This is a genomic window from Thioclava dalianensis (genome assembly GCF_000715505.1).
GTDB classification, from domain to species: Bacteria; Pseudomonadota; Alphaproteobacteria; order Rhodobacterales; family Rhodobacteraceae; genus Thioclava; species Thioclava dalianensis.
The window spans coordinates 1-54,342 of record NZ_JHEH01000018.1 but is presented as its reverse complement, the minus strand read 5'-3'; the positions used below and the strand labels follow the sequence as shown (position 1 = coordinate 54,342).

Annotated in this window: 54 protein-coding genes, 1 tRNA gene and 1 riboswitch (1 of these 56 only partly in view); of the genes, 29 read left to right on the top strand and 26 right to left on the bottom strand. The window is 63.1% G+C overall.

Annotated elements, in window-relative coordinates:
* Positions 1 to 1,468, bottom strand: the 5' portion of a protein-coding gene (locus tag DL1_RS13850) for an ABC transporter permease family protein (RefSeq protein ID WP_038067402.1). The gene continues 83 nt to the left of window position 1, outside the view; the window shows 1,468 of its 1,551 coding nt (coding positions 1–1,468); it begins with the start codon at positions 1,466 to 1,468; the stop codon falls past the left edge of the window.
* A complete protein-coding gene (gene thiB, locus DL1_RS13845) occupies positions 1,444 to 2,436 on the bottom strand; it encodes a thiamine ABC transporter substrate binding subunit (protein WP_038067401.1) in 993 nt (330 codons plus the stop codon). Before thiB ends, DL1_RS13850 begins: the two co-directional genes overlap by 25 nt.
* A 36-nt stretch (positions 2,437 to 2,472) precedes the next feature.
* Positions 2,473 to 2,579: riboswitch (TPP riboswitch) on the bottom strand.
* Positions 2,580 to 2,846: 267 nt separating this feature from the next.
* Here thiB and DL1_RS13840 point away from each other — a divergent pair.
* Positions 2,847 to 3,401 (top strand): sugar O-acetyltransferase, encoded by a 555-nt coding sequence (locus DL1_RS13840; protein ID WP_038067400.1) that lies wholly within the window; start codon positions 2,847 to 2,849, stop codon positions 3,399 to 3,401.
* A 208-nt stretch (positions 3,402 to 3,609) separates the two neighbouring features.
* Here DL1_RS13840 and DL1_RS13835 read toward each other — a convergent pair whose 3' ends face one another.
* Positions 3,610 to 4,242: a LysE family translocator gene (locus DL1_RS13835; protein WP_038067398.1), complete on the bottom strand. Its 633-nt coding sequence runs from the start codon at positions 4,240 to 4,242 to the stop codon at positions 3,610 to 3,612.
* Positions 4,243 to 4,412: 170 nt separating this feature from the next.
* Entirely contained in the window at positions 4,413 to 5,774 is a 1,362-nt protein-coding gene (locus tag DL1_RS13830) for a dicarboxylate/amino acid:cation symporter (protein WP_038067397.1), read from the bottom strand.
* Between the two features lie 187 nt (positions 5,775 to 5,961).
* On the opposite strand from DL1_RS13830, the gene aroC reads away from it, so the two are divergent.
* Together aroC and DL1_RS13820 are read left to right on the top strand one after the other, a co-directional pair.
* Positions 5,962 to 7,062: a chorismate synthase gene (aroC, locus tag DL1_RS13825; RefSeq protein ID WP_038067395.1), complete on the top strand. Its 1,101-nt coding sequence runs from the start codon at positions 5,962 to 5,964 to the stop codon at positions 7,060 to 7,062.
* Positions 7,063 to 7,109: 47 nt separating this feature from the next.
* On the top strand, positions 7,110 to 7,973 hold the full coding sequence (locus DL1_RS13820; RefSeq protein ID WP_038067393.1) for a formate/nitrite transporter family protein: 864 nt from the start codon (positions 7,110 to 7,112) through the stop codon (positions 7,971 to 7,973).
* A 110-nt stretch (positions 7,974 to 8,083) separates the two neighbouring features.
* Here the strand turns inward: DL1_RS13820 and DL1_RS13815 are convergent, their stop codons facing one another.
* Positions 8,084 to 8,338 (bottom strand): accessory factor UbiK family protein, encoded by a 255-nt coding sequence (locus DL1_RS13815; protein ID WP_038067391.1) that lies wholly within the window; start codon positions 8,336 to 8,338, stop codon positions 8,084 to 8,086.
* A gap of 123 nt (positions 8,339 to 8,461) precedes the next feature.
* On the opposite strand from DL1_RS13815, the gene lgt reads away from it, so the two are divergent.
* The 5 genes from lgt to DL1_RS13795 all read left to right on the top strand — a co-directional run bounded on the left by lgt (position 8,462) and on the right by DL1_RS13795 (position 12,737).
* The gene (gene lgt / locus DL1_RS13810; RefSeq protein ID WP_038067389.1) at positions 8,462 to 9,367 is read left to right on the top strand and encodes a prolipoprotein diacylglyceryl transferase; all 906 of its coding nucleotides are present in this window, start codon (positions 8,462 to 8,464) and stop codon (positions 9,365 to 9,367) included.
* Entirely contained in the window at positions 9,364 to 10,440 is a 1,077-nt protein-coding gene (locus DL1_RS13805; protein ID WP_038067386.1) for a class I SAM-dependent methyltransferase, read from the top strand. The genes lgt and DL1_RS13805 overlap by 4 nt, the downstream gene beginning before the upstream one ends.
* A gap of 30 nt (positions 10,441 to 10,470) precedes the next feature.
* The gene (pgeF, locus tag DL1_RS13800; protein WP_038067480.1) at positions 10,471 to 11,223 is read left to right on the top strand and encodes a peptidoglycan editing factor PgeF; all 753 of its coding nucleotides are present in this window, start codon (positions 10,471 to 10,473) and stop codon (positions 11,221 to 11,223) included.
* Between the two features lie 234 nt (positions 11,224 to 11,457).
* Positions 11,458 to 11,622, top strand: coding sequence for a hypothetical protein (locus DL1_RS21640; protein WP_156022737.1), 165 nt, complete (start codon positions 11,458 to 11,460; stop codon positions 11,620 to 11,622).
* Between the two features lie 305 nt (positions 11,623 to 11,927).
* A complete protein-coding gene (locus tag DL1_RS13795; protein ID WP_051693565.1) occupies positions 11,928 to 12,737 on the top strand; it encodes a Hint domain-containing protein in 810 nt (269 codons plus the stop codon).
* A gap of 85 nt (positions 12,738 to 12,822) precedes the next feature.
* Here the strand turns inward: DL1_RS13795 and DL1_RS13790 are convergent, their stop codons facing one another.
* Complete coding sequence (locus DL1_RS13790; protein ID WP_038067384.1) at positions 12,823 to 14,640, bottom strand: M3 family oligoendopeptidase; 1,818 nt, start codon at positions 14,638 to 14,640, stop codon at positions 12,823 to 12,825.
* 199 nt (positions 14,641 to 14,839) lie between these two features.
* Between DL1_RS13790 and DL1_RS13785 the strand changes: the two genes are divergently transcribed.
* Genes DL1_RS13785 through DL1_RS13770 form a run of 4 tightly spaced genes read left to right on the top strand, consistent with a single transcriptional unit; the run spans position 14,840 to position 18,797 of the window.
* The gene (locus DL1_RS13785) at positions 14,840 to 16,252 is read left to right on the top strand and encodes a circularly permuted type 2 ATP-grasp protein (RefSeq protein ID WP_038067382.1); all 1,413 of its coding nucleotides are present in this window, start codon (positions 14,840 to 14,842) and stop codon (positions 16,250 to 16,252) included.
* 7 nt (positions 16,253 to 16,259) lie between these two features.
* Positions 16,260 to 17,216, top strand: coding sequence for an alpha-E domain-containing protein (locus tag DL1_RS13780; RefSeq protein WP_038067378.1), 957 nt, complete (start codon positions 16,260 to 16,262; stop codon positions 17,214 to 17,216).
* A complete protein-coding gene (locus DL1_RS13775) occupies positions 17,213 to 18,025 on the top strand; it encodes a transglutaminase family protein (RefSeq protein WP_038067376.1) in 813 nt (270 codons plus the stop codon). The genes DL1_RS13780 and DL1_RS13775 overlap by 4 nt, the downstream gene beginning before the upstream one ends.
* A gap of 46 nt (positions 18,026 to 18,071) precedes the next feature.
* A complete protein-coding gene (locus DL1_RS13770) occupies positions 18,072 to 18,797 on the top strand; it encodes a proteasome-type protease (protein ID WP_038067375.1) in 726 nt (241 codons plus the stop codon).
* Here the strand turns inward: DL1_RS13770 and DL1_RS13765 are convergent.
* Positions 18,778 to 19,755, bottom strand: coding sequence for an alpha/beta hydrolase (locus DL1_RS13765; RefSeq protein WP_051693564.1), 978 nt, complete (start codon positions 19,753 to 19,755; stop codon positions 18,778 to 18,780). The two genes, DL1_RS13770 and DL1_RS13765, sit on opposite strands and share 20 nt — an antisense overlap.
* Positions 19,755 to 20,042, bottom strand: coding sequence for an SCP2 sterol-binding domain-containing protein (locus DL1_RS13760; RefSeq protein ID WP_038067372.1), 288 nt, complete (start codon positions 20,040 to 20,042; stop codon positions 19,755 to 19,757). Before DL1_RS13760 ends, DL1_RS13765 begins: the two co-directional genes overlap by 1 nt.
* 134 nt (positions 20,043 to 20,176) lie before the next feature.
* Here DL1_RS13760 and DL1_RS13755 point away from each other — a divergent pair, with 134 nt between their 5' ends.
* From DL1_RS13755 to DL1_RS13735, 5 genes are all read left to right on the top strand, one after another.
* Positions 20,177 to 20,680, top strand: coding sequence for a tetratricopeptide repeat protein (locus DL1_RS13755; protein ID WP_143081609.1), 504 nt, complete (start codon positions 20,177 to 20,179; stop codon positions 20,678 to 20,680).
* A 20-nt stretch (positions 20,681 to 20,700) separates the two neighbouring features.
* Positions 20,701 to 23,514 (top strand): helicase-related protein, encoded by a 2,814-nt coding sequence (locus DL1_RS13750; RefSeq protein WP_038067367.1) that lies wholly within the window; start codon positions 20,701 to 20,703, stop codon positions 23,512 to 23,514.
* Between the two features lie 12 nt (positions 23,515 to 23,526).
* Positions 23,527 to 23,808: an RNA-binding S4 domain-containing protein gene (locus DL1_RS13745; protein WP_038067364.1), complete on the top strand. Its 282-nt coding sequence runs from the start codon at positions 23,527 to 23,529 to the stop codon at positions 23,806 to 23,808.
* 114 nt (positions 23,809 to 23,922) lie between these two features.
* Positions 23,923 to 24,261, top strand: coding sequence for a ferredoxin FdxA (fdxA, locus tag DL1_RS13740; RefSeq protein WP_038067361.1), 339 nt, complete (start codon positions 23,923 to 23,925; stop codon positions 24,259 to 24,261).
* A 335-nt stretch (positions 24,262 to 24,596) separates the two neighbouring features.
* The gene (locus DL1_RS13735) at positions 24,597 to 25,106 is read left to right on the top strand and encodes a CarD family transcriptional regulator (protein WP_038067358.1); all 510 of its coding nucleotides are present in this window, start codon (positions 24,597 to 24,599) and stop codon (positions 25,104 to 25,106) included.
* A gap of 63 nt (positions 25,107 to 25,169) precedes the next feature.
* Here the strand turns inward: DL1_RS13735 and DL1_RS13730 are convergent, their stop codons facing one another.
* The 5 genes from DL1_RS13730 to DL1_RS13710 all read right to left on the bottom strand — a co-directional run bounded on the left by DL1_RS13730 (position 25,170) and on the right by DL1_RS13710 (position 33,329).
* On the bottom strand, positions 25,170 to 25,784 hold the full coding sequence (locus DL1_RS13730; RefSeq protein WP_038067355.1) for a LysE family translocator: 615 nt from the start codon (positions 25,782 to 25,784) through the stop codon (positions 25,170 to 25,172).
* 15 nt (positions 25,785 to 25,799) lie between these two features.
* The gene (locus tag DL1_RS13725) at positions 25,800 to 27,692 is read right to left on the bottom strand and encodes a monovalent cation:proton antiporter-2 (CPA2) family protein (RefSeq protein WP_038067351.1); all 1,893 of its coding nucleotides are present in this window, start codon (positions 27,690 to 27,692) and stop codon (positions 25,800 to 25,802) included.
* A 132-nt stretch (positions 27,693 to 27,824) separates the two neighbouring features.
* Positions 27,825 to 30,719: a hypothetical protein gene (locus tag DL1_RS13720; protein ID WP_038067348.1), complete on the bottom strand. Its 2,895-nt coding sequence runs from the start codon at positions 30,717 to 30,719 to the stop codon at positions 27,825 to 27,827.
* Between the two features lie 238 nt (positions 30,720 to 30,957).
* Positions 30,958 to 32,238, bottom strand: a complete 1,281-nt coding sequence (locus DL1_RS13715) for an O-acetylhomoserine aminocarboxypropyltransferase/cysteine synthase family protein (protein ID WP_038067345.1) — start codon at positions 32,236 to 32,238, stop codon at positions 30,958 to 30,960.
* An 86-nt stretch (positions 32,239 to 32,324) separates the two neighbouring features.
* Positions 32,325 to 33,329 (bottom strand): hypothetical protein, encoded by a 1,005-nt coding sequence (locus DL1_RS13710; RefSeq protein WP_038067343.1) that lies wholly within the window; start codon positions 33,327 to 33,329, stop codon positions 32,325 to 32,327.
* A 72-nt stretch (positions 33,330 to 33,401) separates the two neighbouring features.
* On the opposite strand from DL1_RS13710, the gene DL1_RS13705 reads away from it, so the two are divergent.
* Both DL1_RS13705 and DL1_RS13700 read left to right on the top strand, forming a co-directional pair.
* Positions 33,402 to 33,809: a hypothetical protein gene (locus DL1_RS13705; RefSeq protein ID WP_038067340.1), complete on the top strand. Its 408-nt coding sequence runs from the start codon at positions 33,402 to 33,404 to the stop codon at positions 33,807 to 33,809.
* A gap of 260 nt (positions 33,810 to 34,069) precedes the next feature.
* The gene (locus DL1_RS13700) at positions 34,070 to 35,392 is read left to right on the top strand and encodes an MFS transporter (protein ID WP_051693563.1); all 1,323 of its coding nucleotides are present in this window, start codon (positions 34,070 to 34,072) and stop codon (positions 35,390 to 35,392) included.
* A gap of 499 nt (positions 35,393 to 35,891) precedes the next feature.
* Here the strand turns inward: DL1_RS13700 and DL1_RS13695 are convergent.
* Positions 35,892 to 35,975 (bottom strand) — tRNA-Tyr (locus DL1_RS13695).
* A gap of 142 nt (positions 35,976 to 36,117) precedes the next feature.
* Here DL1_RS13695 and rlmB point away from each other — a divergent pair.
* Together rlmB and DL1_RS13685 are read left to right on the top strand one after the other, a co-directional pair.
* The gene (gene rlmB, locus DL1_RS13690; protein WP_038067338.1) at positions 36,118 to 36,894 is read left to right on the top strand and encodes a 23S rRNA (guanosine(2251)-2'-O)-methyltransferase RlmB; all 777 of its coding nucleotides are present in this window, start codon (positions 36,118 to 36,120) and stop codon (positions 36,892 to 36,894) included.
* A 175-nt stretch (positions 36,895 to 37,069) separates the two neighbouring features.
* Positions 37,070 to 37,495, top strand: a complete 426-nt coding sequence (locus DL1_RS13685; protein WP_038067335.1) for a CoA-binding protein — start codon at positions 37,070 to 37,072, stop codon at positions 37,493 to 37,495.
* Here DL1_RS13685 and hrpB read toward each other — a convergent pair.
* Complete coding sequence (hrpB, locus tag DL1_RS13680; RefSeq protein ID WP_143081607.1) at positions 37,492 to 39,924, bottom strand: ATP-dependent helicase HrpB; 2,433 nt, start codon at positions 39,922 to 39,924, stop codon at positions 37,492 to 37,494. The two genes, DL1_RS13685 and hrpB, sit on opposite strands and share 4 nt — an antisense overlap.
* A gap of 6 nt (positions 39,925 to 39,930) precedes the next feature.
* Positions 39,931 to 40,680, bottom strand: coding sequence for a DUF3108 domain-containing protein (locus DL1_RS13675; RefSeq protein ID WP_051693562.1), 750 nt, complete (start codon positions 40,678 to 40,680; stop codon positions 39,931 to 39,933).
* A 138-nt stretch (positions 40,681 to 40,818) separates the two neighbouring features.
* Here DL1_RS13675 and meaB point away from each other — a divergent pair, with 138 nt between their 5' ends.
* Positions 40,819 to 41,796: a methylmalonyl Co-A mutase-associated GTPase MeaB gene (gene meaB, locus DL1_RS13670; protein WP_143081633.1), complete on the top strand. Its 978-nt coding sequence runs from the start codon at positions 40,819 to 40,821 to the stop codon at positions 41,794 to 41,796.
* Positions 41,797 to 41,800: 4 nt separating this feature from the next.
* Here meaB and DL1_RS13665 read toward each other — a convergent pair whose 3' ends face one another.
* The 3 genes from DL1_RS13665 to DL1_RS13655 form a co-directional block, all read right to left on the bottom strand.
* Entirely contained in the window at positions 41,801 to 42,403 is a 603-nt protein-coding gene (locus tag DL1_RS13665) for a copper chaperone PCu(A)C (protein WP_074854740.1), read from the bottom strand.
* 187 nt (positions 42,404 to 42,590) lie between these two features.
* Positions 42,591 to 42,878, bottom strand: coding sequence for a 50S ribosomal protein L28 (rpmB, locus tag DL1_RS13660; protein ID WP_038067331.1), 288 nt, complete (start codon positions 42,876 to 42,878; stop codon positions 42,591 to 42,593).
* A 129-nt stretch (positions 42,879 to 43,007) separates the two neighbouring features.
* Complete coding sequence (locus DL1_RS13655) at positions 43,008 to 43,730, bottom strand: ArsR/SmtB family transcription factor (RefSeq protein WP_051693561.1); 723 nt, start codon at positions 43,728 to 43,730, stop codon at positions 43,008 to 43,010.
* A 117-nt stretch (positions 43,731 to 43,847) separates the two neighbouring features.
* Here DL1_RS13655 and DL1_RS13650 point away from each other — a divergent pair, with 117 nt between their 5' ends.
* The gene (locus tag DL1_RS13650) at positions 43,848 to 44,060 is read left to right on the top strand and encodes a YjiS-like domain-containing protein (RefSeq protein ID WP_038067328.1); all 213 of its coding nucleotides are present in this window, start codon (positions 43,848 to 43,850) and stop codon (positions 44,058 to 44,060) included.
* 7 nt (positions 44,061 to 44,067) lie between these two features.
* Here the strand turns inward: DL1_RS13650 and DL1_RS13645 are convergent, their stop codons facing one another.
* A complete protein-coding gene (locus DL1_RS13645) occupies positions 44,068 to 44,757 on the bottom strand; it encodes an NAD-dependent deacylase (RefSeq protein WP_038067325.1) in 690 nt (229 codons plus the stop codon).
* A 27-nt stretch (positions 44,758 to 44,784) separates the two neighbouring features.
* On the opposite strand from DL1_RS13645, the gene DL1_RS13640 reads away from it, so the two are divergent.
* Positions 44,785 to 45,240, top strand: a complete 456-nt coding sequence (locus DL1_RS13640; protein ID WP_038067322.1) for a low molecular weight protein-tyrosine-phosphatase — start codon at positions 44,785 to 44,787, stop codon at positions 45,238 to 45,240.
* 33 nt (positions 45,241 to 45,273) lie between these two features.
* Here the strand turns inward: DL1_RS13640 and DL1_RS13635 are convergent, their stop codons facing one another.
* Complete coding sequence (locus tag DL1_RS13635) at positions 45,274 to 45,585, bottom strand: hypothetical protein (protein ID WP_038067319.1); 312 nt, start codon at positions 45,583 to 45,585, stop codon at positions 45,274 to 45,276.
* A gap of 210 nt (positions 45,586 to 45,795) precedes the next feature.
* Entirely contained in the window at positions 45,796 to 45,984 is a 189-nt protein-coding gene (locus DL1_RS13630; RefSeq protein ID WP_038067314.1) for a heavy-metal-associated domain-containing protein, read from the bottom strand.
* A 176-nt stretch (positions 45,985 to 46,160) separates the two neighbouring features.
* On the opposite strand from DL1_RS13630, the gene lepA reads away from it, so the two are divergent.
* The 3 genes from lepA to DL1_RS13615 all read left to right on the top strand — a co-directional run bounded on the left by lepA (position 46,161) and on the right by DL1_RS13615 (position 49,244).
* Positions 46,161 to 47,960 (top strand): translation elongation factor 4, encoded by a 1,800-nt coding sequence (lepA, locus tag DL1_RS13625; protein ID WP_038067456.1) that lies wholly within the window; start codon positions 46,161 to 46,163, stop codon positions 47,958 to 47,960.
* A 188-nt stretch (positions 47,961 to 48,148) separates the two neighbouring features.
* A complete protein-coding gene (locus DL1_RS13620; RefSeq protein WP_038067311.1) occupies positions 48,149 to 48,628 on the top strand; it encodes a pyridoxamine 5'-phosphate oxidase family protein in 480 nt (159 codons plus the stop codon).
* 109 nt (positions 48,629 to 48,737) lie between these two features.
* Positions 48,738 to 49,244 carry a PhnA domain-containing protein gene (locus DL1_RS13615; RefSeq protein ID WP_038067308.1) on the top strand — a complete coding sequence of 169 codons (507 nt, stop codon included), beginning with the start codon at positions 48,738 to 48,740 and terminating at the stop codon, positions 49,242 to 49,244.
* Positions 49,245 to 49,440: 196 nt separating this feature from the next.
* On the opposite strand, the gene DL1_RS13610 is transcribed toward DL1_RS13615, so the two are convergent.
* Positions 49,441 to 50,514 (bottom strand): Hint domain-containing protein, encoded by a 1,074-nt coding sequence (locus DL1_RS13610; RefSeq protein WP_051693560.1) that lies wholly within the window; start codon positions 50,512 to 50,514, stop codon positions 49,441 to 49,443.
* A gap of 556 nt (positions 50,515 to 51,070) precedes the next feature.
* On the bottom strand, positions 51,071 to 51,211 hold the full coding sequence (locus DL1_RS21255) for an entericidin A/B family lipoprotein (RefSeq protein ID WP_074854738.1): 141 nt from the start codon (positions 51,209 to 51,211) through the stop codon (positions 51,071 to 51,073).
* Positions 51,212 to 51,548: 337 nt separating this feature from the next.
* Between DL1_RS21255 and DL1_RS13605 the strand changes: the two genes are divergently transcribed.
* Positions 51,549 to 51,875 carry a hypothetical protein gene (locus DL1_RS13605; protein ID WP_051693559.1) on the top strand — a complete coding sequence of 109 codons (327 nt, stop codon included), beginning with the start codon at positions 51,549 to 51,551 and terminating at the stop codon, positions 51,873 to 51,875.
* A 24-nt stretch (positions 51,876 to 51,899) separates the two neighbouring features.
* Here the strand turns inward: DL1_RS13605 and DL1_RS13600 are convergent, their stop codons facing one another.
* A complete protein-coding gene (locus tag DL1_RS13600) occupies positions 51,900 to 52,673 on the bottom strand; it encodes an alpha/beta fold hydrolase (protein ID WP_038067305.1) in 774 nt (257 codons plus the stop codon).
* 129 nt (positions 52,674 to 52,802) lie between these two features.
* On the opposite strand from DL1_RS13600, the gene DL1_RS13595 reads away from it, so the two are divergent.
* Positions 52,803 to 53,171 (top strand): hypothetical protein, encoded by a 369-nt coding sequence (locus tag DL1_RS13595; RefSeq protein ID WP_038067302.1) that lies wholly within the window; start codon positions 52,803 to 52,805, stop codon positions 53,169 to 53,171.
* 81 nt (positions 53,172 to 53,252) lie between these two features.
* On the opposite strand, the gene glyA is transcribed toward DL1_RS13595, so the two are convergent.
* Positions 53,253 to 54,342, bottom strand: a 1,090-nt coding sequence (gene glyA / locus DL1_RS13590; RefSeq protein ID WP_038067299.1) for a serine hydroxymethyltransferase, incomplete at its 5' end; no start/stop codon positions are given.

Sequence of the window (54,342 nt, the reverse complement as noted above, 5' to 3'; positions counted from 1 at the left end):
CCGCCGCCTGATCCATGCGATAAGACCCCATGAGCTGAAAGAGCGCCAGCGGCAAGGTGCGGGTCTGGCCGTCGGAAAACAGCGTGATCACGCCGAGATCGCCCATCGAGAAGGCCGCAGCGAGCCCGGCCGAAAACCCTAAAGGGCGGGCCAGACGCGGCAGGGTCAACAGCCGTAGACGCGCCAGCCCGCGCAGCCCCAGCGCGGCGGCCAGCCGGTCGTAATCGGCCTGCAAAGTGCGTATCTCGGGCATCAGGATGCGGGTGGCAAACGGCACCGATAGTGCTGCATTGGTCAGCAGCACCATGGGCAGCGCAAGGCTCGTGGGGTTCACGAAAGGCTGGGCGATGAGGAAGGCGCCGGTCCCCATCACCAGCGCCGAGGCGGTCATCGGCAGCATCGCGGCAATCTCGGCCCAGCGATGGCGGGTGGCGGCGAGCGCCAGCGGCAGCGCCACCGCCAGCGTGACCAGCACCGAGGCCGCAGCGACCCAAAGCGAGGTCAGCGTCGCGGGCCAGATCATCGCGGGCAGGGTGGGGATCGCGGGCAACCCGCGCAGCAGCACCGCGCAGATCGGGGTCAGCAGGAAGGCGGTGGCGAGCGCAATTGCCAGCGCATCGAGCCCCACGCGCCCGCCTCCGCCCGAAAGCTGCGCGATGGGCTGCGCAAGCCGGTCATGCCCTGCGCCGAAGCGGGCCGGCAGGCTCACCTTTGCGGCGATCAACAGCGCTGTGACCGAGATTGCGACCTGCACAAGCGCAAGGCTTGCCGCCCGCCCCATGTCGAAATCGAAGCGGAACGCCTGATAGATGGCCAGTTCCACCGTCGTGGCGCGCGGCCCGCCGCCCAGCGTCAGCGCGACGGCGAATGAGGTCAGGCACACCAGAAAGATCGCGAGGAAAGCCCCTGGCAGCACCGCGCGCAGCATCGGTGCCTCGAGTTGCCGCGCGACCTGCGCGGGGCCAAATCCCAGCGTCGCGGCAAGGCGGAACCGCTCGGAGGGGATCGCCTGCCAGCCATGCAAGATCATCCGCGTGGCAAGCGGCAGGTTGAAGAAGACATGCGCCGTGATCACGCCCTGCGCGCCATAGATCGAGAGCGGCTCGATCCCGAAATGCCCCAGCGCGACATTGACGATGCCGCGCCGCCCGAAGACCGCGATCAGCCCGAAGACCGCCACGATCACCGGCAGGATGAAGGGCGCGCCCAGCAGGGAGATCAACACGCCCCGGCCCGCAAAGCGCCGCCGATGCAAGGCGCGCGCCACAGGGATCGCCAGCACGCAGGAGATCAGCGCCGAGAGCGCCGCCTGCCAGAGCGTGAAGCGGATCGCCGACAGATCGGTGCCGCGCAGGCCAGACAACCCGCCTGCGCGCCAGGCAACCGCTGCCAGCGTGCCCAGCACCAGCGTGGCGAGCACCGCAGCTGCGAGCACCGCGGGCGCTATCGCGCGAAGGCGCGCTGCCATTCGTCCAGCGCCGGTCCGCGCAGTTTTTCGGCCTCTGCCTCGGGGAGGTACAGGGTCTTGTCGGGCATCGGCAGATCGCGGAACACTTCGGGCAGTTGATCATGGGGCAGCTTGGCCGGGAAGGACCAGTTGGCGGTCACGATCATCTTCTGGAACTCCGGGCTCAGGATGTAGTCCATGAAGGCCTGCGCCAGTTTCGGATGCTTCGAAGTCTTGAGCTGTGCGGCCAGTTCGGGGGTCAAGTAATGGCCTTCGGGGAAGATCGCCGCGACCTTGCTGTCATCCTTCTCGGCCATGATGTGATAGGCGGGCGAGGTGACGTAGCTCAGCACCATATCGGCCTCGCCATCGGTGAACATGCCATAGGCCTCGGACCAGCCCGGCGTGACGGTCAGGACTTTGGGGGCGAGCTTGGCCCATGCCTCACCGGCCTTGTCGCCATAGATATCCTTGACCCAAAGCAGCAGCGAGAGCCCAGCAATCGAGCTGCGCGGATCCTCGATCACGATCTTATAGGCGTCATCGGGCGCATCGAGCAGCTCTTGGAAACTGTGGGGCGGGTTTTTCAGCTTGGTCTTGTCATAGACGAATGCCAGATCGGACCAGTCGAAGGGCAAAAAGATCGGATCAGTCCATTTCACCGGCATCGTCAGATCCGAGGTGTCCTCGTTATGGGGCGCAAACAGCCCGGTGGCGCGCGCCTTGGCCGTCACATCGGTATTGAGCCCGATCACCACATCGGCCTTGGTCTTGTCGCCCTCAAGCATCACACGCGGCAGCACATCGCCCGCCACGAATTTCAGCGTACAATCGCAGCGCGCCTCGAAGCCCTTCTCGATTGCGGGACCCGGGCCCCATTCGGAGGTGAAGTAATCAGGCGCGTAGACTGTCAGCACGGGCTTGTCCTGCGCGGCCGCCATCGTGGCGATCAGGCTCAGGGCTCCCGCAAGCATCAGGGTGGGTTTCATGTCGCACTCCTTTGGCTTGACGGGCGGGGTCAGGCCGGGCGTGCCGGATACCTTCCCTCCGCCGGTCTTAACCGGTTCAGGTTCAACGGGTTCGCGCAGTTCGCATCTCAGCCGGACAGGCGCCGGCACCCCGAGGTGAGGGGCAACCTATGCAGGGAACCACGCCAGATCAAGATCAAACCGCTGCCTATGCGGGGCCGCAGGGGCGCTTTGGAAGGACGATGATGACGGAGCGCTGCATATCTACATCCTTTAAATTTGCGGGAATACGCCTATCCTGCCGCACTCATAGGAGCGCAAGCCCGACGAGATATGTGAGTGGCTGGACCACCCGGAGCGTTTCAGAGTATCGGAGGTCGAAGCCTACGCCATGATCGCTCCCGGCAGCGCGGGCGCAATAGGGGGGCGCAATGCAAAGCGAGCGGCAGAAGATGGAAGCGGGCGCGTGGTACACCTGTCTCGACCCGGAGCTTGCCGGATTGCGAGACGCAGCGCGTGTGGCGGTACATGAGCACAATACCCTGCCGCCCGAGGCGCGCGGGGCAATCGGGCCGACACTGAAGCACCTGATCAATGGACCAAACGCGATGATCGAGGCGCCGTTTCATTGCGCGTACGGAATTAACATCACCCTGGGAGACCAGGTCTATCTGAATGCGGGCTGCACGATTCTCGACTGTGCGCAGGTCACGATTGGCGATCGCTGCATGTTAGGCCCCAACGTGCAGATCTACTGCGCCGAGCACCACCACGATCCGGTCAAGCGCAGCGTCGAGGGGCTCGAGCGTGCGCTGCCGGTGCGTATCGAGGCGCAGGCGTGGATCGGGGGCGGTGCAATCCTGCTGGCGGGTGTCACGATTGGTGCGGGCGCAGTGGTGGGTGCAGGCAGCGTCGTGACCCGCGATGTCGCCCCCGGCGCGATCGTCGTGGGCAATCCCGCACGTCCTGTTCAACGAAAAGACTGAGGTTTCGCGGGAGGGGGGCGAGTGATGCTCAACTGACGGCTGGCGTGGTCGAGCACCCGCATCGCATCCATCGCAGCCGGCGAGGGGTCATTGCCATGTCTCTGTGTGAAAGGGGTGCAGGAGAGATGACGAGACGGGCCGGGCATCTGTGACAGTTCTGTGCGCAAAAAATTCAAAGCGATGTTTGGGCAGGCGGGCGCGCGGGGTTTTAGCGGCGCGCCTCGGCCAGCATTCGCACCGCCAGCGCGGTCAGCACCGTGCCCATCAACCAGCGCTGGAGGCTTGCCCATAGCGGCCTGCGCGCAAGAAACACCGCGATACTGCCTGCAGCGATGACGATCAGGGCGTTGACGGCGAGGCTGACGATGATCTGGGTGAAGCCGAGCGCCAGAGATTGCAGCAACACGCTGCCCTGTGTGGGGCTGATGAATTGCGGCAGCAAGGACAGGTACATCACGGCGATCTTGGGATTGAGCAGGTTCGTCACGAGCCCCATTGCGAACAGTTTGCGCGGCCCATCGACGGGCAGGGCCCGGATCTCGAACGGAGAGCGCCCGCCCGGTTTGACCGCCTGCCATGCCAGATAGAGCAGGTAGAGCGCGCCGCCGATGCGCAGCGTGTCATAAGCAAAGGGCACTGCCATCACGAAGGCGGTGATCCCGCAGGCGGCACAGAGCATGTAGAAGACAAAGCCGAGGGCGACCCCGCCCAGAGACACAAGCCCCGCCGCGCGGCCCTGACAGATCGAGCGCGATATCAGATAGACCATATTCGGCCCCGGGCTCAGCACTATGCCAAGCGAGAGGGCGGCAAAGGCCATAAGGCTGGAAAGCTCGGGCATGATCGGTCCTGCTTTGGGGGTTTGCCGGTATCAAAGACAGGTTTTGGGTCTCAGGACAATCCCGCGCCTCTCTTCGCAAGATTTGGTCTTGCCTGCGGAGCACGCGAAAGGGGCGCGCCTTGTCGTGGCGCGCCCCTTGGGAAGGCTCTGCCGCTCTGCTCGGCGCGCGCTCAGCGCGGGTTGGCGTAGCCTGCCAGCTCCGCCTCGGCGGCCTCGTTGATATCGAGGCTGTCCTGAACGCTGCCCGCCATCGGATCGTTGAACACATCGAGATCCAGCTTGCCCTCGGTCTTGGCCACGATCGTGGTCACAACCGCATCACCGGTGATGTTCACCGCGGTGCGGATCATATCCATCAGACGGTCGACGCCCAAGATCAGCGCGATCCCCTCGATGGGTAGGCCGACTTGGCTGAGCACCATCGTCAGCATCACAAGGCCCACGCCCGGCACGCCCGCCGTCCCGATCGAGGCCAGCACTGCCATCGCGATCACCGTCAGATAGCCGCCAAGGCCAAGGTCGATCCCGTAGACATTGGCGAGGAACACCGTGGCGACCCCCTGCATGATCGCGGTGCCGTCCATGTTGATCGTGGCGCCGAAGGGCACGCAGAAAGAGGCGACCGAGTTCTTCGCCCCCATTCGCTCGGTCACGCAGCGCAGCGTGACGGGGATGGTCGCGTTCGAACTGGCGGTCGAGAAGGCAAAGACCTGCGCAGGCCGGATCTTCTTCATGAAGGTAATCGGGTTGAGCCCCGAGAACATCTTGAGAAACAACATCAACGTGCCGAAAAGGTGCAACAAAAGCGCGAAGACGAGTGTCAGCACATAGGCCAGGACCGGCAAGAACAGATCGATCCCCTGTTCGGTGAAGGTCTTGGCGATCAGCGCAAACACACCGATGGGCGCGAAGGCCATGACAATGGCGACGATCTTCATCATCACCTCGTTCATATATTCCGCCGCCTTCACGAAGCCCTTGGATTCATGGCCCAGCATCAGCACCGCAATGCCAAGGATGATCGTGTAGAAGATGATCTGCAGCATTTCGCCATTGGCGAATGCCGCGACCGGGTTCGTGGGCACAATCCCCGCGAACACATCCCAGACCGAGGGCGCCTGCTTGCCCGAGATGCCCGAGGTGTCGATGCCCGCCATATCGAACCCTTTGCCCGGGCCGATCAGGGAGGCGATCACGATGGCCACAGCAATTGCCACGGCCGTGGTCAGCATATAAAGCCCGAAGCTCTTGCCGCCGACCCGGCCCAGCACGCGGATATCGCCGATCCCGGTCACGCCGCAGATCAGCGAGAAGAACACCAGCGGCACCACCAGCATCTTGAGCGCATTCACGAACATTTTGCCGATCATGGCAAACAGCCCGCCGACAATATGGGTGTTGATGAACTCCGACCCGATCATGTTGAAGATCACGCCAACGATGATGCCAAGTCCCATGGCGAGCATGATCTGTGTCGTGAGGGTCATTTTCTGGCGCCCGCCGTCGGGCGTGGGGGAAGAGGTAGATGTCATAGGCTTGATCTCCCTGATGGAGCCTGTTGATCACGGCTTTCCTCACAGAATGACGCAGTTTCGTGACATGGCAACCTTAACGTGCATCAGAGCGCCCGACTCCGGGCCGGGAGCATGCGCGTTGCCTCAGGACGGGCAAGTTGGTAATGCAGGCCCGGTAGCTCTTTGCGCAAAGGCCCTGTCTGTCATGTCTTTCAATAGTTTCGGTCACCTGTTTCGCGTCACAACTTGGGGCGAGAGCCATGGTCCTGCATTGGGGGCGACAGTGGATGGCTGTCCTCCGGGCATCGAGATCGAGCCTGCCTTCATCCAGCAGTTTCTCGACCGCAGGCGCCCCGGCCAGTCCAAAGAGACGACCCAGCGCAAGGAGCCCGACGAGGTGCGAATTCTCTCGGGCACGTTCGAGGGGCGCACCACCGGCACGCCGATCCAGTTGATGATCGAGAATACCAATCAGCGCTCGAAGGATTACGGCGAGATCGCCCAGCAGTTCCGACCAGGCCATGCCGATATCACCTACCACCAGAAATACGGTGTGCGCGATTATCGCGGGGGCGGGCGCTCCTCAGCGCGTGAGACGGCCGCGCGCGTAGCGGCGGGCGGGGTCGCTCAGGCGGTGCTGCGCAAGCTTGTGCCGGGGCTGAAGATCACTGGCTACATGGTCCAGATGGGCGAAAAGCATCTCGACCGCAGCCGCTTCGATCGCGCGGCGATCTTGCAGAACCCGTTCTTTTTGCCCGATGCCGGTGCGGTAGATGAATGGTCGGAGTACCTGGCCGCGATCCGCAAGGGGCAAAGCTCGGTCGGCGCTGCGATTGAAGTGGTGGCCGAGGGCTGCCCGCCCGGTCTTGGCGCTCCGGTCTATGGCAAGATCGACACCGAGCTGGCCGCTGCGATGATGTCGATCAACGCCGTGAAAGGCGTCGAGATCGGCGAGGGCATGGGGGCCGCGGCGCTCACCGGTATCGAGAATGCCGACGAGATGGTGATGGGCCCCGAGGGGGTCGAATACCTCTCGAACCATGCGGGCGGCATCTTGGGCGGCATCACCACGGGCCAGCCGATCACCGTGCGGTTCGCCGTCAAGCCGACCTCCTCGATCCTCACGCCACGCCGCTCTGTCAACACGCGCGGCGAGGAGGTCGAGGTGATCACCAAGGGGCGTCACGATCCCTGCGTCGGCATCCGCGCGGTGCCGGTCGCCGAGGCGATGATGGCCTGCGTGATCCTTGATCACCTGCTGATGGATCGCGCCCAGACCGGCGGTCAGCGCGGCGAGATCGGCTAAGTCTCACCCGCGCGGGAACCTTTTGCGTCGGGCGCTGTTCAGCCGGTATGACACAGCACCGTGACCAGTCTGCAGATGACGATTCCGACAGCGCGACCGCAGCGATTCAGGGGCGGCGGGAGGAAAAATCCGTCTATGAAGCCTCGCGCCTTTCGGCGCGGCTCATCTATGAAGTGATCCGCCGTGACGGCGATGAAGAGCTCAACCGCCCCAATGTCTCGCTGATCTGGTCGGGACTGGCGGCGGGCGTGCTGATCAGCCTCTCGGTGATCGCGCAGGCGGTGTTGCACGCGGGGCTTCCCGATACGGATTGGGCGATCCTTGTGGAAAGCCTCGGCTATTCGGTCGGGTTCATGGTGGTGATTTTCGGCCGCATGCAGCTTTTCACCGAGAACACGATCACCACCGTGCTGCCTGTGGTCGCGGATCGCTCGCTGACCTGCCTGATCAAGATGATCCGGCTGTGGTGCATCGTGCTATGCGCCAATATCGTAGGCACGACCATCGCGTCGGGCTTCTTGCTGCTGCCCCACATCATCCCGAGCGATCTGGTCGAAAGCCTTCTGGCGGTAGCGCGCCATGCGACCGAAGGCACGGCGGGGCAGAATTTCTTCCGCGCCATGCCCGCAGGTCTGCTGATCGCGGCGCTGGTCTGGATCATGCCCGCTGCGCAGGGCAGCTCGTTCTTCGTCTTGCTGGTGGTGACTTGGCTGCTCGCGGCGGCAGGCTTTGCCCATGTAATTGCAGGCTCGGTCGAGGCCGGTCTGCTGGTCTGGCATGGCGATATCGCGCTGTTCGATGCGGTCTTTCGGTATTTCCTGCCGGTGCTGGCGGGCAATGTCGTGGGCGGCACGGCGGTGTTCACCCTACTCACCTGGGGGCAGGTGAAGAACGAGGTCACCTCGCAGTAAGCGCCCCCCGGTGCTCAAATCCCCTGCGCCCGATATGGCAACGCCCCCACAGCCAGCTGCAGGGGCGTTGAGTTCAGATCAGAGAGTGCGGCAACCCGGCGCGCCCCGCCTTATTTTTGAGTGCCGGCCTTGCTGTCGAGCGCATCGAGCCGGGCCCGCAGTGCTTCGTTTTCTTCGCGGGCCTTTTGCGCCATCGCCTTGACCGCATCGAATTCCTCGCGGGTGACGAAATCCCGATCAGCGAGCCAGCGATCCATCCAGGATTTCATCGCGGTTTCGGCCTCGCCCTTGGCACCCTGAGCCACGCCCATGGCGTTGGTCATCAGCTTGGACATCTCGTCGAAAATCTTGTTTGGCTGTTGCATGGGCCTACCCTCGCGTGATCGTGGCTGGTTTGGATCTATATGGGCCGCGTAAGCTCTGGGCGCAAGGTTGACTTCCCGCGCTGCGCGAGGCTTTCTCGCCGCGACTGATCCGAGGAGACACGCTTGCTGCCACTAGCCATTCCCTTCCCGCAATTCGACCCGGTGGCGCTGACCATTCCCGGACTTGGCCTGCCGATCCGTTGGTATGCTCTGGCGTATATCGCGGGCCTCGTGCTGGGCTGGCGGATTATCGTGGCGTTGATGAAGCGCCCCGGGCTCTGGCCGGCGGGGCAAGCGCCGATCCGGCCCAATAAGGTTGAAGACCTGCTCACCGCCGTCATCATCGGTGTGATCCTTGGCGGGCGTCTGGGCTTTGTGCTGTTCTATGAACCGGCATGGTACCTGTCGCACCCGCTGGATATCTTCAAAGTCTGGCAGGGCGGGATGTCGTTTCATGGCGGCTTCCTTGGGACGCTTGTTGCGGGTTGGTGGTTTGCGCGGCGCAACGACGCCTCAAAGCTTCAGATCGCGGATGCGATGGCGCTGGTGGCCCCGATCGGGCTGTTCCTTGGCCGGATCGCGAATTTCATCAAGCCCGAGCTGTGGGGGCGCCCTACGGACGTGCCATGGGGCGTGATTTTCCCCGGACCCGAAGCGCAGGACTGCATGGGGATCGCCGGGCAGGTCGACGGCATGTGCGCCCGCCACCCGTCGCAGCTCTATGAGGCGGGGCTCGAAGGGCTGGTGCTGGGGCTGATCCTCTGGGGGCTGATGCGCTATGGTCGCTCGCTCAAGCGTCCGGGGCTGAGCCTTGGCGTCTTCGTCACAGGTTATGGCTGTGCGCGCGCCTTCGTCGAACTGTTCCGGCAGGGCGATCCGCAATTTGTCACGCCCGGCAATCCCTTCGGTCACGTGATCCGGTTCACTGACGGGTTCGGGCTGACGATGGGGCAGGTTCTGTCGATCCCGATGATCCTTGTCGGGCTGTTCTTCATCATCCGCGCCCTGCGCGCGCCCAAAGGCGGATGAGTGGCCTGAAGAAACAGATGGCGGCGCAGATCGCGACCGAGGGGCCGATGCGGCTTGACCGCTACATGGCAAGCTGCCTGCTCCATCCCGATTACGGCTATTACGCAACGCGCGATCCCTTCGGCACCGGAGGCGATTTCATCACCGCCCCCGAGATCAGCCAGATGTTCGGGGAGATGATCGGGCTCTGTCTGGCGCAAAGCTGGCTGGAACAGGGTCGCCCAGATCGGATCGTGCTGGCCGAGGCCGGTCCGGGCCGTGGCACGTTGATGGCCGATATCCTGCGCGCGATGCGGGCCGTGCCGGGGCTGATCGAGGCGGCCTCAATCCATCTGATCGAAGCCTCGCCCACCCTGCGCGAGATCCAGCGGGCCACGCTCGCAGCGCACCCTGTGCACTGGCATGAGAGCATCAAGGATCTGCCTTCGGGGCCTTTGTATTTCGTGGCGAACGAGTTTCTCGATGCGCTGCCGATCCGGCAGTTCGAGCGCGCCGAGACCGGCTGGGCCGAGCGGCAGGTCGGTGCCGCACCGGACGGCACGCTGCATCCGGGGCTGTCGCCGCCCGCGCGGCTTGAGGCGCTGGAGCCGCATTGGGCGCGGACCCGGCCCGGTGATGTGATCGAGACCTGCGTGCCCGCCACGGCATTCGTCGAAACGCTGGCCGCGCGGATCGCGGCGCAAGGGGGCTGCGGGCTTCTCGTGGATTACGGCAACTGGCGCTCGCTGGGCGATACGTTTCAGGCGCTGCGCAACCATCAGCCCGTCGATCCTTTCGCAGAGCCCGGCGAGGCGGATCTGACCGCGCATGTCGCCTTCGAGCCCTTGGCCGAGGCCGCGACAGCCGCAGGGGCTTTGGTTTCCGCAATGACCCCGCAGGGCGTTTTTCTGGAGCGCCTCGGGATCGCCGAGCGCGCCCGGATGCTGGCGGGCAAGATGTCGGGCGCGGCCCTTGAGAACCATATCGCTGCGCATCGCCGCTTGACCCATCCCGCAGAAATGGGTCAGCTATTCCAAACTCTGGCGTTGGTTCCGCAAGGCGCGGCACTGCCGCCCGGCTTCGATCCGGCCTGAGATGCGATGCAAGGGGATGCCATGACGACCATGCTTGATATTCTGACCGTCCCAGCTTTGAGCGGTACACAGCACGGGTTCTTCACCCGAAAGGGCGGGGCGTCTTCGGGGATCTTCGCCGGTCTCAACTGTGGCCCCGGATCGTCCGATCAGGCCGAGGCCGTGCGCACCAACCGGTCGCGGGCGGCCGCGGCGCTGGGCCTGCCGCTCTCGGCGCTGATGGGGGTCAAGCAGGTGCATTCCGCGCGGGTTGCGACCGTTGAGGCGCTCTCGGACGAGGCGATTGAGGCCGATGCGATCGTGACGGCCACGCCGGGGATCGCGATCTCGGTGCTGACGGCGGATTGCCAGCCGGTGCTGTTTTACGACCCTGCCGCCGGTGTGATCGGGGCCGCCCATGCCGGTTGGCGCGGGGCGCTCGATGGGGTGTTGGAAAACACGCTGGATGCGATGGAGGCGCTGGGCGCGGATCGCGCGGCCACCACAGCCGTGATTGGCCCATGCATCTCGGTGCATGCCTATGAGGTAGGCGAGGAATTCCTGGAGCAATTCATCGTCGAAGATCCGGCCTATAGCCGCTTCTTCTCGGGCGGGCCGAATGGAAAGCCGCATTTCGACCTACCGAGCTTCAGCCTGTCGCGGTTGCGCGCGGCGGGGATCGGGCAGGCCGAATGGGTGCGGCGCTGCACCTATGGCGAGCCTGAGTTGTTTTACTCATATCGGCGCACAACCCATGCGGGTGAGGTCGATTATGGGCGTCAGATATCGGCAATCCGGCTCTAATTGTGGCATGAATTCGTCATTGTCAGAGTTGGGGTTAACGCATTTTGCAACGAACCTGGCGGGCAGAGTTTCGAAGGGCTTGTTTTTCCTGAGTTCGAGACGATCAGCAGCGCACCGTATTCGTAAACAAACTTGATGAATTTTTTCTTCGATCCGTCAAATGCTGGCCGCATTGCACCTGCATAACAGTCATAGCCCGGATGTGCCGGACAAGACGACAAGCAGGAGAGCGTCATGGCTCAAAAGAACAAACAGTCCCGTTGGATGAAATCTGCAATTGCGCAATCGGCGCAGCCCAATCCGAAGCTGCCCTTCGCACGTGGCGCGCGTCGCGCGCTGAGCGAGCGCCGGGCCGAAGCAGTCGCTCTGCCGATGCGCAAAGTCGCAGGCGCGCGCTAAAGGCGCGCCGGCCCAAAATGCCGGAACGTTTTGCGAGAGATTGTGTGGCTCCCTCCCCGCCGCCCGCAGTCTTCCACGGTCCGGCAAACCTTGGGATGCGGGTGATTCGCGTCCCGTAGGTGACAAGATCGGGGCGGCTGTCGCGGGGCGTGAAACACTCCCGCAGCGGCAGGTTGGATTGCCCCGGCGCGGCGCGACAATCTGCGCTGAAATTTGACGACACGATCTGCATAGCCCATAGATCGGATGTCTCTCTGCATCCGGTGGGGCCGTTGCAGTCGTGACCAGACCGAAAGGCTGATCGCATGAGCAATACCCACCGGTCGGTGGCGGGTCTGACCCCCGCCCACACGACATCTCATTCGCATGAAACAGCAGCACCCGCCCGGGTGCTGCGCGCGACCCCGCCCGTTCCCAAGCGGACGCTCAAAGCGTCGGGTCTGACCCGGCGCTACGCCATGAGCTGGTTGGGCGCGGGCGGTTTCATCGAGGATGAGACACGGATTGCACCGGCCATACCGCTCTTCGAGGAGGGGTTCTCGGCACTGGCGCGCGGCGCGGTGCTCGTGGGAGAGGCCGGCCCGATCGCCATCGAGGATCTGCTGCCCGGAATGCGGGTCCACACCGCCGAGGAGCGGATCGAGACCGTGACCTGGATCGGCACGATGACGATGTTCCCGGCCAATGCCGATCAGGGCGCGAAGATGATCCGCGTCACCGCAGATGCCTTCGGGCAGGGGCGTCCGATGCCCGATCTCATGCTCGGGCCTTATGCGCGGATCTGTCTGCGCGACGCCCGGCTGCGCGGAAGGCTTGGCATCGAGCAGGCCTATGTGCCGATCTCGGGCTTTGTCGATGGGGTCAGCGTGATCGAGGTGCAGCCGGTCTCGCCGGTCAGCGTCTATCACGTGGTTCTGGAGCGGCAGGGGTCTTTGCGCATCGCAGGGCTAGAGGTCGAGAGCTATCACCCCGGCGAAGGCGCGGAGCGGTTGATGGAGTCACGCATGGCGCAGCTTTTCGGAGACATCTTCCCGCAGGTCGAGCGGCTGAGCGATTTCGGGCGCATGGCCCATCCGCGTCTGACCAAGTTCGAGGTCGAGGATATGCTGGGCTGAATGGGGACTAGGCCACCAGCATCAGAAAGCCGCGCGATTGGGGGTCGCGCGGCTTTCGTCGTTTTATCGCGAAAGTGGGGCCGGATCAGTCCTCCATCGCCTCCAGCTCGTCGATGAAGCCCTCGATCATCGACAGGCCCTTGTCCCAGAAGGCCGGGTCGGTCGCATCGAGCCCGAACGGGGCCAGCAGCGCTTTGTGGTGCAGTGAGCCACCGGCTTCGAGCATCGCGAAATACTTGTCCTGGAAGCCCTGCGGCTCGGCCTCGTAGGCGGCATAGAGCGCGTTCACGAGCCCGTCGCCGAAGGCATAGGCGTAGACGTAGAAGGGCGAGTGGACGAAATGCGGGATATAGGACCAGAAGGTCTCATAGCCGTCCATGAACTCGAACGCCGGACCAAGGCTCTCGCCCTGCACCGACATCCACAGCGCGTTGATGTCTTCGGGCGTCAGCTCCCCTTCGGCGCGCGCCGCATGCAGCTTGCATTCGAAGTCGTAGAAGGCGATCTGGCGCACGACGGTGTTGATCATATCCTCGACCTTGCCCGCCAGAAGGGTCTTGCGCTCTTCCTTGGTCTTGGCGCCTGCCAGCAGCTTGCGGAAGGTCAGCATCTCGCCAAAGACCGAGGCCGTCTCGGCCAGCGTCAGAGGCGTGGAGGAGAGCATCTCGCCCTGTTTCGCGGCCAGCACCTGATGCACGCCGTGGCCCAGCTCATGGGCCAGCGTCATCACGTCGCGCGGTTTGCCCAGATAATTGAGCATCACATAGGGGTGCGCGCTGGTCACGGTCGGATGGGCAAACGCGCCCGGAGCCTTGCCCGGCTTCACGCCCGCATCGATCCAGCCCTTTTCGAAGAAGGGCTGCGCGATCTCGGCCATGCGCGGATCGAAGCCCGCATAGGCGTCCAGCACGGTCGATTTCGCCTCGTCCCACTGGATCTCGCGCGGGGCCTCGGTGGGCAGCGGCGCGTTGCGGTCCCAGACCTGCAACGTGTCGAGCCCAAGCCATTTCGCCTTGAGCGCGTAGTAGCGATGGCTGAGCCGGGGGTAAGCTGCGACCACGGCATCGCGCAGCGCCTGCACGACCTCAGCCTCGACATCGTTCGACAGATGGCGTCCGGTCTGCGGCGTGGGCATTTTGCGCCAGCGATCCTCGATATCTTTTTCCTTGGCCAGCGTGTTGTGGATGCGCGAGAAGGTGCGGATGTTGTCTTTGAAGACGCGCGCCAGAGCATGGGCCGCAGCCTCGCGCCGCGCTCGGTCGTGATCCGAAAGCAGCGTGGTCGTGGCCTCAAGGCTCAGCGTCTCGCCCAGCACGTCGAATTCAAGCGCAGCGGTGGTTTCGTCGAACAGACGGTTCCACGCAGCGGCCCCGACGACGGATTGGTCGTGCAGGAATTTCTCCAGCTCATCGGACAGCTGATAGGGCTTCATCGCGCGCATCCGGTCGAAGACGGGCTTGTAGCGCGAAACGCGCGGATCGGCGAAGACCGTCTCGTAATGGGCATCCTCGATCCGGTTGAACTCGAGGCTGAAGAACACCAGCGGCGTGGTGTAGCCGGTGATCTTGTCCTGCGCGTCGGCCATCTGCTTGACCCGCGCGACATCGCCGGTGTTCTGGTAATAGCGCAGGCCGACATAGGACATGATACGGCCCGCCTTCTCGTCGATCGCCTCGTAGCGCGCGATGCATTCGGCCATGCCAGCCGCATCGAGATCGGCGAGCTTGCCCTCGTAGTCACGCGCAAATTCCGCGCAATGGGTCTCAAGCCAAGACATGTCTGTGGCCAGTTCGGGCGCGTCGGGGGCGGCGTAGAGGTCGCTCAGGTCCCAGTCGGGCAGATCGCCGAACGCCCCTCCGGTCGCGTTGGCATCGAATACGGGGCGGCGCGGGGTAAGTGTCATGGCGTCCTCAAGATCTGGAGTGATGTTCACCAGATAGGGGGGCTGATACCGGATTGACAAGCCCTGCATAAATTTTAGGCAAACACCATGAATTCATGCAAATGCAGCCGCGTTGGGAACCGTCGAGGGGGTGCTGGGCTTTCCCTCACGGGGTTCAGGCTCTAGGAATAGGGTAAGAATGAGGGGTGCATCAGCGTAAATGACAGACTATTTCAACGAGATGTTCGATGGCGGCAAGGTTCGCCCCCCCTATAACGGGCTCGACGGGTGGACGCGGGAGATGCCTGCAGAGTTCCGGGCCATGAAGCAGGCCGAGGCTGAGGCCCTGTTTCGTCGGATCGGCATCACGTTTGCGGTTTATGGCGAAGGGGGCGACCCTGACCGGCTGATCCCGTTCGACATGTTCCCCCGTGTTTTCACCCAGATGGAGTGGCGCAAGCTGGAGCGCGGCATCAAGCAGCGCGCCCGTGCCCTCAACGCGTTTCTTCTGGATGTCTATGGGCGCGGCGAGATCGTGCGCGCCGGGCGTATCCCCGCCCGTCTGGTCTATCAAAACGATGCCTATGAGCGCGCCGTGTCGGGCTTTGTGCCGCCGCGCGGGATCTATAGCCATATCGTGGGTATCGATCTTGTGCGCACCGGGCCCGATCAGTTCTACGTGCTTGAGGACAATTGCCGCACGCCTTCGGGGGTCTCCTATATGCTGGAGAATCGCGAGATCATGATGCGGATGTTCCCCAATCTGTTTCGGGAAAACCGAATCGAGCCGGTCGATGGCTATGCCGATGCGCTGCGCCGCACTATGGCAAGCGTCGCGCCTGCGAAATGCGATGCGGAGCCGACGATTGCGATCCTGACGCCCGGCCATTTCAACTCGGCCTATTACGAGCATTCCTTCTTGGCCGACCTGATGGGGGTCGAACTGGTTGAGGGCGCGGATCTCTTTGTCGAGGGCGGGTTTTGCTGGATGCGCACGACCGAGGGGCCCAAGAAGCTCGATGTGATCTATCGCAGGATCGACGATGCCTTCCTCGATCCGCTCTGCTTCCGGCCCGACTCGATGCTGGGTGTGCCGGGGCTGATGGATGTCTACCGCTCGGGCGGGGTGACGATCTGTTCGGCGCCGGGCGCGGGTGTGGCCGATGACAAGGCGATTTATACTTATGTGCCCGAGATGGTGCGCTTCTACCTTGGCGAAGAGCCGCTTTTGGAGAACGTGCCCACATGGCAATGCGCCAAGAAGGACGACTGCAAATACGTGCTCGAACACCTGCCCGAACTGGTGATCAAGGAGGTCCATGGCTCGGGCGGCTATGGGATGCTTGTCGGTCCGAAATCGACCAAGGAGCAGATCGAGGCCTTCCGACATAAGATCATCGACGATCCCGACAACTACATCGCCCAGCCGACGCTGGCGCTCTCGACGACGCCGACATTCGTCGAAGAGGGTGTGGCCCCGCGCCATGTCGATCTGCGACCCTATTGTCTGGTGGGCGACAAGATCGAGCTGGTGCCGGGCGGACTGACCCGCGTGGCGTTGACCGAAGGGTCGCTCGTGGTGAACTCATCGCAGGGCGGCGGCGTCAAAGATACTTGGGTTCTGGCGGAGTGAGAATCACATGCTAAGCCGGACGGCGGAAAACCTGTTTTGGATCGCGCGCTACATGGAGCGTGCGGAGACGATGTCGCGTCTGCTTGAGGTGGGGGCGCGGATCTCGCTGACGCCCTCTGCCGGGCATGGCTACCGCTCGGAGTGGGAGAGCCTGCTGCAGGCCTCTGGCACCGCCGAGGGCTTTGCCGAGAAATATGGCGACCCGGTCCAGCGCAATATCGAGAGCTACTTGTTCTTTGACCGCGACAACCCGTCGTCGGTGATTTCCTGCATCGAGCGGGCGCGGGAAAATGCGCGCATCGTGCGCACCGCGATCACCGGGCAGGTCTGGGACACTCTCAACACCGCGTTTCAGGATATCCGTCAGCTAGAGCGCAAGCCGCGCTCGGAGATGGAGACCAGCGATCTGTGCGACTGGGTGAACCGGCAATCCTCGCTGCTGCGCGGGACGATGGATTCGAGCATGCTGCGCAATGATGGGTTCTCCTTCATGAATCTGGGCTATGCGCTGGAGCGGGCCGATAACACTGCCCGGCTGATCGATGTGAAGTATTTCGTGCTGCTGCCCTCGGTTTCGATGGTGGGATCGGGCTTTGACAATTACCAATGGCAGGTCCTGCTGCGCGCGATGCAGTCGCACCGGGCATTTCACTGGGCCTATGGCGGCGAGATCACGGCGGCCAAGATTGTGGATTTCCTCATCCTCAACCCCTCCAGCCCGCGCTCGCTGATGTCGGCCGCGCAAAAGGCGATGCGCCATATTGATAGCCTGTCGCGCTTTTACAACCAGCCCTCCGGCCCGGCGCAAGAGCGCGTGCGCGGACTGGTCGACGCGCTCAAGGCGACGCGGGTGCCCGAGATTTTCGACGAAGGCATGCATGAATTCCTGACGCGCTTCATTCATGACATCGGGGATCTGACAGCCCTTGTGCAACGCACCTACCTGACGGGAGAGGCGCAATGATCCTCACGGTCGATCATGTGACGAAATATGCCTATGACGTGCCGATGGGGGCTGCGGTGCAGTCGCTCCGGCTGTTTCCGTCGCGGTTTGAGGGCCAGCGCGAAATCGAGTGGTTGGTGACCATCGAGAACGGCATTCGCGGCGGCAGCTTTCGCGACGGCGCGGGCGACAAGGTCGAGGGCTGGTCGGTGCGTCCGCCGGTCGATGAGGTGGTCGTGACGGTGCGCGGCAAGATCGAGACCTTCGATACATCCGGCGTGCTGCGCGGACATCGTGAACTGGTTCATCCGATGGCCTATCTGCGCGAAACCTCGGCCACATGGGTCGATGACGGTCTGGCAAAGCTGGCCGAAGAGGTCACGCAGGGCCTGAGCGAGCCTTTGCAGAAGGCCCATCGGCTGAGCGCGGCCATTGGTGAGGCCATCGCCTATACCCCCGATGTGACGGACGCGCATACCACCGCCGCCGAGGCTTTGGCGCAGGGGCAGGGCGTATGTCAGGATCACGCGCATGCGCTGATCGCTGCGGCGCGCTCCATCGATCTGCCGGCGCGCTATGTCTCGGGCTATCTGCTGGCCTCTGAGGATGGCGCTCCGCATGAGGCCGCCCATGCCTGGGCGGAGATCTGGGTGCAGGGCATCGGCTGGATCGGTTTTGACGCGGCCAATAGCTGCTGCCCCGATGAGCGCTATATTCGGCTGGGCTCTGGTCTGGACGCGCGCGAGGCCGCCCCGATCAGGGGCGTCGCTCAGGGCGGTGGCGAAGAGAGACTGGACGTCACGGTTGCCCTCGGACAGGTCCAGCAATAAGGTCCGCTTCGATCGGGCAATCTGATCGCGGGATCTGGGGATAAATATGACCTATTGTGTCGGTCTTCTGCTCAATGCAGGCATGGTTTTGCTGTCGGACACGCGCACCAATGGCGGGCTCGACAACATCGCGACCTATCGCAAGATGTTCACCTTCGTGGAGCCCGGCGAGCGGGTGGTTGCGATCATGACGGCCGGGTCTCTTTCGGTCACGCAGACGACCTTGGCGCGGCTGCGCGAAGAAATCGACGCGCCCGAGGCGGATGGCAATAGCTCGATCATGCAGGCCCCCACGATGCTGAAAGTTTCCGAGATCATCGGCAACACTTTGGCCGGGGTGCGCAAGGATATCGTCAGCCGTATGGATGCCGAGCGGATCTCAACCTCGGCCTCGATGATCGTCGCGGGCCAGCGGGCGGGCGGCGAGATGCGGATGTTCCTGATCTACCCGGAGGGGAATTTCATCGAAGCGACCGAGGACACGCCGTTCTTGCAGATCGGCGAGCACAAATACGGCAAGCCGATCCTCGATCGCGTTGTGCGCTCGGAGACCAGCCTTGAGGATGCACAAAAGGCCGTGCTTTTGTCGATGGATTCGACGCTACGCTCGAACCTGTCCGTGGGTATGCCGCTCGATCTCGCGGTGATCCGCAACAATGATTGCAAGATTTCCATGCAGCGCCGCATCGAGGCGGGCGATACGGATTTCGCCGAGATGTCGGAGGCTTGGTCCACCGCGCTGCGCGACAGCTTCACGCAGATTCAGCTCTGACACCTGCATCCCGGCCGCCTGCGGCATCAAACATCTCCGCGCAGCGATCATAGAATTTCGTGCGTGTGGCGGGCACTTCCATCATGATCTCGTGCTCGGAGCCGGGCATGACGTCGAACGCAGCATTGGGCCAGCGCGCCATCCGGTCATGGACCGCAGGCGTGTGCACGATCTTCTCCTCGCCGCCAAGCGCGCAATAGCAGGGCAGATCGGGTGAGGGCAGAGCGCTCAGCGCTTCGCATTCCAGCAGGCTTTCCGCGACCCAGTGGATCGTCGCCCCGCCAATGGTCAGCGCAGGTTCCGCGGCGGCTTGCGAGATCAGCCAAGACCACATGGCGGGATCGCGCGTCAGGCGGTTCTCGTTGAAGCTCGAGCGATACACATAGGTCTCGTCGGTCATGCCGGGGGCAAATGATTCCGCCATGAAAGAATCGCCGAAAAGCTGCGCCAGAAGGATCCGGAACGGGTGCAGCGGGGCCGGCGCCTTGATGCCCCACATCGGTGCTGAAAACGCAGCCGACGCGAAGACATGGCCGGGCGTCATGATATGGCGCAGGCCGATGGCACCGCCCATCGAATGGCCTACGAAATGGAACGGCTCTGGCAGGCCCAGCTCTTTGGCCGCCGCAATCACAGCCTTCAGATCAAGTTGATAATCGAGGATGCCGCCGACATGGCCCTTCATCGGATCCTTGGGCAAGACGCGGTCCGCCAAGCCCTGACCGCGCCAGTCGATGGCCAGCATGCCATAGCCCCGCGCGGCAAATTCCACCGCTGCGGGACCATATTTTTCGATATATTCGGTGCGCCCACATAGCAAAAAGACGGTTCCACGCGCGTCACTCGGGGCGGGCCAATGGCCCATACGGATGCGATATCCGTCCTCGGTCTTGAGCCAATAGGCGGCACCGCCTTCGGGGCCGCGCGCGATCACGTCGAAAAGGGGCGCGGTCTCCATCAGGCGAGCGCAGCCCCAAGCTGCATCGCAAGACCCATCGAGCCGTCGACGCTGAGCTTGCCCGACATGAAGGCCGAAGTCGGGTTCACGTCGCCATTGAGCATTCCCTCGAAGGTTTCGCGATCCGCCGTCAGCACGACCTCTGCTTCGTCATCCCCCGGGCGCACGCCGGATTCGTCGACGATGATCGAGCCTTCGTCCTTGATCACGAATTTTGCGGTCGAGGAAAAGCCGTCCGGCAGTTTCTGTTTCAGTGCTGCGACAGCCTGGTCGATCACTTCACTCATCGTTGTCCTCCAGATTTGAATGGCCGGGCTCTCGCTTTCTCCGGCAATTGAGTTACTCTCTCGTTATGTGGCACGTCATCAACAGATACAAATATGCCGTCACGGCATTGTGCGTAGGGTTTTCACTCGCAGCAATGGCGGCTTTCCCCTCTCGCGCAGAAACTGACGGGCTTGCGCCGTATTTCAAGGAGTTGGCCGATCCCAACGATCCGGGCTGGTCGCGCGCCGAGGCCGATATTCGCCGTGCTTGGTCACGCTCGGGCTCACCGGCGATGGATCTGTTGCTCAAACGGGGGGAATCTGCGCTCGATGATGGCGACACAGAGGCCGCGATCGAGCATTTCACGGCCCTTGTCGATCATGCGCCCGATTTCGCCGAAGGCTGGAACGGGCGGGCGACCGCGTATTTCATGGCCGGTCTTTACGGGCCTGCAGCCTCTGATATTGCCCATGTGCTCAAGCTGGAGCCACGCCATTGGGGCGCCTTGGCCGGGCTCGGCACGATGCTCGAAGAAATGGGCGATGATTCGCGCGCCTTGAAGGCCTATCAGGCCTCTTTCGCCTTGAACCCACACCAGCAGGATGTGAAAGACGCAATCGCGCGTCTGGACAAGACGCATCAGGGAACGGCGCTTTAAGGCCGGTTAGGGAAGCTAGAATGCAAACCGGGCGGATCACGGCCGTGCTGGGGCCGACCAATACTGGCAAGACCCATTACGCAATTGAGCGGATGCTGGCGCATCGGACCGGCGTCATCGGGCTGCCGCTGCGTCTGCTCGCGCGCGAGGTCTATGACCGGATCGTGGCGCAGCGCGGGCCAAGCGTGGTGGCTTTGGTCACCGGCGAAGAGCGCATCGTGCCCGAGCGCACGCAATATTGGGTGGCCACGACCGAGGCGATGCCGACCAATATCGGCGCGGATTTTCTGGCCATCGACGAGATCCAGCTCTGCGGCGATCCCGAGCGCGGCCATGTCTTCACAGACCGCTTGTTGCACGCGCGGGGCTTGCACGAGACGCTGTTTCTGGGATCGGAAACGATGCGCGGGGCGATTGCGGCTCTGGTGCCCAAGGTGCAGTTTTCCAAGCGTGAGCGCTTCTCGGAGCTTACCTATGCAGGCTCCAAGAAGATTTCTCGGATGAAGCCGCGCTCTGCCATCGTCGGGTTTTCGGTCGAGAATACCTATGCCATGGCCGAGCTGATCCGCCGCCAGAAAGGCGGCTGTGCGGTGGTGATGGGCGCGCTCAGCCCGCGCACGCGCAACGCGCAGGTGGCGATGTATCAAAATGGCGATGTCGATTATCTGGTCGCCACCGATGCGATCGGGATGGGGCTGAACCTCGATATCGACCATGTCGCCTTTTCGGCCACGTCGAAATTCGATGGTCGCCGGATGCGCCCGCTCTTTCCCTATGAGCTGGCCCAGATCGCGGGCCGCGCGGGGCGGCACACGACAGACGGGACTTTTGGGGTCACGGGTGAGGCAAGCCCGCTTCAGCCCGAGATTGTCGATGCCATCGAAAACCACCGCTTCGCGCCGCTCCAGCGGCTGCAATGGCGCAATGACCGGTTGGAATTTGGCACGCTTGACCGCCTGATCGGCGCGCTTGAGGCCCGGCCCGAGCCGCGCGACGGCGGAGAATGGCTCACCAAGGGACGCGAGGCCGATGACCTGCGCGCGCTCAAGGTGCTTGGCGAAGATCCGGAGGTGCGTGACCGGGTGAGCCGCCCAAGCGATGTGCAATTGCTTTGGGATGTGTGCCGAATCCCTGATTTTCGCTCGATTTCCGAGGCCGAGCATGCAACGCTCTTGGCGCGGATTTTCGGCTTTTTGCAGTCGGGGCGCGGGGTGCCCTCGGATTGGCTGAGACGCCAGATCGAGCGGATCGACCGCACCGGCGGAGATATCGATACGCTGTCGCGCAGGCTCGCTTTTATCCGCACTTGGACCTATGTTGCGCAACGCAAGGGCTGGGTCGATGACGAAAGCCATTGGCGCGAGGCGACCCGCGCTGTAGAAGACCGCCTGTCAGATGCGCTCCACGGCGCTTTGACCCAACGATTTGTGGACCGGCGCACCTCTGTGTTGCTGCGCCGGCTCAAGCAGAAGGAGACCCTCGTGGCCGAGGTGAATGACAAGGGCGAAGTGACGGTTGAGGGCGAATATGCCGGCCGTCTGGATGGGTTCCGGTTCCGTCAGGATGAAACCGGGTCGCCCGATGAGGCAAAGATGCTCGCCCGTGCGGCCTATGAGGCGCTCGCGCCCGAGTTCAATCTGCGCGCGGACCGTTTCTATAACGCCCCCGATACCGAGATGGATTTCACCGAGCAGGGTGGCCTCATGTGGGGCGACACCGCGGTGGGCAAGCTGGTCAAGGGCGGCGATGTGATGCGCCCCTCCGTTCAGGCTTTCGTCGATGACGAGGCCGGATCAGACGTGGCCGAGAAGGTTACGCGCCGCTTGCAGCACTTCATCGACCGCAAGGTGGCCGCCCTTTTCGAGCCGCTTCTGGCGATGAGCCGCGACGAGGCGCTGACCGGGCTCGCCCGTGGCTTTGCCTTCCGGCTGGTGGAAACGCTGGGCATCATCCCGCGCGATCAGGTGGCCGCCGAGGTCAAGGAACTGGATCAGGAAGCGCGTGGCAGCCTGCGCAAGCATGGCGTGCGCTTTGGTCAGTACACGATCTTCATGCCCGCCCTTCTCAAGCCTGCACCGACGCGGTTGCGCCTTGTGCTGGCCTCGCTTTGGGATGGGCGCGACGAATTCCCCGAAAGCCCGCCCCCCGGTCTGGTCACGATCCCCAATATTGAAGGGTTCGAGCCGGAGGCCTACCGTCTCTCGGGCTATCGTCCGTCCGGCGCGCGCGCGATTCGCATCGACATGCTTGAGCGTCTGGCAGATCTGCTGCGCGGCCAAGACAGTCGCGGTGGGTTCGAGGCCAATCCCGACATGCTCTCGATCACCGGCATGACGCTGGAGCAATTCGCCGATCTGATGGGCGGTTTGGGCTATAAGGCCGAGCAGGGCGAACGCCCCAAGGTCAAGCCCGCTGATCCCGCCAAGCCCGCATCGGAAGCCGCGACCGCGCCTGAGGCTGACAGCCCGGATGCGGCAGGCGCGCCCTCAGCGTCTGAGAGCCAGCCGGACACTGCACCCGCTGCCGAAGAGGCACCGGCAGATGCGGCACCCGCCGAGGCAGAGAGCGCCCCCGAGGTCGAGACTTTCTACACCTTCACATGGGCCCCGCGCCCGCGTGCCAATCCCCGTGGACCGCGTCGCGATGGCGGCAATTCCGATGCCCCGCGCGGTGAGCGCAAGGGCGGGCGTCCGCAGGGCAAAAAGGGCAAGAAGGGCGGCAAACCCGAAGGGGGAGGCGCGCGCAATTTCGAAGCGCGTCCGCCGCGCAAGGAAAAGCCGATCGATCCCGACAACCCCTTTGCCGTGCTCGCAGCGCTCAAGGACAAGAAGTAAGCGCGGCCCGCTATGGCTGAGGACGCACCCGAGCGCATCCGCATCGACAAATGGCTCTGGCATGCCCGCTTTTGCAAGACGCGCGGGCTTGCCCAAGAACTGGTGCAGGGCAAGCGGGTGCGCGTCAACGGGCTGCGTGTCGAGAAGCCGGGCCGTGCAATCGGCCCGGGCGATGTGCTGACATTGCGGATCGGGGCCGACACACGGCTGGTGCGCGTGCTTGGCTGCGGCACGCGCCGTGGCCCTGCCAGCGAGGCGCAGGAGCTCTACGAGTTGGTGGAGGCGGGCGCCTGAATGGCGTTCCAACTTTGCCCCGCCGGGCCGTATTTTAATCCGCAACCTCTCTCTTGAAAGAGCCGCCGAGCCTCGATAGGACAGGGCGGAACGTCGCAAAACCGGGATTTCGCCATGACCTATGTCGTCATCGATAGCTGCATCAACTGCAAATATACCGACTGTGTCGAGGTCTGCCCGGTCGATTGCTTCTATGAGGGCGAAAACACCTTGGTGATTCACCCCGATGAATGCATCGATTGCGGCGTGTGCGAGCCTGAGTGCCCTGCCGACGCGATCCGGCCCGACACCGAGCCGGGGATGGAGAGCTGGGTCGAGATGAACCGCAAATATTCCGAGATTTGGCCGGTCATCACGCAGAAGAAAGACCCGATGCCGGATGCCGAGAAATATGATGGCGAAACCGGCAAGATGGAGAAGTACTTCTCCGAAGCGCCCGGCGAGGGCGATTGAGCGAGACGGCGCTGATTCTCGCGCGTGCCCCTCGTTCAAGGCTGATTCGGGGGCCGTTACCTGGGTGTTACAGACCCGAAACATTCTTATTTCGTAGTGTAAGATCCTGAGAAACAAGGATCTTGCCGAAGCGCGCCGTCGTCGCGCTTTAAAATGCGGCAATTTCCTGCTATATTAAGATCATAAAAAGAGTTTCGACCCCATCTTCCTCCCTCGCGCTCGCCGGTGGAAGCCGATCTCGAAGGCAAGTCAGGCACACGGAGCCAGCGGCGCCGTGGGCTTTTTATGCTCTCTTGATACCGGGGCCCGACGCTCGCTGCAAGAAAGCGAACCGCATGACCAAGACTAAGAAATCCGAATTCCGCCCCAATGATTTCGTCGTTTACCCGGCGCATGGTGTGGGCAAAATCATGTCTATCGAAGAGCAAGAGATTGCCGGGCTCAAGCTTGAGCTGTTCGTGATCTCGTTCGAGAAAGACAAGATGACCCTGCGCGTCCCGACGCATAAGGCAACCGAAGTGGGTATGCGGAGTCTCTCCTCGCCGGACATTGTGAGCAAGGCGCTGGAGACCCTCAAGGGCAAAGCCAAGGTCAAGCGCGCGATGTGGTCGCGCCGCGCTCAGGAATACGAGCAAAAGATCAATTCCGGCGATCTGCTGGCGATTGCCGAAGTGGTGCGCGATCTGCACCGCTCGGACGATCAGCGCGAGCAGTCCTATTCCGAGCGTCAGCTGTATGAAGCAGCGCTCGAGCGCCTGACGCGCGAAGTTGCAGCCGTGTCGGGGACCGACGAGGTTCGCGCCGCACAGACCGTCGATGAGGTTCTGATCGGTCGCGCTGCCTGATCACCTGACGGCGCATCTGAACTATAACGCGGGGTCTGCGGACCTCGCGTTTTTTCGTTTGGCCTAGCGGGTCGCTGCCATCCATGCGCTTGTGCCCAAAAGGGCGGTGCCGCTGCCCAAGGAGATCCAGCGCTGTGTCCGCGGTGCGCGCAAGGCCCCCGCCAAGCGGGCGGCGAGAAAAGCATAGCCGCTCAATACCAAGGCGACGACCATGCTGGAGCTGAGCACGAGGATCAGAAACTGGGGCAGGGCGGGGCTGCTGGCATCGATAAACTGCGCAAAGAACGCCATGTAGAACAGGATCGCTTTCGGGTTGAGCACGCCTGTCAGAAACCCTGCACGCAAGCCGGTGCGTGATGTCGGATGCTCTGTGGCAGGCGCTACGCTGCCGCGCGCGGCCTCTCGAAGCTGCAGAAGACCGAGCACGGCCAGATAGGCAATGCCGCCCCATTTCAAAACCCCATAGGCCACAGCCGAGGTCGCAAGGATCGCGCCAAGCCCGAAATAGGCCAGCACCATGATCACGACCTCGCCCAGAACATCCCCGAGCACGCAAAGCACTGCGGCGCGGCGCCCGTGGCGCAACGCGGTCACGCTGACCATTACGACACTCGGGCCGGGCATGAGGGAGATGGCGGTGTAGATCGCCACATAGCTGATCCAGACCTCTGGGTTCATGGAGTGATAGCCTTGCTACGCATCGGGGCCGCCCGCGACTGTGCCCGGGCTCTCTCGCTCATCGCGTTCGGTCTCGTCGCGACGCCGGTACTGTTCCATCATCGCCGCTTCCAGTTCGGCATTCAGCTCTTTGGTGCGCGCGATATAGGCTGCGTTCTGCTCGACCGGCACACCCGGTTTCCAGACCTGCGCCAGATCGCGCACGGCCGCCCGGTCGAGCTTGAAGAACAACTTCTGCAACTCTGAGGCTTCGAAGGCAGACAGACCGGAATTCTCGAGCACGTAGCGCCCCGCGCGCACGCTGGAGTCGAACATCTCGCGGACGATGTCATTGGCCCCCGCCTTGTAGAGGTCGAACACATGGGTGCGGTCGCGGGCGCGCGCGATGATATGCAGATCGGGCCGGGTCCGGCGGGCATAGCGCACCAGCTCGGTCGCCTTGTCGCGCCCATCGAGTGCCACCACGAGCACCTTCGCGCTTTCAATCCCGGCTGCAGTGAGCAGATCGGGGCGGGTCGGGTCGCCAAAATACCCCTTGAAGCCGAAGGTCCGCATCAGCTGGATCGTGCGCAGGTCATTGTCGATCACGGTCGTGCGCAGCCCCGACATCGTGACCATCCGGTTGACCACTTGCCCAAAGCGACCAACCCCCGCGATGATGACGGGCTGTTGCTCGTCGATATTGTCGGCATCGGGCCCTTTGGCGGGGCGGGCGAAGCGCGAAATCTGATCGTGCAGGATAAACAGAAGCGGCGTGAGCAACATTGAGAGCGCGACCACCACCAGCACCTTTTCCGCGAGCGCATCGGGCAAGATCCGCTGTGCCACCGCGAAGGAGACCAGCACGAAGCCGAATTCCCCGGCTTGTGCGAGGCTCAGCGTGAAGAGCGAGCGATCCGATCCGCGCAGCTTGAACAGGACCGACAGCCCGTAGAGCACCGCCGATTTGAGTGCCACCAGCATGATCACCAGCGCCGCGATATTCCACGGCTGGGCGAGGATGACATCGAAGTTGATGCCCGCCCCCACGGTGATGAAAAAGAGCCCCATCAGCAGGCCCTTGAAGGGCTCGATATCGCTTTCCAGCTCATGCTTGAACTCGCTATCAGCCAGAACGACGCCTGCAAGGAAAGTGCCGAGAGCGGGCGAGAGGCCGACAAGGTTCATCAAGCTCGCGATGCCGACGACGATTAGAAGTGCCATCGCGGTGTTGATCTCGCGCAGCTTTGCGGTCTGGACGAATTTGAACAGTGGGCGGATCAGGTAATGCCCCATCAGCACGGTCAGCACCACGGCGGCCAGAGTGATAAACGTCACGCCCCACGCAGGCAGCGATTCGATGAAACGGGCGACCACGTGATCGCCATGCTCGGCCTTGGCCACGGCGCGTGCGCCGGGCAGCGCCAGCAGCGGCATCAGCGCCAGCATCGGGATTACCGCGATGTCCTGAGTGAGCAGCACCGCGAAGGCAGAGCGCCCGCCCGCTGTCTGCATCAGCCGCTTTTCGTTGAGCGTTTGCAGCACGATCGCCGTCGAGGACAGCGACATCACCATGCCAAGCGCAAGGGCGACGCGGTAATCCTCCCCCATCACCATGATGATGCCGGTGATCAGCACCATCGTCACCACGACCTGCAAGCCGCCCAAGCCGATCAGCTTGTCGCGCATCGCCCAAAGCGCGCGCGGTTCCAGCTCCAGTCCGATCAGGAACAGCATCATCACGACGCCGAATTCTGCGAAATGCTGCAAGTCGTTTATCTCGGAGCCGGAAAATCCGGTCAAAGGTCCGATCAAGATGCCAGCCAGCAAATAGCCCAGCACCGACCCCAACCCCGCGCGGGTCGCGAGCGGTACGGCCACGACCATCGCGAACAGGTAGATCGTCGCGTAAAAGAGAAAGCTTTCCATACCCTTGGCGGTCCTCTGACCCCGCGGAGGTTTCCGCGTGTAGTGACATATAGCAGAGTTGCACGCAGCGACCCGCCCTTAGGGTAGGGGGCACGCGTTCAGGTGCAAGGGGCGATTGCCCGAGACTGGCGACTAGCCGCCTTGCAGCATTTTCAGCGTGTAGGCGCGTGACCCTTTTTGATAGGTCAACTGGTTCGAGCCAATCGCCAGAACCGTCCCGCCGTCCAGCCGGTCTCCGACGCCGACCTTGACGAAACGCCCGGTCTTGAGCCGGATCAGCGCACGGCGGCTCGCGGAGGAGCCATAGAGCCCAATCAAGTTCATCTGGCGCAGGTTGATCGCGCCTTGCTCGGTGGCGCGTTTGGCGACCGATGCCGAGGTCGGCAGGCGCGGTGCGGGCTGGGTCGGCTCCGGCTCATCAAGATCCGGCGCCTGAGCCGCAGGGGCTGGGGTGGGGGCCGCTGCGGCCGTTTGCGCGGGGGCTTGGGGTGTGGCGATTGCTGCGGCCAGCGCCGCCTCGACCGAGCGCGAGAAATCGCGCGGCTTTTCAGGCGGGCGGGCCGAGGCTTCGACCGCCAGAGGGGTGGCTGTGGCAAAGCGCTTTGCTTCTTCCGCCGCTGCGGCCTCGGCGGCGGCCTTGGCAGCCTGTGCCGCATCAGCGACGCTTGAGGGCCGCGCCTTTGGCGACAGGCCCGCAAGCTGTGGATCTTGCGGCAGCGGCGTGGCAACTGCGGCATCATCCGCGCTCGAGGGGGCGGTCTGAGTGGGTGTCTCCTGAGCCTTGCTCGAGATCGCCGCCGGGCGCAGCACCGGACGCGCGTCTGCGAGTGAGGGGTCGTTTTGCGCCGGCAGGGGGCTGGCGGCCGGTGTCTGCGCAGCGGTCTGATCTGGCGCGGCAAGCGTCTGGGGGCGCGGCGTTGGTTGGAACGGCGCCAACGCAGGCAGAGCGTTGAGCGTGTCTTCCGGGCGCAGCGGAGCCGGCGGCAGCGTTGCCGCATAGGCCTGCGATACGCTTTGGGGCCGCGCACGCGAGGCGATCGGGGGCTTGCCCGCGTAAAGCGTAAACCCGCCCGGCATAGTCACACCGTCTTTCGTTGGCGCGACCGGGGCTGCCTCGGTTTCGGGCGGCGCGACATTGGGCGGCGGCAGAGGCTTGGCCGTGAAGGGCGGCATCTCGCCGGGGCTCGGCGTTGCGGCCTGAGGCGCGGCATCCGCCGTGACGGTGCTCTGCTCCGGCGCGGACGCAGCGGTGTCGGTCTGTGCTGTATCGGCCTGTGCGGTATCGGACTGAGCGGTGTTGGCCTGAGCGGTGTCAGACGGCGCGCTGTCCGGCTGCGCGGTTTCGGGCTCAGCGGTCGCAACATTCGCGTCGGGTTGAGCGGCCTCGGGCGTCACGCTCGGAACGGGGCTCGCCTCGGGGGCGGGCTCGGCCGTGGCCTCGGCGCTGGCGTCTGGCTGGGCGGAAGGTGCCGGATCGAGCGCCGCCATCGTGTCTGCGGGTGGCTCGGCTGTGGCTGTGTCACTCGAGGCCAGCGTATCTTGTGGCGCGGGCGTTTCGGTGGACGACAGGAAGCTGGTCCAAAGCCCGACAATCGCTAGAAACAGAACCAGCGCGCCGACCATCAGCGCGCCCAGATAGCGCGGCTTGCCAAGTCGATCAGAGCCTTTGCGCGCGCCGAAAACGGTCGTCTCGGCGGAGGGCGCGGGGCCGTGAGTGGTCGTGGGTTTGGTCGCCGGTTGGGGCTTGGCTTTCGCCTTGGCGCGGGCCGAGAGCGCCGCAGCTCCCAGAGCGGCAGTCCCGCTCAACCCCTTGCGCGCGGCCCGACCGAGCTTGCGCTTGCGGTCTTTCTTCTGATCGGCGGGCGGCGTGGGCTCGGGCAGATCAAGCCCCGGCGCCGTGATTGCTGCGTGACCGGTGAGAGACTTGTGGCGCTCGCCCTGTGCAGAACTCGTGCGCGCGACGCCGCCAAGCTTCGGCGTGCTCGCGGCTGTCGCATCCTGCGTGAGCAGGCGCGCGGAAGAAAACGGATCGGCGGTCTGCGGCCCGGCGCTGGACGGGGTTTTGGTGTTTGGCGGGGCGGCTGTCTCCGGGGGGGCAGGCGCTGGTTCTTTGAGCTTTGAGCCCTCGTCTGGGGCGGCATCAAGGGCTGCCAAATCGGCCAGATCTTCGGGCGAGACTGTCTCTTCCGGCTCGCTTGCCTGCGTGGATGTCGCGGCCGGAATTTGTGGCTCGACAGGCGCTGTGGGACGCGCAAGGGCTTCCTCAGCCTCAGCCTCAGCCTCAGCCTCAGCGATCACGGGCGTGGCGCTTGCGGGCACGGGGCCTTCGGCGGCGGCGACGCCCGCATTGGCGTGGAGATCCTGCGCTGGATCAGCCTCTGTCTCTTCAGTCTGCGCGGGGGGCTTGATGCCAGTGTCCGACGCGGGGGGCTCTGCCGACGCATCGTTTGGCGCTGCGCTCTCAGTCAGGGTCTCGGGCGCGGCCGCAATATCGGCAATCGGCGTGTCGTCACGTTCGACCTGCGCCCCTTCGGGCAGATGGGCGGCGGCCCCCTTGGCCGTTCCAAACCACGGCTCTCCCGTGAAATCGCCGGGGATCGGGATCGTCACGAAGCTGACCGGGTTAAGGCCATGGGACTGCGCGAAGGCTTCCGCCTCGGCAAGGGTTTCGCGGGCTACGACGGCCACCTGCACGGTCTGGCCACTGCCCGAAAAATCATAGACCAGTTCCGAGACCGGGTAGGGCGTGACGCCGTCCAGCGCGGCCTCGATCTGCTTGTGGCGCTGTGCAGGCGTGCTGCCGGGCGCATAGATCGCCGTGTAGAGGATCTGCGAGGCCGGGATGACCACCTTTGTCGTCATGCCATGCGGCGCAAGGCTCTGAGCCTGTCGCCGCAACGCTGCGAGATCTGCATCGAGCGTTTCAGAGTCAGGAGAGACCTCGCCCAGACGCGCCCAGCCCGCGCGCGTGCGGTGAAGCAGGCCAATGCCGTCATGCGATAAGATCAGAGCAAATTCGGGTTTCATGGCATCTCGAAAAGGAGCTGAGGCGGGGCGCGGCGCAGGTATCGCCCTCTTCACATATTCGTAAAGCAGTTTTGTAGCCCTGAAAAGCGCTCTGGCGGCTTGGACAGCAGAGGCTTGCCGATTTTTTCAAGATATGGATCGGGTCGGCCAAAACGCGCCTACAAGTTGTGGCGTTAGCCTGCCCGGTGCGCCGCGATCCCCGGCGACGGTCCGGGGGCGCGTGGCCCCCGGTCCGGTGTCATTTTTTGGCGCCCAGAGCCTGATCGAGATCGGCGATCAGATCGTCCGCATCCTCGATCCCGATCGAGAGCCGGACCACGTTGGGCGCTGCCCCCGCCGCGATCTGCTGGGACTCGGTCAGCTGCCGGTGGGTCGTCGAGGCGGAGTGGATGATGAGCGAGCGCGCATCGCCGAGATTGGCGACATGGCTGAACAGCTTGAGCTTGTTGACGAGCGTCACGCAGGCCTCATAGCCGCCCTTGACGGCCACCGTGAAGAGCCCGCCCGCACCTTTCGGGCAGACGGTTTTCATCCGGTCATGCCAGGGCGAGCTTTCGAGCCCGGCATAGGTCACATATTCGATCCGGGGATCATTTTCGAGCCACTCGGCCACCGTCTTGGCATTCGCGACATGCTTGTCCATGCGCAGGCTCAGCGTCTCGATACCGAGCAGCGTGTAATGCGCGCCTTGCGGGTTCATCGTCATGCCCAGATCGCGCAGCCCGACCGCGATGGAGTGGAAGGTGAACGCCATCGGCCCCAGCGCCTCGTGGAATTTCAGCCCGTGATAGGCGGGTTCCGGTTCGGAGAGCGAGGGGAACTTGCCGCTGGCCGACCAGTCGAACTTGCCCGAATCGACCACGCAGCCGCCTGTGACCGTGCCGTTGCCAGTCATGTATTTCGTCAGGCTGTGCACCACCAGCGTCGCGCCCAACTCGATGGGGCGGCACAGATAGGGCGTGGCCAGCGTGTTGTCGACGATCAGCGGCAAGCCCACCTTGTCGGCCAGTTTCGCGACCGCCGGGATATCGGTGATATAGCCGCCCGGATTGGAGATCGATTCGCAGAAGATCGCGCGGGTGTTGTCGTCCACAGCCGCTTCCAGCGCGTCGAGATCGTCGAAATCGACGAAGGTGCAGGACCATCCGAAACGCTTGATCGTATGCGAGAATTGCGTGATCGAACCGCCATAGAGACGTGTTGAGGCCACGATGTTGAGCCCCGGCCCCATGAGCGGGAACAGTGCCATGATCTGTGCCGCGTGACCCGAGGAGCAGCAGATACCGCCCGCAGCCCCCTCAAGCGCCGCCACGCGCTCGGCCAGTTTCATCACCGTGGGGTTGGTCAGGCGCGAATAGATGAAGCCGACCTCTTCAAGGTTGAACAGGCGGGCTGCGTGATCGGCATCCTTGAACGCATAGGAGGTGGTTTGATAAATTGGCACCTGCATGGCGCCAGTCGCAGAGTCAGGCTCCGCGCCCGCATGGATCTGTTGCGTTTCGAACTTGTAACCGGACATATTTACCTCCCGTTCGGTGATCTGTCGCGGCGCAGCCTACTGTGCGCTCAGGGCGGTACCAAACACTTTCGTGAATGCTGCGGGGCTCAGCGCAGCCAAAGCCCTTTGCGCTTGATCTGGTTGCGCAGCATCTTTTCCGTCCGCGGCAGGCCGCCCTCGTCGAAATGCGCCCGTAACTTGCGGCCTTTTCTTTGGAAAATCAGTTTCTTGGCCGGTTCATAGGTTTTGAGGACTTTCTTGATCGGATTGGGGGCGACCACGGTCTCGATCGTGTCGAGAACGGCGCTGTCCTCGCGCGCATACATCAATGGCAGCGCGCGATAATGGCACGAAACCGCGCCGTCCAGATCGTCAAGTTCCGGGCCCGGTCGCCCTCCGCCGAAGGAATGGATCACCAGCGGCAGGGCAATCTGGTCGAGCCAGGGATCGAAGCTCTGACAGGCCAGCTCATCGGGCGGATCGTCGAGGATCGCACGGGCGTAGCGCAGGAAGCGTTGGCCGAATTCCACCGGATCGGGGCCGAAGAACCAACCCGCGTTGAAATACATGTAGCGCCGCCAATATTCATCCGGCTGGCTGAGATCGAGCGTGTCCTCAAATCCCTCCAGCCCGAATTTGTCGTAAAGCGATTTCCAGATATCGCCATAGCCCGGACCATAAAGCGGCGGCTCGGGCCACGTGCCGCTGCGCCGCATCGAGGCGGAGGGACGATCAAAATCGAAGGCGACCTTCGAAAGCGGTGCCGTAAAGATCGTGTCCGTGTCGAAAAACACGAAGGGCGTGCCTGCGGGCAGGGCGGAGAGGGCTTCGATCTTGTTGCCATAGGGGTAGCTCTCGCCGAAGGCCTTGCTCTCGAAGGGCAGGATCTCGGCCCCCGCGGCTTCGAGAATCGCGCGCACCGGAGCCGAGATCCGGGTCTCGCCACTCCAGAGCGGGCCGGGTTGGGGCTCCGCCACAAACAGCCGTCCTGCAAAGTCGGGATTGGCCTGTCGAAAGCTGAGAACGAAGGGGATAGCCTCGTATTCCAGACGACCCGCCTGTGCAATACAGAAGATGTTGTAGGGTTGTGATTGCGCGCGTTTCGCCGGCATAATCGCCCCGTCTCCGATTGGTTCATCCGCAGTATAGCGGGAATGATCCGAGGCGAAAGTGGGTGAGGGACCATGTTAGGCAAGCTGTTGACGATTCTCGCGATTTCTTGCGCATCTCCGGTGATGGCGCAGAATTTCACGACCGCCGGGGAAGTGCGACCGATCCTCGATATGACGCGCGGGTCTTGGGTTGCGATCCGTGAGGCTGGTGGCAAGGATCTGGTCTATTTCACCCATCTGCTGGCGTGGCGCTGTGGACTGCGCGAGATCCGCTATGGCTTGAACGGCGCGGCCCCGAACACAGCCTTCAAGATGGAAGCCTGCCACGAGGGCTCGACGCAGCCCAATGCGCTCTCAAGCGATCAAGTCTATGTCTCGCAACCTGCAGGCTCGGTTAAAGAGGTGCGTGTGCAGCTCATTTATGACGACGGCAGCCGTGAAGAGGCCACGTTCCGCCGCGCCGACATTCTCACCCAATGATCTGGCTCACCCAATGATCTGACAAGGTCAGCTTGGCGCTCAGTCTTGCCCGTGGCCCCGCGCCGCGAGCGTCGGCATCCCAAGCGCTGCGTTTGGGGCCGGCCCGAATAAGGGCGCGCGTGGGTGCGTATCTGTTGTCAGTGCAATCGCGGTGAAGCGCTGTCGCACACGGCGGTTCGCATAGGTTCCCGACTGCGTGATCCCACTCGTCCGCGACACGAACGGTGCTAGCTCAAATTCCATTCGAGGAGGATGAGCGAATGAGTGTCGAAACTATAAATCCGCCCGCCGCAGTCGCTGCCGCCAGCGGACAATCCATCGTCAAGGTCGCGATCGCGAGCATCATCGGCTCGGTCATCGAGCAATATGATTTCCTCGTGACCGGCGTTATCGCAGCCACGATCTGGGGCGGCGTGTTCTTCAAGCTGCCCGGTCTCGCCGCCGTCGCAGCGGCCATCGGGGTCTATGGCCTCGGCATCGTGATCCGACCGATTGGCGCCTATATCTTTGGCCATATTGCCGACACTCGCGGGCGCAAGGATGCGATGGTCTACGCGCTTTTGCTGATGGGGGTCAGTTCACTGCTGATCGGCTTGCTGCCCGGATATGACACGATGGGGGTCGCGGCCCCGATCATCCTCATCCTCCTGCGCCTTGCACAAGGGATCAGCTTTGGCGCGGAGTTCGGCACCGCCTCGACCTGGGTGGTCGAGCAGGCGTCGAAATCGAAATACCGCGCGCTCTGGGGTGCTTGGGTGGGCTTTGCGATCCCCATCGGTTTGATCCTTGGCTTCGGTTCGGTGCTGATCGTCAAGGCGCTGATGTCCGAGGCCGCCTTCAGCGCCTGGGGTTGGCGGATCTTCTTCTTCCTCGGCTTCGCGGTGGCCATCGTGGGCATCTTCATCCGCAGCAAGACCGAGGACAGCACCGTCTTCGAGGAGCACCGCAACGGCTCGGGCGTGCTCCGCAACCCGGCGCGCGCGGTGTGGACCGAGATGACAGGCACGATCCTGCGCACCTCGCTTGTCAACGCGATGTTCTCGGGCGCCTTCTTCCTGTGCTTCGTGTTCGGCACAAGCTACATGAAGGCTGTAGGGTTCAAGGGCTCCACCCCCGAACTCATCGGGCTGATCGCGGCGGCCTCTATGCTCGTCTTCATGGTCATTGGCGGGTTTTTGGCGGATTACATTAACCGCAGAGTGATTCTTCTGATCTCAGCGGGGGTCTTTTTGGTCTTCGCGGTCCCCTATTTCTACCTGATCAACACCGGCGTCTTCGCCTATGCGGTGCTGGCCGAGGTCATCGGCTTCGGGTTCGTCTTCGGCTTTGGCTACGGTGCGATCCCGGCGTTCTACACCGAGAACTTCCCCACTCGCTATCGCGCCTCAGGGGCCAGCGCGGGCTATCAGATCAGTCAGGTCTACGGTGGCGGGCTGATCCCGATTTTGGCCGGCCAATTGCTCAGCCATTTCGGCATCCATGAGGCTTATCTCTATATCGGCGCGCTGGTGATGCTCTATGCGGTTGCCGCGATCATCGCGATCTTGAAGACGCCCGAGACCCGGGGCAAGGCGCTGGACTAGAGGACTGGCCCAAACAGGCCAAGGGCCCAAGGCACCTTCGCGCGGTCTGTCTGCCCGATGGCTGCTCGTCCTTCGGGATTGTTCCGAACGGCTCGGCCCCGGCGCTTCACCGCGTCGGGGCTTTTCGTCTTGGTGGTTGAATATGATCGGGGAGCCAACCGAAGACTACGGGCGAAATCTTGGAACGTTTTGTCACTGCTTGCCGCTTTCGGGCTTGGGGCAATCATGACCGGGCTTGTTCAAGCGTGGCTGTCCACAAGATCGAGCCGGGATCAAAGCATCGTTGAAAGTCTCCCGGCAGACAGAGCGCACGAAAGCATATGAAGCGTTGAAATCGGTGTTGCGGGCCAGCTTGGGCCTTGCGACGTCGTGATTGCCGTTAGATTTCGTAGGGAGACGAACACCGCAGGCCATCACGCGAAACCGATCGATCGCTCAACGCCTAAATGAGACATGTGCGGACCACATGCTCATTACAACACAACCAAATTGGGGAATTTGGTGGGTGACCCTGGAATCGAACCAGGCGTGGGTCGCCCCGGCGGAGTTACAGTCCGCTGCCGCACCTTGCAGCACGTCACCCGACGCTGGGCGGGAGATACAAAAGGGGGGGCGGGGCGTCAAGAGCGAGTTTGACGAAAAAACGTCTCATGCGATGCTGGGCGGGTCGCGGGGCTTGCCAAGCGCGCAGTGAGCCGCCATTGCAGGGTCAAAGGAGCATTGCCATGAAAAAACCGACCTGGGTGATCGAAAAAGAACGCGCGCGCCGTGCGGCGGCCTCGGAAACGGTGTGGCTTTTCGGGCTGCATGCGGTGCGCGATGCGCTGCACAATCCGATGCGTGAGCGGCTGCGGCTGGTCTGCGGCAAGAACGCGGCCGACAAGCTGGCCGATGCGATTTCCAGTTCGGGCATGGAGCCCGAGATCGTCGATGTCCGCAAATTCGACACACATGTGCCGATTGCGGCTGAGTCGGTGCATCAGGGGGCCGCGCTCGAGGTCAAGCCGCTCGACTGGGGCGCGCTCAAGGATGTGTGCTACAATGCCAAGGTGGTGGTGCTGCTGGATCGGGTCACCGATCCCCATAACGTGGGCGCTGTTCTGCGCTCTGCCGAAGTGTTCGGGGCGGCAGCCGTGGTCGCGCCGCATCGCCATTCCGCGCCCGAGACTGGTGCCTTGGCCAAGACGGCCAGCGGCGCGCTCGAACGCCAGCCCTATTTCCGCGTGAAGAACCTGTCTGACACGATGGAAGAGCTGCGCGGCATGGGCTTCCGACTGCTCGGCCTTGCGGGCGATGCCAAGATGACGTTGGCCGATGGTCTGGCAGAGGCCGGGCCGGATCCCGTCGCGTTGGTGCTGGGCGCCGAAGGTCCCGGGATGCGTGAAAAGACCCAAGAGACCTGTGATCGGCTGGTGCGAATCCCCTTCCACGGCGCATTCGGCTCGCTCAATGTCTCCAATGCCGCTGCCGTGAGTCTCTATGCCGCCGCAAGCCGGTTTTGATCACAAAACCGAGAGCATGAGGGCATAGGCCTTTAACGGGACATTTGTGTCACTATCTGAAGTACAGAGGCGCGGGTCTGGAACCTCCGCGCTTCAAGTTCACTGTCCCTCGTTCCACCACTTCAGCGCCCAACCAGATTTCTGGTCTGGGCGCTTTTTTCTGCCGGAGGCTTGAATGCAAGACGTTGATATCCGTGACATTCTGACCCGCACCCGCGTGATCGCCGTGGTCGGGATTTCGCATAAGCCAGAGCGGCCCTCCTATCAGATCGCGCGCTTCTTGCAAGAGAAGGGCTACAAGATCGTGCCGGTCAATCCAGGGCTTGCTGGACAAGAGCTTCTGGGCGAGATCGTCTATCCTGATCTTGCTGCGATCCCGAAAGATGCGGGCGTCGATATGGTTGATATCTTTCGCAAATCAGAAGCCGTGCCGGAGATCGTCGAGTCGGTGCTGCGCGATTTGCCCTCCGCCAAGACGATCTGGATGCAGATCGGGGTCATTCATGATAGCGCAGCACAGGTTGCGCGCTCAGCCGGGCTGGATGTCGTCATGAATCGCTGCCCCAAGGTTGAGTTTCCGCGGGTGATGGCAGGGGCTTAACGCCCTCTGGGTTTGGCGCGCAGGGTCGGATCGGCCTCGCGCGGATCTTCGGGCCAAGGGTGTTTCGGGTAGCGCCCGCGCATATCCTTGCGCACATCCGCATAAGATCCATTCCAGAACCCCGGCAGGTCCATCGTCACCTGAATCGGCTTGTGGCCGGGCGACAGGAGCGTGATTCGCAGCGGGAGGTGTTTCGGCCCCACCGTGGGATGGCGCGTGACGCCGAACATTTCCTGCAAGCGGATCTCGATGCCCGGTGCCTCACCTGCGTAATCAATCGGCACGCGGCGGCCCAAGGGGGTCTCGAAATGCCCCGGAGCCAGCCGATCAATCTGTTGCATCTGCTCCCAGTCGAGGCTGGCGCGCAGGGCCTCGGTCACATCCAGCTTGCGCAGATCCGCCTCGGTGCGTTTGCCCCTGAGATAGGGCAGGAGCCAATTTTCGCCGCGTGCGAGCAGGGCGGCATCGGTGAAATCGGGCAGATCGGCGCCCTGATCGCGCAGCAGTTCCACCCGCGCCTGCAGGCGTCGTGCGGCGGCGGTCATCGGCAGGCCGATCTGGCGCAGCCCGTCAAGCGCACCAAGGGCTACGGCCTCGCGCGGCGCGTCTTTCCAGACCCGGTCGTCGAGCACGAGCGCGCCCAGGCGTTCCTGCTTGCGCGCAATGACCCGGCCTTCGCGCCGCGACCATTCGCAGACATCGTGCCACGCGATCCTATCGGCAAAGAGCGCACGGACCTGCGCCTCCGAGATCGCAGCGCCCTGCCGCACCGGCGCCTCGCGGGGATCGCCGTCAAGATCGGTGGCCACGATCAGACGCTCGCGGCCCAGCGGGTCGCCGTCGCTCACAAACGCTCCTTTGCCCCCGGAGAGCACGTAGCGCGGCGCATCGCCCTTGCGCCGCAGCCCAATCCGGTCGGGATAGGCGAGGGCGGCCTGTGCTTCGGGGGGCAGCGCCGTGCCCGAGGGCTCGATCAGCCGCGCGAGGCGCTTGGCCTCCTGCCGGATCCGCTCGACCGTGCCGCGATGGGCCTCGGGTCCGGGGGCCCGGATCGCGGCCAGCCGCAGCGACAGATCCGCAGGCGCGCCGCGCAACGGGTCACGCTCGGCCAGCAAGGCTGCAAGCGTCGCGGCCTCTGGCCCGGCCTGCACCAGCATATGGCCCAGACGCGGATGCAGCGGGAGCCGCGACAGCTGTCGCCCATGGGCGGTGATCTGCGTGCCCTCCAGCGCCCCCAGATCGGCCAGCAAGGCGCGGGCTTCGGCCAGCGAGGGGGCAGGCGGCGGCGTGAGAAAGGCAAGGTCGGAGCCGTCGCTGCCCCAAAGCGCCAGCTCAAGCGCGAGGCCGGTCAGATCGGCCACTTCGATCTCGGCGGGTGGGAAGGCGGGCAGCGCGCCCTCGGCGCCTTTTGTCCAGAGTCGGTAGCAGATCCCCTCGGCCACCCGCCCGGCCCGCCCGCGGCGCTGCTCGGCCTCGGCGCGGCTGACTGGCTCGGTCACAAGCCGCGCCATCCCGGAGCCGGGATCGAATCGCGCGCGGCGCGCGCGCCCGCCGTCGATCACGACGCGAATATCCTCGATCGTCAGCGAAGTTTCGGCAATCGAGGTGGCCAGCACCAGTTTGCGCCCCTGCGCGCAGGGCGCGATGGCGGCGCGTTGGGCCGCAAAGTCCATCGCGCCGAACAGCGGGCGAATAGCGATATCGGCGGGCAGTCGGCCCTTGAGGAGCGCCTCGACGCGACGGATTTCCCCCTCGCCGGGCAGGAAGGCCAGAAGCGAGCCTCCAGCCTCTGTGGCTGCCTGTGCGATCAGCCCCGCCATCGCGCCCTCATAGCGCATCGTCTTGTCGGTGGGGCGGTCCAGCCAGCGGGTCTCAACGGGGAAGGCGCGGCCCTCAGAGACCACCACCGGCGCGCCTTCCAGCAGCTCGGCCACCGGACCCGCATCGAGCGTGGCCGACATCACCACCAGCGCCAGATCGGGGCGTAAGGCGCCGCGCACCTCCCAGATCAGCGCAAGCCCCAGATCGGCATTGAGCGAGCGTTCATGAAACTCGTCGAAGATCACGCAGCCGATCCCAGCAAGCTCCGGGTCCGATTGCAGCATCCGGGTCAAGATGCCCTCCGTGACCACTTCGATTCGGGTGTCACGAGAGGTCTTTGTCTCGCCGCGAATCCGGTAGCCGACGGTAGCGCCCACGGGCTCGCCAAGGGTTTGGGCCATGCGTTCGGCGGCGGCGCGCGCGGCCAGACGCCGGGGCTCCAGCATCACGATCCGGCCCGTGATCTGATCCAGCAGCGCCAGCGGCACCCGTGTGGTCTTGCCTGCGCCGGGCGGGGCCATCAGGACCGCGCGCCCATGCGCGTTCACGGCCGCCGTCAGCTCGGGCAGCACCGCATCAATGGGCAAGGGGGCGTTGGTCGTGGTCACGCCCCCTTATTGCCGTTTCAGACTGCCTTTTCCATAGATCGTATCGGTCTCGATCCGGTCGACCTGCAAGCGGCCCGGACCGCTCGGCTCGTAATAGAGCGTGAAGGGAAAGCGGCTTTTCTCGGCCATATCGGATTTCGAGAACCCGGCCAATCGGCGATACTCGCCCGAACACACGACGCCCTTGCCATCGGGGCGCGGGTCGAACAGCCGCACCTGAGAGCGCTTGGCGCCGTCATACATCTTGACATCGAGCTTGCAGGCATCCGCCGTATCGACATTGCGCAGCACGGCGTAAAGCGCAGTCAGCGGGTCGAGCGTCCCGGTTTGCTTGGCCGGATCGACGTCGCGGTCGCTTGGTGCGCGCGGCGGATTGCGGCTGACGGCAACTGGGGTGCCGTTCTTGTAGACGATCTCATGGGTCGCCTTGCTGTTCGGTGTGTCGGACTTCTCCGAAAAGCGCATCGGTGTGAAGGTGCCGTTGGCGTAATGGCCCGAGACCGTGGCGTCATAGCGGATCTTGCGAAACAGCCCGACGAGACCCGCGGTCTTGAGAACGCCATTCGCGCCATAGCCATCGCCCACGATTTTTCCGTTGATCGCCAATTCGCCAGCACGAATGCCCTTGAGCACGACGTCAAACACGATCTGGTCGGATTGATCGGCGCGCGCAGGCACGATAGGCGTCAGGCTCAGCGCGGCAATGAGCGGCACGCTCAACGCGGCACGGCGTGTGGAAAATGAAAACAGCTTCATGACAGTCCTCGTCGAGGCTGGGAGGGGTTAACACTGGACATAGTCCGCGCGCGCCGTGCAAGTAACCGCGATGACTTCACCTTTCTTGTCAAACCTGACACGATCATGAAAATCAGCGAAAGCCCGCCGATGTCCGCACTGACTGCCGCCGATCTTGCCCCCCGCATCCTAGAGGGGGACCGCCGTGCCCTTGCACGCGCCATCACGCTTGTGGAATCGGGCAGGGCCGATCACCGGGCGCAGGCCGCAGAACTGCTCGACACTCTCGCCGGGGTGGGGCGCCAAGCCCTCCGGATCGGTCTGTCGGGCACGCCGGGTGTCGGGAAATCGACCTTTATCGAGGCATTCGGACTGCGTCTCACGGGGCAGGGGCTGAGAGTGGCGGTGCTCGCGGTCGATCCGTCCTCGGCGCGCTCGGGGGGCTCGATTCTGGGCGATAAGACCCGAATGGAGCAGCTGTCGCGCGACCCCAACGCCTTCATCCGACCTTCTCCCAGCCAGACTCATCTGGGCGGCGTTGCGCGCCGCACCCGCGAGGCGGTGTCGCTTTGCGAGGCGGCGCAATTCGATGTCGTCTTGATCGAAACGGTGGGCGTCGGACAATCCGAGACGCTGGTGGCAGAGATGGTCGATCTGTTCGTGCTGCTGATGGCACCGGGCGGCGGGGATGAGCTGCAAGGGGTCAAGCGTGGCATCATGGAGATGGCCGACATCATCCTTGTGAACAAGGCGGATGGCGATCTCAAACCCGCCGCGATGCGTACCGTGGCCGATTACGCGGGCGCGCTGCATCTGTTGCGCAAGCGTCCTCAAGACCCGGAGGGCTTTCCCAAAGCGCTCCCGGTCTCTGCGCTCTCGCAGGATGGGCTGGATAAGGCGTGGGAGGAGATGACTGCGCTGGCCGATTGGCGGCGCGCGCAGGGGCATTTCGAGACGCGCCGCGCCGAGCAAGCGCGCCACTGGTTCGAGGCCGAGGTTCGCGAGGGGCTGTTGGCCCGTCTGCGCGAAGACCCGCAGATTCGCGCCCAGATGCAAGCACTGGGCACGGCGGTGGCCGAAGGGGACAGCGCGCCCGCCGCTGCCGCAGCGCGCATGCTGGCCCTGTTGCGCGACTAGGCGCTTACATATTGCTCTCGGTCTTGTTGAGCTGGTGCTCGCCGTGGCTCATTGTGCCGTGCTCGATCTCGCCATGATCCATCTCCCCATGATCCATATCGATATGATCCATATCGCTGTGCTCCATCTCGCTATGCGAGAGGGGATCGGCGGCATCGTTCATCAGCATGCCCTGACCGCGCTTGAGATCGACCGGGATCTCGATGGTCATGTCTCCGGCCTTCTCGAAATGTAGCGTCACCCGTACCAGCTCGCCCTGCGTTAGGCCGTGGGTGAGTCCCATGAACATGACATGATCGCCGCCTCGCGAGAGCATATGCGTGCCATGGGCCGGGATCGGGAAGCCTTCCTTCACCTCGGCCATCTGCATCTTGCCATTGCCCAGATCGTTATGGGTGTGCAGCTCAACCCGTGCGGCAATATCCGAGCTGGCCGAGACAAGGCGGTCATCACGGTCGGTGACGTTCTTGATCTCCATGAAGGCGGCCCCGGATTTCGACATCGGCGTGGAGACCCGCGCATAGGGATCAATCACTTCGATCTGTTGGGCAAAGGCGGGGATGGCAGCACAAGCGCTCAGTGCTGCGGCAAGCAAGATCTTTCGCATCAGTTAAGTCTCCTCCGAAATCGACGATCCGTCGCGAAAATTCACGGCGACGTGATGAGGCTAGGCCGTCATGTCGCGTGATTCCCTGTGGTGAATAGTCGCGGCTGGGGCCGATGATGCCAAGGGAACACATGGAAAAACCCCGCGCCAAGGGCACGGGGTTCCAAACTCATACGCTTGCGAAAGCTCAGGCGGGTGCTTGAGCCTTGGCAATGGCTTTCTTGATCTTCAGCGCTTTGTCCGACAGCTCGGCATCCTTGGCTTTGCCAAGGTAGGCGTCGAGGCCGCCACGGTGGTCGACCGAGCGCAGCCCGGCTGCGGAGACGCGCAGCTTGTAGCTTTGGCCCAGAACGTCCGAGATCAGGGTGACATCATTGAGGTTCGGCAGGAAGCGACGACGCGATTTGTTGTTCGCGTGGCTCACTTTGTTGCCCGTGATCGGGCCCTTGCCGGTCAGTTCGCAAACGCGCGACATGGCATTCTTCCTTTGTTTCTTACCCGGCCAACGCTTACGAATCGCGCTCAGGCCCCAACATAGAAAGGCGCCGCGTCAGGCAGCGCCCAGAAATCTGTTGGCGGGGGATACGTCCAAAGCAGCCTCGCGTCAAGCGGGCAGGCGCGGTTTTTGCCCGGATTTCCCGCCCTGCATTGAAGTTTTTGGTGCAAGGAGCTGCGCAAAGCGGCGTTGACCTTCGGGAGTGAACCTCACCACGCGGCTATCGCCGCATTGCCGGGCCCATCTTTTGGTGGCGATCGCTTCCCAAAGGGCGCGGCCAAGCGCGCCGCCCAGATGGCTGCGGCGCTCCGACCAATCGAGGCAGGAGCGGCAGATCGGGGGTCTTTTGAACGTCTTGGCCGAAAGATCAATGCCGAGCGTCTGGACAAAGGCGCGCCCGGTTTCGGTCAGCTCCGGACCGTCATGCCCGGGGCAGAGCGCGCCGCGCGCGATCAGACCGTCATAAAGCGCAACGCCCGCCCGTCCGGCAAGGTGATTGTAGCACAGCCGCGCCTCGCGCAGATCCGCGTCGCGCGGCCCAAGCCGGGGCAGGGTCACCGTCGAGAATCGCATCAGCGATTCGAGCAGTTCGACCGCCGCGCTTCCAGAGATCTCGAAATAGCGATGCCGCCCCTGCTGGCGCATGGCGACCAGCCCGCCCGCGCTCAGCCGCGCCAGATGGGAGGAGGCCGTTGAAGGGGCGATTCCCGCGATCCCGGCCAGCTCGCCCGCGCTCAGCGCGCGCCCGGCCATCAGGGCGTTGAGCATCAGCGCCCGCGCCGGATCGGCGATCAGGGCGGCAATGCTGGCGATGTCGGGTCCGTTGGTCATGAGGTGAGCCTAAGCTTGGGCTGCGCGCAGATGTTTCGAGCGTCATCGAAACGAGAGCCCCGGTCAATGCGGCAGGTTGCCGGGAGACGCAGCTCTCACAGATGAAGGACGTTCGCGATGACCCAAGCACTCTGGCTCTTTTTGCAGCCCCGCCGCGCCACCCTTGGCCTGACGCGCCGATTGCGCCTGATGCGTGAGCTGCGCCGCAGCCGCCGCGCCCTGTCGCGTCTCAGCCGTGACGGGCTTGAAGATATCGGGCTGAGCGCGCAGGAGGCGTGCCGCGAAGCGGAGCGCCCCTATTGGGATGCGCCCTCCTATTGGCGGCAGTGAGGGGCGCTCAGCCCGAGATTTGCGCCACCCATTCGGGCACGATCTTGGTCGCGGGGCCGTGGCGGGCCTCGGTGAACATTCGCGTGCCCGCCGATGGCTCAAGGTTCAGCTCCAGCGTTTCGATCCCGGCGGCGCGCGCTTCTTGCACGAAGCCCGCCGCCGGGTAGACATTGCCCGAGGTTCCGATCGAGACAAACAGATCCGCCGCCTCAAGGCCGCGCACGATCTCTTCCATCCGGTAGGGCATCTCGCCGAACCAGACGATATCGGGGCGGCTCGCCTGCGCGCCGCATTCGGGGCAGGCATCCGTGCGCGCCATCGTCTGAGGCGCAGGCCAGCGATGCCCGCAGGCATGGCACAGCGCGCCAAAGAGCGAGCCGTGCATATGAACGACACGTGTCGATCCCGCGCGCTCATGCAGATCATCGACATTCTGGGTGATGATCAGCACCTCATGGGTGGAGTCGGCCTCAAGTGCAGCCAAGGCGCTATGGGCGGCGTTGGGCTGCGCGGCCCGTGCGGCGGCCCGGCGAGCGTTGTAGAATTGGTGAACCAGATCGGGGTCGCTCTCAAAGCCCTCGGGCGTTGCGACATCCTCGATCCTGTGGTCTTCCCAGAGCCCGTCCGAGGCGCGAAAGGTCCGAATGCCGCTCTCGACTGAAATCCCGGCGCCCGTCAATATCACGATCTTGGCCATCTCCGCTCCTTTCGCTACAACAACCCCATGCGTATCTTGTTTCTCTGTCTTGGCAACATCTGCCGCTCGCCCGCCGCAGAGGCGATCACCCGTGAAAAAGCGCGCGTGGCCGGTCTCGATATCGAGTTCGACAGCGCCGGAACGGGCGATTGGCATGCCGGAGAGCCGCCCTATGGGCCGATGATCAAGGCCGCCCAAGCGCGCGGCTATGATCTGAGCACGCTGCGCGCGCGTCAGCTCAATGAGGCCGATTTCGCAAAAGCTGATTTCATTCTGGCGATGGATGAGAATAATTTGCGCGATGCGCTGGACCGCTCACCGAAAGGCGCGCGGGCCGAGGTGCGGATGTTTCTCGATGCGCGCCGGGGCGGTGGCGATGTGTCCGACCCCTATTTCACGCGTGATTTCGATGCGGCCCTCGATCAGATCGAAGCGGGGGCCGAGGCGCTTGTGGCCGATCTGCTGGCCGACCGGGAGGCCTGAAGCCGCCGGTCGACTCTGCAACGGGCGCTAGGGTTATTGCTGGCAGAAGCCTTCCGCCGCGGAGGCGAATTTCTTGTAGCGATCCCAGAAGTCGTTATCCGACTGGCTGTCCGACATCCGCACATCCTGCGCGCGGTCGGGATCGTGGAAGAAGTTGGCCGCGCGGCGCTGGTCGCGGTTGCTGAGCGTCATGTCAGCGACCTGCTGGATGCAGCTGCACATGCTCGCATTCGTCGTGCGACCGGCTTTCATGCAGGCGTTGTCGATCGGCCCTGCGGCCGCCATGGAGACAAAGCCCATCGCTGCGCCAAATGCACACAATCCGAGTGTCGTCTTGAAAGTCATGTCACTGCCCTTTTTTCGACCGGCTGTTCTCGCCAGTTCGTTGCCTCAATGCGCAAAATGCTAACGCAAATTTAATGTTGGGGCAATGTAGGCAGGGCAAATGAGCGAGTCACACGGGCGCGAGGGAACCTGTTTTCCACAAGTGGCTGTTCCCTCTCACAGCGCCGCAATATGTGGGGAACACATTGCGGTGACGGGGCCTGCGCAATCTTACTCGGTGGGAGTGGCGGGGTAACCTGCGGCCTTCAGAGCGCTCAGAACGGTGGCCTCGGGCAGGCCGCTCACCTCGATCTCAAGGTCTTCAAGATAGACATCGGCCTTGCCGCCGACCTCTTCGATGGCAGATTCGATGGCCGCTTTGCAATGCGCGCAGGTCATGTTTGGGACGGAGTAGATCATTGCTGGAGCCTCCTGGATGTGATGCGTCAGATCTGGGCTGCGGCAGGTCTCAGGTCAAGCCTTTGCGCGCCCGTGCGCCGCAAGGCCGCGCGCGCCTCTCACTTTTCGACGCGCCAAGTCAGCGGATGCGCTCAATCCCTCTTCCCGGCCCAGATGTTCCAATGTATACGCGCGCCATGACCGATATTCAGCGCATCCGCAACTTCTCCATCGTGGCTCATATCGACCACGGCAAATCCACCCTCGCCGACCGGCTGATCCAGCTGACCGGGACGGTGGCCGAACGGGATATGAAAGCCCAGATGCTCGACGCGATGGATATCGAGCGCGAGCGCGGGATCACCATCAAGGCGAATTCCGTGCGCATCGATTATCCGGCGCAGGACGGGCACACCTATGTGCTCAACCTCATCGACACGCCCGGCCACGTGGACTTCGCCTATGAAGTCTCGCGCTCGATGCAGGCGGTCGAGGGCTCCCTTTTGGTTGTCGATGCCAGCCAAGGTGTCGAGGCCCAGACGCTCGCCAATGTCTATCAGGCGATTGATGCCGATCATGAGATCGTGCCCGTGCTTAACAAGATCGACCTGCCCGCGGCCGAGCCCGAGCGCGTCAAAGAGCAGATCGAGGATGTGATCGGGATCGACGCGTCGGAGTCCGTGATGATCTCGGCCAAAACCGGCCTTGGCATTCCCGATGTGCTTGAGGCGATCGTGCAACGTCTGCCCGCGCCGGTGGGCGACCGTGATAAGCCGCTCAAGGCGATGCTGGTTGATAGCTGGTATGACAGCTATCTCGGCGTCGTCGTTCTGATCCGCGTCATGGATGGCGTGATCAAGAAGGGCGACCAGATCAAGATGATGAAGTCGGCGGCGACCTATAAGCTCGACCGCCTGGCCGTGCTCAAGCCGCAGATGGTCGATATCCCGGAACTGGGTCCGGGTGAGATCGGGGTTTTCACCGCCTCGATCAAACAGGTGCGCGACACCAAGGTCGGCGACACGATCACCCATGAGAAAAAGCCCTGCGCGGCGGCCCTGCCGGGCTTCAAACCCTCGATCCCGGTGGTGTTCTGTGGCCTCTTTCCGGTCGATGCCAATGATTTCGAAGCGCTGCGCGACGCCATCGAGAAGCTGCAACTCAATGATGCAAGCTTCAGCTCGGAGATGGAAACTTCGGCCGCGCTTGGTTTTGGCTTTCGCTGCGGCTTCCTTGGGCTTTTGCACCTTGAGGTGATCCGCGACCGGTTGGAGCGCGAATACGATCTGGACCTGATCACGACCGCGCCCTCGGTGGTGTTCAAGCTGCACATGAAAGACGGCGAGGTGCTCGATCTGCACAACCCCGCCGATATGCCCGATCTGACTTATGTCGATCACATCGAGGAGCCGCGCATCAAGGCCACGATCCTCGTGCCCGACGAATATCTGGGCGATGTGCTCAAGCTGTGCCAGGACCGCCGCGGCATCCAGATGGATCTGACCTATGCGGGCTCGCGCGCGATGGTGGTCTATGACCTGCCGCTGGCCGAGGTGGTGTTCGACTTCTACGATCGCCTGAAATCCGTGACCAAGGGCTATGCCAGCTTCGACTACCAGATCACCGGCTATCGCGAAGATTTCCTCGTGAAGATGTCGATCCTCGTGAATGACGAGCCGGTGGATGCGCTCTCGATCATGGTCCACCGCGACCGCGCCGACAGCCGGGGCCGCGCGATGTGCGAAAAGCTCAAGGATCTGATCCCGCGCCACATGTTCAAGATCCCGATCCAAGCCGCCATCGGTGGCCGCGTCATCGCCCGTGAGACCCTCTCCGCGATGCGCAAGGACGTGACCGCGAAATGCTATGGCGGCGATGCGACCCGGAAGAAGAAGCTTCTGGAGAAGCAAAAGGCCGGTAAGAAGAAGATGCGGCAATTCGGCAAGGTCGAGATCCCGCAATCCGCCTTTATCGCTGCGCTCAAGATGGATGAGTGATACACGACCCCGCCACTGGCGGGGTCAGTTCTGTCTAAAGATAGAGCGTTGAGGGGCGAACGCCTGATCACATGTAGGGCGGCGATAAGGCGCTCGGTCGGCTGTGAGAAATGCATCTCTGTCGCATTTTCCCGGAACAGCCGCGCCTCGCACCTCGTTTTTACTCCAAACACCACAAGGAGTAAGACATGACCGATCAAGCCAAAATTGAAACTGACTTTTGGGACGCGCTGGACTCCGACCGTACTGTGATGCTGTCGCGCGACGGGCAGGGCGCTGCCTCGCCGCGCCCTATGACAGCGATTGTCGAAGAAAAGCCCGGGCCTATCTGGTTCTTTACTGCGCGCGACAGTGAATTGCTCGATGGGATGCGCGATGGCGACGCCGCGCTTTTCACCTTTGCCGATAAGGGCCACACGGTCTTTGCGACCGTGTCCGGGGCGCTGACGGAGGCTGATGATCGCGCGGTGATTGACCGCCTTTGGAACCCCTTTATCGCCGCTTGGTATGACGGCAAGGACGATCCGAAACTGGCCCTTCTGCGCTTCGACCCGAAAGAGGCGGAAATCTGGGACTCTGGCAATTCGCTGGTCGCGGGGCTGAAAATCCTGCTGTCGAGCGACCCGGCCGAGAGCATGAGCGGCCGCGTTGCACATGCACGCTACTAGGTTCTGCGCAAGATAGCAGGAAGGGGCTGCGGTTTTGCCGCAGCCCTTTTGCGTTGCCTAAAGGGCGGAAGCGGTTACAAAGCCTGTGAATCAACCCAAAGGACCGCCCATGACCTGCCCGCTTTGCGCCGCCGAGGCTCCGTTGCAAGATTTCGCCGTGACTGGCGGCCCGGAGGGCGCAAGCGCTGCGATCTGCGCCACCTGTGTCGAGCAGATCGAGGGCACGCCGGTGCCTTCCCATTGGCGCGGCTTGGCGGGCGCGATGTGGTCCGAGGAACCGGCGGTGCAGGTCTTGGCAGCGCGGATGCTCGGGCGCATCGACGAGGCATGGGCCAATGACCTCGCCGACCAGCTCTATCTCGATGACGAGATGCGCGCTTGGGTCGAGAACGTCGAGACCACGCTCGAGCACCGCGATTCCAACGGGGCATTGCTCGCGCGTGGCGACACGGTGGTGCTGATCAAGGATCTGCCGGTCAAAGGCGCGGGCTTTACCGCCAAACGCGGCACGGCGGTGCGCGGGATTTCCCTCTCGCCGGACAATGCGGGTCATATCGAGGGCCGGGTCGAAGGCCAGCGCATCGTGATCCTGACGGAATTCGTGAAAAAGAAATAGGCATCCCTGCGCCGGGCGAGAGGACAAAATTGAAAACGCGCGACCCGCTATGAACGGATCGCGCGCTGTGCTTTGACCTCTCTTCAGTGCTTGGGACACCACATCGAGAGTTTTACAAAGCGTCCGAAGCGACAGTGTGCAGACTGGGAGCGCTTCGGTATGTAGGAAGTCACTGGTTCGTTTAGGGGGCGAAGTGTCAGTGTCCTTCCCGCATGGCTAATGTCTGATATTCCCTGAGGATCATACGCGCCGACTGGCCGTAGCTTTGCCACCCAAAGCTGCCGAGATCGGGAAAGAGGTCCAGAACCTCTGACTTCGCGTCCTCCGCAAGGGCACCCAAGGCGATGTCGCCGGGATGAAAGCTTTCAGTCAGGCAGTTGTCGCTCGTCAGAATCTGGTGCTGATCAAAGAGCAGGTGGAAATACTCGACCTCCTCGCAGGGCATCAGACGAATTGTCGTGTCGTTGATCAAATGCTTGGCGGCGGCGAGCACCTCATCCTCTCCAAAGAGCAGGCTTGCCCGCCAGTCGCTCAGCAAGATCCGGTGCTGCTGTGAGACCATCAAATCACGCGAATTACCAAGCGTGCCGGAAGCGATGCGCACCGGGGCGAAGTTGCCTTTCCCTTGCACGCGGCGCCGCCCGATCCAGCGGATGGGGCGCGGGCCGTCGTCTTGGGTGATGACCATATCACCAACCTCAAGCTCTTCGACGGGGACCGGTCCGAAGACCGTATCGATCAACGTGCCGCGCGTGAAGCAAACCGGCAGATCGAAGGAGTTGCCTTGGTCGATGTCGAAGGTCAGCAGCGCGTTGTCTTCGACATATTGGGTCAGGTCCGTCACGCCAAGGATGTTGAGTACGGTGGTCAGCCCGAGCGACTGGAAGAGCGCGTTGTTCTCGATCTGTGAGACCAGACCGTCGAGCAGCGAGGCTTGGTCGCCATTGGGGTAGTTCACATAGGTCGAGCCACCGGCTTGCCAGGCGACGACGTCGACCGGGCTGGACAGGCCCACATTGATCGAGCCGAGAATACCGAGATCAAGCGAGACGCCAGAGGTCGCGGTTCCCTCGCCGAGATAGGTCGCGTTGTCACCGTTCCAGGTCGCGGCCTCGCCGAAATCCCAATCTTTTTCGTTATCTGTGTCATCCACGGTCAGTTCGCCCGAGGATTGTGGGGTAAATGAGCTGAGCAGCAAAGTTCCTGTCAGGTCAATCAGTGAACCATTATAGGCGAATGTGTCGTCCAGCGAGCGTGAAAGTTCAGCCATTTTCACTATTTCCCAATTGGTTACGATCTAAAAAACGCCTGCATGGTCCGCTTGATACGGTGATTTTCTGCTTACTTTGACTCTTGCTGCTTCGTTGAAGGTTCCAGTGCCGCAAGTCAAGATTGCAACCTTTGCGTGTGATTCGTAAGCGTTAATGTGAGGTTTACGTAGGGGAGTCTTGCAAGTATCTGAAATCGATGATTTCTTTTTTGAGCAAAGATTTTCGCTTTTTGCGGATTGGTGGGGTGAGCGTGAATAATTGCTGAGTTTCGCCGGAATTGTTTCCATATTGGCGATTTACGTAAGGCTTTCAGGTGTTTTCACGCGGGCAGGAGGGCTAAAATCAAGGCCAAGGATTTCTGCACCAAGCGAGAAAGCCCGGAGAACCCCGTGCGGTCTCTTGCAGATTGCAATCATGAACGTTCGTTCACGGCTCCGGCGTCACGAGTGAGTAAGACGCAAAACGGCCCCGGGATGGAGATCCCGAGGCCGCTCGTTTCAGAGAGGCGATTGGCGAACGCTCGACAGGTTCGCGTCTCTCGCGCCGGTAGGGGAGTTAGCGCGCCGAGCGTGCCTCGCCCGCGATCGTGTTGCCAGCAACCGAGAGGTCTTGGCCTGCGCCTTGGACCGTGTTGCAGGCGGCAAGGCCCAGAAGCGCCATCATCATTACGGCAGACAGTTTGATCGATTTTGTCATTTCACACTCCATTGAGACTCTCGCAGGCCAAACGCCTGAAATTTTTTCCGGTTCCCAAGGAACCAACAGCATCTGCGCGCGTTTGCCAAGTGAGATTCGACAGAGCCACAGTAACTTCCGAGTATAGCGCAGAAAATCGCTTATTCCCGAGCAGTCACGGCGCGCCTGATCTTGACGACATCTCCGAACGTTCTGGCGGTACCGCCAGTCTCATCTGCCAGAACGATTGCGCGATCCCCTTCGTGTCCCTCAGGGGATCGCGCAAAATTTTTGAACGGGTTAATTGCGCGTTAACCTTCCTCTGAAAGGCTCCGGGTGTCTCTCCCGGAGCTTTTTCATGTCGAGATGTTTGATCTTGTGTGTGCTGTCTCTTGGCCTATGGGGCTGCGGGGCCTCTCCTGCGCCTCAGTTTTTCGGGGCGGCGCGCTATGACATCACCCTTGAGGGTATCGCGTTCACCGTCTTTGTGTCGGCAGATCGGGCAGAGGTGATCCGGCGCGGATATCTGCGCCGGGAAGAGCGTGACCGGGTCCCGCCCTTGATGGAGCGCGCGGCAGAGCAGGCGTCGGGGTGTAAGGTCGCGGGGCCCTTGGGCGGTTGGGCGCGCTCGCCATCGCTGCCGGGCGACACCGGCGAGGGGCGCTACCAGCTTGACTGCGGATAGGGCGCGCCTCTCTCGAGGGCCCTCCTATTCGAGAAACGCGTCGACGATCGTCTCAACTTCGCGCGGGCGCTCGGCATGGAGCCAGTGGCCCGCATCCTTCAATTCCTTGAACATGGCCTTTGGGAAAAGCGTGCGGATCGTCTCGTGATCCTGATCCGTGACGAAATCCGAATTGGCCCCGGTCAGGAAAAGCGTCTTCCCGTCAAAGTGAGCGTCCGATGCCGTCTCGGGCCAGCCGATGATCTGGGGCATGTTCGCGGCCAGCGCGTCGAGATTGAACTTCCAATGCGCAGGACCGTCACGCAGGCTTAGAGATTGCAGCAAGAAAGCCCGTGTGCCCGGGTCTTGCACCTGTTCCCCGAGAGCGTCATCGGCCTGCCCACGGGTCTCAAGCGCCGCAAGATCAAGCGCCTGCATCGCCTCGATCAGGGCCAGATGGCCATCCCCGTGCGCATAGGCCCGAGGCGCCATGTCGGCCACGATCAGGCGCCGCAAATGGTCTGGGTGGGTGAATGCCAGCATCATCGCCGCCTTCCCGCCCATCGAATGGCCCAGAACGTCGGCTTGCCCGCCATGCGCCTCAATTACCTCGGCAAGATCGGCGGCAAGGGCTTTGTAGCTGTGATCGTCATCCCAGAAGCTGTCTCCGTGATTGCGCATATCGAGCGCGATCACCTGCCGCTTTTCGCTCAGCCGTTTGGCAATGACAGTCCAGTTGCGCGCAGAGCCAAAAAGGCCAGGTGCAATGAGGAGCGGGGGCGCGTCGCTGGGCGCGCCATGGATCACGGTGTTCAACATGGAACTAAAGTAGGTCGCGCGTGGGCACGCGACCAGAGGGGATTTGCGAAAAACTGTTCCGATGCGCAATGTTGCGCGCCTCGCGCGGTGCGGCTAGCGTCGGCACGCGAAGCGACGGCGGGGGAGAGCATGACGCCCGAACAGATTTCTCGAATGGTGGCGCAGATCTCGCGTCTTTTGGTCCAGCGATTGGGAGCCAAGGGGCCCGATCTGGAGACGCGGGTCGCGAGTCGTGCGCGCCTGTTGCCGCGTAAGGTGCGCCGGGCGGCGCGGCTGCTGGCCGAGACCGAGCGCAAGGCGCGCTCTCCCAAACTGGCCCGACAGCTCGATCCCAAGCCGATCGAGGCGGCGTTTTTCACCTGCCAGAAATATCTTGAGCCTCTGGGGGCCGCCGACCGGATGCGCTCGACGGCACTTGGGCTTGCCAGCGCCGTGGCGGTGATCATCGTGCTCGTCGGGGTTTGTCTGCTGGCAGGCAGCGCTTGGCTGGTGCGCTAGGGGCCCTGATCCGGGGACCATCGCCCACGCAGCAAAAAGGCCCCCGCAAAACGGGGGCCTGATCGCGCGATCCGCCAGGGATCACAGGTTGGGATAGAGCGGGAAGGCGTCGCACAGCTTGGCGACTTTGGCCCGCACGGAGGCTTCCACCTCGGCATTGCCCTCTTCGCCATTGGCCGCAAGCCCGTCGACCACCTCGACGATCAGCCGGGCGATCTCGCGAAAATCGTCTTCCTTGAAGCCGCGCGTGGTGCCCGCAGGCGTGCCAAGACGCACGCCCGAGGTGACCATCGGCTTTTCCGGATCGAACGGGATGCCGTTCTTGTTGCAGGTGATATGGGCGCGGCCCAGAGCCTTCTCGGTCGCGTTGCCCTTCACGCCCTTGGGACGCAGATCGACCAGCATTACATGGGTGTCGGTGCCGCCGGTGACGATGTCGAGGCCACCCTTCATCAGCTCATCGGCCAGCGCTTGTGCGTTTTTGACGACCTGTTCGGCATAGACCTTGAATTCGGGACGCAGCGCCTCGCCGAAGGCCACGGCCTTGCCTGCGATCACATGCATCAGCGGGCCGCCCTGAATGCCGGGGAAGATCGCCGAGTTCACTTTTTTGGCGATGTCCTCGTTATTGGTCAGGATCATCCCGCCACGCGGGCCGCGCAGGGTTTTATGCGTCGTGGTGGTCGCCACATCGGCATAGGGGAAGGGCGAGGGATGCTGACCGCCGGCCACGAGGCCTGCGAAATGCGCCATATCGACCATCAGATAGGCCCCGACCTCATCAGCGATTTCGCGGAACTTGGCGAAATCGATCTGGCGCGGAATGGCCGAACCGCCCGCCACGATCAGCTTGGGCTTATGCTCCAGCGCCAGCTCGCGCACCTGGTCATAGTCCAGCAGGCTGTCTTGCTTGCGCACGCCGTATTGGATCGCGTTGAACCATTTGCCCGACTGGTTGGGCTTGGCACCGTGGGTCAGGTGGCCGCCCGCATCGAGGCTCATGCCAAGGATGGTGTCGCCGGGCTGGAGCAGCGCGGTATAGACGCCCTGGTTGGCCTGGCTGCCCGAATTGGGCTGTACGTTCACGAATTCACAGCCGAAAAGCTGCTTGGCCCGGTCGATGGCAAGGTTTTCTGCCACGTCGACATATTGGCAGCCGCCGTAATAGCGG

What these genes read in the sequence shown, in the direction of transcription:
- thiB (WP_038067401.1), bottom strand. Translation starts at nt 2,436, where the DNA reads ATGAAACCCACCCTGATGCTTGCGGGAGCCCTGAGCCTGATCGCCACG.
- DL1_RS13840 (WP_038067400.1), top strand. Translation starts at nt 2,847, where the DNA reads ATGCAAAGCGAGCGGCAGAAGATGGAAGCGGGCGCGTGGTACACCTGT.
- DL1_RS13835 (WP_038067398.1), bottom strand. Translation starts at nt 4,242, where the DNA reads ATGCCCGAGCTTTCCAGCCTTATGGCCTTTGCCGCCCTCTCGCTTGGC.
- DL1_RS13830 (WP_038067397.1), bottom strand. Translation starts at nt 5,774, where the DNA reads ATGACATCTACCTCTTCCCCCACGCCCGACGGCGGGCGCCAGAAAATG.
- aroC (WP_038067395.1), top strand. Translation starts at nt 5,962, where the DNA reads ATGTCTTTCAATAGTTTCGGTCACCTGTTTCGCGTCACAACTTGGGGC.
- DL1_RS13820 (WP_038067393.1), top strand. Translation starts at nt 7,110, where the DNA reads ATGACACAGCACCGTGACCAGTCTGCAGATGACGATTCCGACAGCGCG.
- DL1_RS13815 (WP_038067391.1), bottom strand. Translation starts at nt 8,338, where the DNA reads ATGCAACAGCCAAACAAGATTTTCGACGAGATGTCCAAGCTGATGACC.
- DL1_RS13805 (WP_038067386.1), top strand. Translation starts at nt 9,364, where the DNA reads ATGAGTGGCCTGAAGAAACAGATGGCGGCGCAGATCGCGACCGAGGGG.
- pgeF (WP_038067480.1), top strand. Translation starts at nt 10,471, where the DNA reads ATGCTTGATATTCTGACCGTCCCAGCTTTGAGCGGTACACAGCACGGG.
- DL1_RS21640 (WP_156022737.1), top strand. Translation starts at nt 11,458, where the DNA reads ATGGCTCAAAAGAACAAACAGTCCCGTTGGATGAAATCTGCAATTGCG.
- DL1_RS13795 (WP_051693565.1), top strand. Translation starts at nt 11,928, where the DNA reads ATGAGCAATACCCACCGGTCGGTGGCGGGTCTGACCCCCGCCCACACG.
- DL1_RS13790 (WP_038067384.1), bottom strand. Translation starts at nt 14,640, where the DNA reads ATGACACTTACCCCGCGCCGCCCCGTATTCGATGCCAACGCGACCGGA.
- DL1_RS13785 (WP_038067382.1), top strand. Translation starts at nt 14,840, where the DNA reads ATGACAGACTATTTCAACGAGATGTTCGATGGCGGCAAGGTTCGCCCC.
- DL1_RS13780 (WP_038067378.1), top strand. Translation starts at nt 16,260, where the DNA reads ATGCTAAGCCGGACGGCGGAAAACCTGTTTTGGATCGCGCGCTACATG.
- DL1_RS13775 (WP_038067376.1), top strand. Translation starts at nt 17,213, where the DNA reads ATGATCCTCACGGTCGATCATGTGACGAAATATGCCTATGACGTGCCG.
- DL1_RS13770 (WP_038067375.1), top strand. Translation starts at nt 18,072, where the DNA reads ATGACCTATTGTGTCGGTCTTCTGCTCAATGCAGGCATGGTTTTGCTG.
- DL1_RS13765 (WP_051693564.1), bottom strand. Translation starts at nt 19,755, where the DNA reads ATGGAGACCGCGCCCCTTTTCGACGTGATCGCGCGCGGCCCCGAAGGC.
- DL1_RS13760 (WP_038067372.1), bottom strand. Translation starts at nt 20,042, where the DNA reads ATGAGTGAAGTGATCGACCAGGCTGTCGCAGCACTGAAACAGAAACTG.
- DL1_RS13755 (WP_143081609.1), top strand. Translation starts at nt 20,177, where the DNA reads ATGGCGGCTTTCCCCTCTCGCGCAGAAACTGACGGGCTTGCGCCGTAT.
- DL1_RS13750 (WP_038067367.1), top strand. Translation starts at nt 20,701, where the DNA reads ATGCAAACCGGGCGGATCACGGCCGTGCTGGGGCCGACCAATACTGGC.
- DL1_RS13745 (WP_038067364.1), top strand. Translation starts at nt 23,527, where the DNA reads ATGGCTGAGGACGCACCCGAGCGCATCCGCATCGACAAATGGCTCTGG.
- fdxA (WP_038067361.1), top strand. Translation starts at nt 23,923, where the DNA reads ATGACCTATGTCGTCATCGATAGCTGCATCAACTGCAAATATACCGAC.
- DL1_RS13735 (WP_038067358.1), top strand. Translation starts at nt 24,597, where the DNA reads ATGACCAAGACTAAGAAATCCGAATTCCGCCCCAATGATTTCGTCGTT.
- DL1_RS13730 (WP_038067355.1), bottom strand. Translation starts at nt 25,784, where the DNA reads ATGAACCCAGAGGTCTGGATCAGCTATGTGGCGATCTACACCGCCATC.
- DL1_RS13725 (WP_038067351.1), bottom strand. Translation starts at nt 27,692, where the DNA reads ATGGAAAGCTTTCTCTTTTACGCGACGATCTACCTGTTCGCGATGGTC.
- DL1_RS13720 (WP_038067348.1), bottom strand. Translation starts at nt 30,719, where the DNA reads ATGAAACCCGAATTTGCTCTGATCTTATCGCATGACGGCATTGGCCTG.
- DL1_RS13715 (WP_038067345.1), bottom strand. Translation starts at nt 32,238, where the DNA reads ATGTCCGGTTACAAGTTCGAAACGCAACAGATCCATGCGGGCGCGGAG.
- DL1_RS13710 (WP_038067343.1), bottom strand. Translation starts at nt 33,329, where the DNA reads ATGCCGGCGAAACGCGCGCAATCACAACCCTACAACATCTTCTGTATT.
- DL1_RS13705 (WP_038067340.1), top strand. Translation starts at nt 33,402, where the DNA reads ATGTTAGGCAAGCTGTTGACGATTCTCGCGATTTCTTGCGCATCTCCG.
- DL1_RS13700 (WP_051693563.1), top strand. Translation starts at nt 34,070, where the DNA reads ATGAGTGTCGAAACTATAAATCCGCCCGCCGCAGTCGCTGCCGCCAGC.
- rlmB (WP_038067338.1), top strand. Translation starts at nt 36,118, where the DNA reads ATGAAAAAACCGACCTGGGTGATCGAAAAAGAACGCGCGCGCCGTGCG.
- DL1_RS13685 (WP_038067335.1), top strand. Translation starts at nt 37,070, where the DNA reads ATGCAAGACGTTGATATCCGTGACATTCTGACCCGCACCCGCGTGATC.
- DL1_RS13675 (WP_051693562.1), bottom strand. Translation starts at nt 40,680, where the DNA reads ATGAAGCTGTTTTCATTTTCCACACGCCGTGCCGCGTTGAGCGTGCCG.
- DL1_RS13665 (WP_074854740.1), bottom strand. Translation starts at nt 42,403, where the DNA reads ATGCGAAAGATCTTGCTTGCCGCAGCACTGAGCGCTTGTGCTGCCATC.
- rpmB (WP_038067331.1), bottom strand. Translation starts at nt 42,878, where the DNA reads ATGTCGCGCGTTTGCGAACTGACCGGCAAGGGCCCGATCACGGGCAAC.
- DL1_RS13655 (WP_051693561.1), bottom strand. Translation starts at nt 43,730, where the DNA reads ATGACCAACGGACCCGACATCGCCAGCATTGCCGCCCTGATCGCCGAT.
- DL1_RS13650 (WP_038067328.1), top strand. Translation starts at nt 43,848, where the DNA reads ATGACCCAAGCACTCTGGCTCTTTTTGCAGCCCCGCCGCGCCACCCTT.
- DL1_RS13645 (WP_038067325.1), bottom strand. Translation starts at nt 44,757, where the DNA reads ATGGCCAAGATCGTGATATTGACGGGCGCCGGGATTTCAGTCGAGAGC.
- DL1_RS13640 (WP_038067322.1), top strand. Translation starts at nt 44,785, where the DNA reads ATGCGTATCTTGTTTCTCTGTCTTGGCAACATCTGCCGCTCGCCCGCC.
- DL1_RS13635 (WP_038067319.1), bottom strand. Translation starts at nt 45,585, where the DNA reads ATGACTTTCAAGACGACACTCGGATTGTGTGCATTTGGCGCAGCGATG.
- DL1_RS13630 (WP_038067314.1), bottom strand. Translation starts at nt 45,984, where the DNA reads ATGATCTACTCCGTCCCAAACATGACCTGCGCGCATTGCAAAGCGGCC.
- lepA (WP_038067456.1), top strand. Translation starts at nt 46,161, where the DNA reads ATGACCGATATTCAGCGCATCCGCAACTTCTCCATCGTGGCTCATATC.
- DL1_RS13620 (WP_038067311.1), top strand. Translation starts at nt 48,149, where the DNA reads ATGACCGATCAAGCCAAAATTGAAACTGACTTTTGGGACGCGCTGGAC.
- DL1_RS13615 (WP_038067308.1), top strand. Translation starts at nt 48,738, where the DNA reads ATGACCTGCCCGCTTTGCGCCGCCGAGGCTCCGTTGCAAGATTTCGCC.
- DL1_RS13610 (WP_051693560.1), bottom strand. Translation starts at nt 50,514, where the DNA reads ATGGCTGAACTTTCACGCTCGCTGGACGACACATTCGCCTATAATGGT.
- DL1_RS21255 (WP_074854738.1), bottom strand. Translation starts at nt 51,211, where the DNA reads ATGACAAAATCGATCAAACTGTCTGCCGTAATGATGATGGCGCTTCTG.
- DL1_RS13605 (WP_051693559.1), top strand. Translation starts at nt 51,549, where the DNA reads ATGTCGAGATGTTTGATCTTGTGTGTGCTGTCTCTTGGCCTATGGGGC.
- DL1_RS13600 (WP_038067305.1), bottom strand. Translation starts at nt 52,673, where the DNA reads ATGTTGAACACCGTGATCCATGGCGCGCCCAGCGACGCGCCCCCGCTC.
- DL1_RS13595 (WP_038067302.1), top strand. Translation starts at nt 52,803, where the DNA reads ATGACGCCCGAACAGATTTCTCGAATGGTGGCGCAGATCTCGCGTCTT.